51 protein-coding genes are annotated in these 56001 nt (G+C 75.9%); 30 read left to right on the top strand and 21 right to left on the bottom strand.

Going from position 1 to position 56001, the window contains the following annotated elements; all coding sequences use genetic code 11:
- Positions 1-112 precede the first annotated feature (112 nt).
- A complete protein-coding gene (locus ABD994_RS23110) occupies positions 113-1231 on the top strand; it encodes an LCP family protein (protein WP_425550113.1) in 1119 nt (372 codons plus the stop codon).
- A 9-nt stretch (positions 1232-1240) separates the two neighbouring features.
- Here ABD994_RS23110 and ABD994_RS23115 read toward each other — a convergent pair whose 3' ends face one another.
- Positions 1241-2917: an NAD-binding protein gene (locus ABD994_RS23115; RefSeq protein WP_345420818.1), complete on the bottom strand. Its 1677-nt coding sequence runs from the start codon at positions 2915-2917 to the stop codon at positions 1241-1243.
- Between the two features lie 34 nt (positions 2918-2951).
- Between ABD994_RS23115 and xylB the strand changes: the two genes are divergently transcribed.
- Together xylB and ABD994_RS23125 are read left to right on the top strand one after the other, a co-directional pair.
- Entirely contained in the window at positions 2952-4343 is a 1392-nt protein-coding gene (gene xylB / locus ABD994_RS23120; protein ID WP_345420822.1) for a xylulokinase, read from the top strand.
- Between the two features lie 158 nt (positions 4344-4501).
- On the top strand, positions 4502-5011 hold the full coding sequence (locus ABD994_RS23125) for an Hsp20/alpha crystallin family protein (RefSeq protein WP_345420825.1): 510 nt from the start codon (positions 4502-4504) through the stop codon (positions 5009-5011).
- 263 nt (positions 5012-5274) lie between these two features.
- On the opposite strand, the gene ABD994_RS23130 is transcribed toward ABD994_RS23125, so the two are convergent.
- From ABD994_RS23130 to ABD994_RS23145, 4 genes are all read right to left on the bottom strand, one after another.
- Complete coding sequence (locus ABD994_RS23130) at positions 5275-5628, bottom strand: SCO6045 C-terminal-like domain-containing protein (protein WP_345420828.1); 354 nt, start codon at positions 5626-5628, stop codon at positions 5275-5277.
- A gap of 4 nt (positions 5629-5632) precedes the next feature.
- Positions 5633-6457, bottom strand: coding sequence for an MbnB/TglH/ChrH family RiPP precursor modification enzyme (locus tag ABD994_RS23135; protein ID WP_345420831.1), 825 nt, complete (start codon positions 6455-6457; stop codon positions 5633-5635).
- Positions 6454-7374: a TIGR04222 domain-containing membrane protein gene (locus ABD994_RS23140; protein WP_345420834.1), complete on the bottom strand. Its 921-nt coding sequence runs from the start codon at positions 7372-7374 to the stop codon at positions 6454-6456. Before ABD994_RS23140 ends, ABD994_RS23135 begins: the two co-directional genes overlap by 4 nt.
- Before the next feature lie 136 nt (positions 7375-7510).
- A complete protein-coding gene (locus ABD994_RS23145; RefSeq protein ID WP_345420838.1) occupies positions 7511-9208 on the bottom strand; it encodes a DEAD/DEAH box helicase in 1698 nt (565 codons plus the stop codon).
- Positions 9209-9246: 38 nt separating this feature from the next.
- Between ABD994_RS23145 and ABD994_RS23150 the strand changes: the two genes are divergently transcribed.
- Together ABD994_RS23150 and ABD994_RS23155 are read left to right on the top strand one after the other, a co-directional pair.
- Positions 9247-10347 (top strand): M4 family metallopeptidase, encoded by a 1101-nt coding sequence (locus ABD994_RS23150; protein ID WP_345420841.1) that lies wholly within the window; start codon positions 9247-9249, stop codon positions 10345-10347.
- On the top strand, positions 10344-10646 hold the full coding sequence (locus ABD994_RS23155) for a protealysin inhibitor emfourin (RefSeq protein WP_345420847.1): 303 nt from the start codon (positions 10344-10346) through the stop codon (positions 10644-10646). The genes ABD994_RS23150 and ABD994_RS23155 overlap by 4 nt, the downstream gene beginning before the upstream one ends.
- A gap of 1 nt (position 10647) precedes the next feature.
- On the opposite strand, the gene ABD994_RS23160 is transcribed toward ABD994_RS23155, so the two are convergent.
- From ABD994_RS23160 to ilvD, 3 genes are read right to left on the bottom strand one after another with little or no spacing between them, the layout of a single operon-like run.
- Positions 10648-11379, bottom strand: a complete 732-nt coding sequence (locus ABD994_RS23160; RefSeq protein WP_425550111.1) for a hypothetical protein — start codon at positions 11377-11379, stop codon at positions 10648-10650.
- Between the two features lie 46 nt (positions 11380-11425).
- Complete coding sequence (locus ABD994_RS23165) at positions 11426-11848, bottom strand: GNAT family N-acetyltransferase (RefSeq protein WP_345420850.1); 423 nt, start codon at positions 11846-11848, stop codon at positions 11426-11428.
- Positions 11841-13529: a dihydroxy-acid dehydratase gene (ilvD, locus tag ABD994_RS23170; protein ID WP_345420853.1), complete on the bottom strand. Its 1689-nt coding sequence runs from the start codon at positions 13527-13529 to the stop codon at positions 11841-11843. The genes ABD994_RS23165 and ilvD overlap by 8 nt, the downstream gene beginning before the upstream one ends.
- A 229-nt stretch (positions 13530-13758) precedes the next feature.
- Between ilvD and ABD994_RS23175 the strand changes: the two genes are divergently transcribed.
- The 3 genes from ABD994_RS23175 to ABD994_RS23185 all read left to right on the top strand — a co-directional run bounded on the left by ABD994_RS23175 (position 13759) and on the right by ABD994_RS23185 (position 15696).
- The gene (locus ABD994_RS23175) at positions 13759-14199 is read left to right on the top strand and encodes a hypothetical protein (protein ID WP_345420856.1); all 441 of its coding nucleotides are present in this window, start codon (positions 13759-13761) and stop codon (positions 14197-14199) included.
- A 112-nt stretch (positions 14200-14311) separates the two neighbouring features.
- Positions 14312-14866 carry a YceI family protein gene (locus ABD994_RS23180; RefSeq protein WP_345420859.1) on the top strand — a complete coding sequence of 185 codons (555 nt, stop codon included), beginning with the start codon at positions 14312-14314 and terminating at the stop codon, positions 14864-14866.
- Between the two features lie 140 nt (positions 14867-15006).
- Positions 15007-15696 (top strand): hypothetical protein, encoded by a 690-nt coding sequence (locus ABD994_RS23185; RefSeq protein WP_345420862.1) that lies wholly within the window; start codon positions 15007-15009, stop codon positions 15694-15696.
- On the opposite strand, the gene ABD994_RS23190 is transcribed toward ABD994_RS23185, so the two are convergent.
- Positions 15611-16648 (bottom strand): YihY/virulence factor BrkB family protein, encoded by a 1038-nt coding sequence (locus tag ABD994_RS23190; protein ID WP_345420865.1) that lies wholly within the window; start codon positions 16646-16648, stop codon positions 15611-15613. The genes ABD994_RS23185 and ABD994_RS23190 overlap by 86 nt on opposite strands.
- Before the next feature lie 131 nt (positions 16649-16779).
- Here ABD994_RS23190 and ABD994_RS23195 point away from each other — a divergent pair, with 131 nt between their 5' ends.
- The 3 genes from ABD994_RS23195 (at position 16780) to ABD994_RS23205 (ending at position 21709) form a co-directional block, all read left to right on the top strand.
- Positions 16780-17847, top strand: a complete 1068-nt coding sequence (locus ABD994_RS23195; protein ID WP_345420868.1) for a LacI family DNA-binding transcriptional regulator — start codon at positions 16780-16782, stop codon at positions 17845-17847.
- Positions 17844-20606, top strand: a complete 2763-nt coding sequence (locus tag ABD994_RS23200; protein ID WP_345420871.1) for an AAA family ATPase — start codon at positions 17844-17846, stop codon at positions 20604-20606. Before ABD994_RS23195 ends, ABD994_RS23200 begins: the two co-directional genes overlap by 4 nt.
- Positions 20607-20725: 119 nt before the next feature.
- On the top strand, positions 20726-21709 hold the full coding sequence (locus ABD994_RS23205; protein ID WP_345420874.1) for an alpha/beta hydrolase: 984 nt from the start codon (positions 20726-20728) through the stop codon (positions 21707-21709).
- Positions 21710-21773: 64 nt separating this feature from the next.
- On the opposite strand, the gene ABD994_RS23210 is transcribed toward ABD994_RS23205, so the two are convergent.
- From ABD994_RS23210 to ABD994_RS23220, 3 genes are all read right to left on the bottom strand, one after another.
- Complete coding sequence (locus tag ABD994_RS23210) at positions 21774-22487, bottom strand: alpha/beta fold hydrolase (protein WP_345420877.1); 714 nt, start codon at positions 22485-22487, stop codon at positions 21774-21776.
- Between the two features lie 5 nt (positions 22488-22492).
- Positions 22493-23461 (bottom strand): alpha/beta hydrolase, encoded by a 969-nt coding sequence (locus tag ABD994_RS23215; protein ID WP_345420880.1) that lies wholly within the window; start codon positions 23459-23461, stop codon positions 22493-22495.
- A 105-nt stretch (positions 23462-23566) separates the two neighbouring features.
- Positions 23567-25183: an MFS transporter gene (locus ABD994_RS23220; protein ID WP_345420883.1), complete on the bottom strand. Its 1617-nt coding sequence runs from the start codon at positions 25181-25183 to the stop codon at positions 23567-23569.
- Positions 25184-25352: 169 nt separating this feature from the next.
- On the opposite strand from ABD994_RS23220, the gene ABD994_RS23225 reads away from it, so the two are divergent.
- Entirely contained in the window at positions 25353-25685 is a 333-nt protein-coding gene (locus tag ABD994_RS23225) for a hypothetical protein (protein ID WP_345420886.1), read from the top strand.
- The gene (locus ABD994_RS23230) at positions 25682-27427 is read left to right on the top strand and encodes a thiamine pyrophosphate-dependent enzyme (protein ID WP_345420888.1); all 1746 of its coding nucleotides are present in this window, start codon (positions 25682-25684) and stop codon (positions 27425-27427) included. The genes ABD994_RS23225 and ABD994_RS23230 overlap by 4 nt, the downstream gene beginning before the upstream one ends.
- Positions 27428-27481: 54 nt before the next feature.
- Here ABD994_RS23230 and ABD994_RS23235 read toward each other — a convergent pair whose 3' ends face one another.
- Complete coding sequence (locus ABD994_RS23235; RefSeq protein WP_345420890.1) at positions 27482-28735, bottom strand: hypothetical protein; 1254 nt, start codon at positions 28733-28735, stop codon at positions 27482-27484.
- Positions 28736-28945: 210 nt separating this feature from the next.
- Here ABD994_RS23235 and ABD994_RS23240 point away from each other — a divergent pair, with 210 nt between their 5' ends.
- From ABD994_RS23240 to ABD994_RS23275, 8 genes are all read left to right on the top strand, one after another.
- Positions 28946-29440, top strand: a complete 495-nt coding sequence (locus tag ABD994_RS23240) for an inorganic diphosphatase (protein ID WP_345420893.1) — start codon at positions 28946-28948, stop codon at positions 29438-29440.
- A 28-nt stretch (positions 29441-29468) separates the two neighbouring features.
- Complete coding sequence (locus ABD994_RS23245; RefSeq protein ID WP_345420895.1) at positions 29469-29978, top strand: DUF308 domain-containing protein; 510 nt, start codon at positions 29469-29471, stop codon at positions 29976-29978.
- A 75-nt stretch (positions 29979-30053) separates the two neighbouring features.
- A complete protein-coding gene (locus ABD994_RS23250; protein ID WP_345420898.1) occupies positions 30054-30386 on the top strand; it encodes a putative quinol monooxygenase in 333 nt (110 codons plus the stop codon).
- Between the two features lie 38 nt (positions 30387-30424).
- Complete coding sequence (locus ABD994_RS23255; protein WP_345420900.1) at positions 30425-31531, top strand: DUF3500 domain-containing protein; 1107 nt, start codon at positions 30425-30427, stop codon at positions 31529-31531.
- Positions 31528-32928 carry a carboxylesterase/lipase family protein gene (locus ABD994_RS23260; protein WP_345420903.1) on the top strand — a complete coding sequence of 467 codons (1401 nt, stop codon included), beginning with the start codon at positions 31528-31530 and terminating at the stop codon, positions 32926-32928. The genes ABD994_RS23255 and ABD994_RS23260 overlap by 4 nt, the downstream gene beginning before the upstream one ends.
- Positions 32929-32956: 28 nt before the next feature.
- The gene (locus tag ABD994_RS23265; RefSeq protein WP_345420906.1) at positions 32957-33238 is read left to right on the top strand and encodes an antitoxin; all 282 of its coding nucleotides are present in this window, start codon (positions 32957-32959) and stop codon (positions 33236-33238) included.
- Positions 33235-34050 carry an SDR family NAD(P)-dependent oxidoreductase gene (locus ABD994_RS23270; RefSeq protein ID WP_345420909.1) on the top strand — a complete coding sequence of 272 codons (816 nt, stop codon included), beginning with the start codon at positions 33235-33237 and terminating at the stop codon, positions 34048-34050. Before ABD994_RS23265 ends, ABD994_RS23270 begins: the two co-directional genes overlap by 4 nt.
- Before the next feature lie 36 nt (positions 34051-34086).
- On the top strand, positions 34087-34479 hold the full coding sequence (locus ABD994_RS23275) for a DUF3224 domain-containing protein (RefSeq protein ID WP_345420912.1): 393 nt from the start codon (positions 34087-34089) through the stop codon (positions 34477-34479).
- Between the two features lie 12 nt (positions 34480-34491).
- Here ABD994_RS23275 and ABD994_RS23280 read toward each other — a convergent pair whose 3' ends face one another.
- On the bottom strand, positions 34492-35334 hold the full coding sequence (locus ABD994_RS23280; protein ID WP_345420915.1) for a formate/nitrite transporter family protein: 843 nt from the start codon (positions 35332-35334) through the stop codon (positions 34492-34494).
- A 51-nt stretch (positions 35335-35385) separates the two neighbouring features.
- On the opposite strand from ABD994_RS23280, the gene ABD994_RS23285 reads away from it, so the two are divergent.
- Positions 35386-35865 (top strand): OsmC family protein, encoded by a 480-nt coding sequence (locus ABD994_RS23285; RefSeq protein WP_345420919.1) that lies wholly within the window; start codon positions 35386-35388, stop codon positions 35863-35865.
- Between the two features lie 31 nt (positions 35866-35896).
- Here ABD994_RS23285 and ABD994_RS23290 read toward each other — a convergent pair whose 3' ends face one another.
- The gene (locus ABD994_RS23290) at positions 35897-39430 is read right to left on the bottom strand and encodes an indolepyruvate ferredoxin oxidoreductase family protein (RefSeq protein WP_425550112.1); all 3534 of its coding nucleotides are present in this window, start codon (positions 39428-39430) and stop codon (positions 35897-35899) included.
- Between the two features lie 180 nt (positions 39431-39610).
- Here ABD994_RS23290 and ABD994_RS23295 point away from each other — a divergent pair, with 180 nt between their 5' ends.
- On the top strand, positions 39611-40084 hold the full coding sequence (locus tag ABD994_RS23295; RefSeq protein WP_345420922.1) for an Lrp/AsnC family transcriptional regulator: 474 nt from the start codon (positions 39611-39613) through the stop codon (positions 40082-40084).
- Between the two features lie 18 nt (positions 40085-40102).
- Positions 40103-40906: a thioesterase family protein gene (locus ABD994_RS23300; RefSeq protein WP_345420925.1), complete on the top strand. Its 804-nt coding sequence runs from the start codon at positions 40103-40105 to the stop codon at positions 40904-40906.
- Between the two features lie 3 nt (positions 40907-40909).
- Here ABD994_RS23300 and ABD994_RS23305 read toward each other — a convergent pair whose 3' ends face one another.
- Positions 40910-41401 carry a MarR family winged helix-turn-helix transcriptional regulator gene (locus ABD994_RS23305; protein ID WP_345420928.1) on the bottom strand — a complete coding sequence of 164 codons (492 nt, stop codon included), beginning with the start codon at positions 41399-41401 and terminating at the stop codon, positions 40910-40912.
- An 85-nt stretch (positions 41402-41486) separates the two neighbouring features.
- Between ABD994_RS23305 and ABD994_RS23310 the strand changes: the two genes are divergently transcribed.
- Positions 41487-42362: an NAD(P)H-binding protein gene (locus ABD994_RS23310; RefSeq protein WP_345420933.1), complete on the top strand. Its 876-nt coding sequence runs from the start codon at positions 41487-41489 to the stop codon at positions 42360-42362.
- Here ABD994_RS23310 and ABD994_RS23315 read toward each other — a convergent pair.
- Positions 42359-43465 (bottom strand): SPL family radical SAM protein, encoded by a 1107-nt coding sequence (locus ABD994_RS23315; protein WP_345420936.1) that lies wholly within the window; start codon positions 43463-43465, stop codon positions 42359-42361. The two genes, ABD994_RS23310 and ABD994_RS23315, sit on opposite strands and share 4 nt — an antisense overlap.
- A gap of 132 nt (positions 43466-43597) precedes the next feature.
- Between ABD994_RS23315 and ABD994_RS23320 the strand changes: the two genes are divergently transcribed.
- The 3 genes from ABD994_RS23320 (at position 43598) to ABD994_RS23330 (ending at position 46375) form a co-directional block, all read left to right on the top strand.
- Positions 43598-43813, top strand: a complete 216-nt coding sequence (locus tag ABD994_RS23320; protein WP_345420939.1) for a hypothetical protein — start codon at positions 43598-43600, stop codon at positions 43811-43813.
- A gap of 64 nt (positions 43814-43877) precedes the next feature.
- A complete protein-coding gene (locus ABD994_RS23325; protein WP_345420942.1) occupies positions 43878-44849 on the top strand; it encodes a phosphotriesterase family protein in 972 nt (323 codons plus the stop codon).
- On the top strand, positions 44846-46375 hold the full coding sequence (locus ABD994_RS23330; RefSeq protein WP_345420945.1) for a class I adenylate-forming enzyme family protein: 1530 nt from the start codon (positions 44846-44848) through the stop codon (positions 46373-46375). The genes ABD994_RS23325 and ABD994_RS23330 overlap by 4 nt, the downstream gene beginning before the upstream one ends.
- 6 nt (positions 46376-46381) lie before the next feature.
- On the opposite strand, the gene ABD994_RS23335 is transcribed toward ABD994_RS23330, so the two are convergent.
- The 4 genes from ABD994_RS23335 to ABD994_RS23350 form a co-directional block, all read right to left on the bottom strand.
- On the bottom strand, positions 46382-47896 hold the full coding sequence (locus ABD994_RS23335; RefSeq protein WP_345420948.1) for a DICT sensory domain-containing protein: 1515 nt from the start codon (positions 47894-47896) through the stop codon (positions 46382-46384).
- A 166-nt stretch (positions 47897-48062) separates the two neighbouring features.
- Positions 48063-48710 (bottom strand): LutC/YkgG family protein, encoded by a 648-nt coding sequence (locus ABD994_RS23340; protein ID WP_345420951.1) that lies wholly within the window; start codon positions 48708-48710, stop codon positions 48063-48065.
- Positions 48697-50148: a LutB/LldF family L-lactate oxidation iron-sulfur protein gene (locus ABD994_RS23345; RefSeq protein ID WP_345420971.1), complete on the bottom strand. Its 1452-nt coding sequence runs from the start codon at positions 50146-50148 to the stop codon at positions 48697-48699. The genes ABD994_RS23340 and ABD994_RS23345 overlap by 14 nt, the downstream gene beginning before the upstream one ends.
- A 14-nt stretch (positions 50149-50162) precedes the next feature.
- On the bottom strand, positions 50163-50936 hold the full coding sequence (locus ABD994_RS23350; RefSeq protein ID WP_345420954.1) for a (Fe-S)-binding protein: 774 nt from the start codon (positions 50934-50936) through the stop codon (positions 50163-50165).
- Between the two features lie 359 nt (positions 50937-51295).
- Here ABD994_RS23350 and ABD994_RS23355 point away from each other — a divergent pair, with 359 nt between their 5' ends.
- Positions 51296-53938 carry a LuxR C-terminal-related transcriptional regulator gene (locus ABD994_RS23355; RefSeq protein WP_345420957.1) on the top strand — a complete coding sequence of 881 codons (2643 nt, stop codon included), beginning with the start codon at positions 51296-51298 and terminating at the stop codon, positions 53936-53938.
- A gap of 226 nt (positions 53939-54164) precedes the next feature.
- The coding region (locus ABD994_RS23360; protein ID WP_345420960.1) for a beta strand repeat-containing protein at positions 54165-56001 on the top strand (1837 nt) is incomplete at its 3' end.

Genomic DNA, 56001 nt, shown 5'->3' on the forward strand with positions numbered 1-56001 from the left:
CGGGCGCGCGCGACCCCCGTCCGGGCCGCCGCCGACCCGGGTCGCGCCCGGCGGGCCGGTCGGCCCGCCCCCGGGGCCGCGCGGGGAGCCGCGCCGCGTCCTGCTGATCGTCCTGGCCGTCGCGTCGGCGCTCGTCCTGCTGGTCAGCGGCGGGGTCCTGCTCGCGGCCCAGGGCATCGACGCCGGCCTCAGCCGCGTCGACGTCGTGTCCGACTCGGCGGGCGCGGCGGTCGGCGCCGACCAGGACATCCTGCTCGTGGGCCTGGACACCCGCACCGACAGCCTGGGCAACCCGCTGCCCCGCGACCAGCTCGCGGCGCTGCACGCCGGCGCCGACGACTCCGGCGGCGACGAGACCGACACCCTCATCGTCCTGCACGTCCCCGGCGACGGCGGCCCGGCGACGGGGTTCTCCATCCCCCGCGACTCCTACGTCGAGCTCCCCGACGGCTACGGCAAGCACAAGATCAATTCGGCGTACGCGTACGGCGCGAACGCCGCCCGGCCCCGCCTCGCGCAGGACGGGGTGTCCGGCAGCGACCTCGCGGTCCAGGCCGGGGCGGCGGGCCTGCGGACGACGATCGGCGCGGTCCAGTCCCTGACCGGGCTGACCATCACCCACGCCGTGACGGTGAACCTCGCCGGGTTCGCCGCGATCAGCCAGGCGGTCGGCGGGGTGCCGGTCTGCCTGGACGCGCCGGTCGACGACCCGTTCTCGGGCGCGCGGTTCCCCGCCGGTCCGCAGACGGTCTCCGGCGCCCAGGCCCTGGCCTTCGTGCGGCAGCGCCACGGCCTGCCCGGCGGGGACCTCGACCGCGCCCGCCGCCAGCAGGTCTTCCTCGCGAGCATGGCGCACACCGTGCTCTCGTCGGACACGCTGACCGACCCCACCCGGCGCGCCGCGCTGCTCGACGCCGTCGACCGCGCGGTCACCGTCGACCGCTCGTTCGACGTCCTCGGCCTGGCCACCCAGCTGCCGGCGATCAGCTCCGGGACGATCGGGTTCCACACGATCCCCGTCGTCGACGCGAGCTACCGGACCCCCCAGGACGGGGACGCGGTGCAGGTCGACCCGGCGGCGGTGCAGCGGTTCGTCGCAGACACGATCGCGGGGTCGGCGCCGGCGGCGTCGGGCCCGGCCCCCGCAGCGACCGGACCGTCCCCGACTCCCGCCGCTCCCACCACCCCCGCCGCGCCCACACCCCCCGCGGCCGTGCCGTGCGTCCACTGACCGGCCCGGTCACACCGCGATGCGGGCCGCGCAGCGGGCGTGCACGTCGACCAGACCGTCGCGGGTGGCGGCGACGACGAGGCGGTCGCCGACCTTGAGCCGGCGCTGCGGGCGGGGCGGGCACTCGAGCACGGCGTCCTCGCCCGAGCCGCGGTAGACACCGACCACGCGGACCTCGCCGGCGCTCTCCGCCACGCCCGCGGGCAGGCCGGCGAGCAGCGCGCTGCGCCCGATCGGCACGTCGGCGAGCAGGAGCACCGAGCGCCCGACGGGGACGGTGGCGACCACCTGGTGCTCGCGCATCGCCGCGGCGAAGGCGGGCGCGGCCAGGAAGGAGACGCTGCGCGAGACGGCCACCTCGAGCGTGCGGTCGACGCGTCGGGCGAGGTCGTCGTCGCGCAGGCGCAGCACGACGCGCAGCCTGGCGCGCAGCGAGCGCCCGACCAGCCCCGTCTCCAGGTTGGCGACGTCGTCGCGGCCGACCGCGACCAGTGCCCGGCAGTCGGCGACCGACGCCGCGTCGAGCGTCGTGCGGCGGGTGCTGTCGCCGACGATCACCGGCACGCCCATCCGCCGGACCTGCGTGACGCCGGGCCCCTCCTCGTCGTCGACGGCGACCACCGGGACGCCGCGCTCGTGGAGCTGCTCGACGACGCGCACGCCGACGTTGCCCAGCCCGACCACGACGACGTGGCCGCGCCGGGGCCGCGAGCGCTGCGGCGTGCCGGCGAAGCGGGCGCTGACCGCGGCGTCGACGACGACGGCGGTGACCAGCGGGATGATCGCGATCCCGACCACCGTGACCAGCGCCTGGATGGTCCGGGCGACGGGCGTGACGTGGGTGTCGGGGTCGGCGGCGCCGGCGGAGTCGAGGACGGTCAGGAACACCGCGTCGCCCCACGACAGGCCGGCGAGCGTCGCGAAGGCGACCGTGCCCAGCACCAGCAGCCCGATGAGGCCGAGCGTCGCCTGCGCCAGCGAGCGGGTCATGCTCGCCCGCGCGCGCAGGTAGGCCCGCGTCAGCACGCGGCGCCAGATCGCGCGGCGGGTGCCGACGATGCGGCCCTCGCGGTGCACCGCGACCCGGGCGAGCACCAGGTCGGTCTCGCCCTCGGAGGGCAGCAGCACCGGCTCGCCGGCGTCGGGGCGGCGCGCCAGGCCGCAGACGATGCGCTCGGGGCGCACGCCGTCGCGGTCGGCGACGACCATCGGGTAGCCCGGCAGGTCGACGGACTGGCGGGTGGTCACCCCGACCGCCGCGGTGACGAACGCCGGCGCGGCCGTCGCGGACACCGAGAGCACCGTGGCCGTCGGCAGCAGCATGCGGATCCGTCCGGCGAGCGCCGGCGCGTGCAGGCGGACGACGAGGCGCGTGGCCGGCGCGAGCTCCTGCACCCGCAGCGCCCGGTGGATGTTGACGACGTCCTCGCGGTGCACCAGGGCCACCGCCGTCGCGTCGGCGACGCCCGCGGCGACGAACGCCTCGTCGTCCGGCTCGCCCACCTCGACGACCTCCACCCCGCGGATCGCGCGGAGCCGGTCGAGCACCGCGCCGCCGGGCGTGGTGAGCACGACGACGTCCGTGGTCCCCCGCCGCGCCTGCCGGACGAGCGCCTCGACCATCCGCAGGGAGAGCATGTCCTCGCCGCAGACCACGAACCGTTCCCGGAACCCCCCAGTGGTCACGACGCGGAACCCTAACCGTGGCACGGTGACGACCATGGCGCCTTCGTACGTCGCCGGGGTCGACTCCTCGACCCAGGCCACCAAGGTCCTCGTCGTCGACCCGTCGGACGGGACGGTGGTGCGGGAGGCCCGCCGGCCGCACCCCGAGGGGACGGAGGTCGACCCCCGCGCGTGGTGGGACGCGCTGGCCGGGGCGCTCGGTGAGGTGGGCACCGACGACGTCGCCGCGATCGGTGTCGCGGGCCAGCAGCACGGCATGGTGCTGCTCGACGCCGACGGGCAGCCGGTGCGCGACGCCCTGCTGTGGAACGACACGCGCTCGGCGCCCGACGCGCGGGCGCTGATCGACGAGCTGGGCGGCGCGGAGGCGTGGGCGGAGGCCGTCGGGACGGTGCCGGTCGCGAGCATCACCGCGACCAAGCTGCGCTGGACGTCGCGGGCGGAGCCGGAGGTCGCCGAGCGCGCGCAGTCGGTGATGCTGCCGCACGACTGGCTGACCTGGCGCCTCGCCGGCTCCCCGGACGGCGCGACCACCGACCGCGGCGACGCCTCGGGGACCGGCTACTGGTCGACCGTCACCGGCGAGTACCGGCCCGACCTGCTCGAGATGGCGTTCGGCCGCGGGCTCGACGTGCCGCGGGTCGCGTCGCCGGGCGAGGTCGTGGGGCGGACGCCGGACGGGCTCGCGATCTCGGCGGGCACGGGCGACAACGCCGGGGCGGCGCTCGCGATCGGGCCGGGGCCGGGCGAGGTCGTCATCTCGATCGGCACGTCGGGCACGGTGTTCACCGGCCACGACCGGCCGACCACCGACGCGTCCGGCCTGGTCGCCGGGTTCGCCGACGCGCGCGGGGGCTACCTGCCGCTGATCGCGACCCTGAACGCCGCCCGCGTGCTCGGGGTGGGCGCGGGCCTCCTGGGCGTGGAGTTCGAGGAGTTCGACGAGCTCGCGCTGGGCGCCGCGCCGGGCGCCGACGGGCTGGTGCTGCTGCCCTACCTCGACGGCGAACGCACGCCCGACCGCCCCGACGCCCAGGGCCGCTACGTCGGGCTGACCACGGCCAACGCGACGCGCGAGAACCTGGCCCGCGCCACCGTCGAGGGGATGCTGTGCGGCCTCGCCGACGGCGTCGACGCGCTGCTGGCCCAGGGCGTCCCGGCGCGCCGGGCGCTGCTGATCGGCGGGGGCTCGCGGTCCCGGGCCGTCGCCACCCTGGCGCCCGAGGTCCTGGGCCTGCCCGTCGAGGTCCTGGCGCCGCAGGAGTACGTGGCCCTCGGCGCGGCCCGCCAGGCGGCCTGGGCGCTCCAGGGCGAGGAGCCGGGCTGGACGGTGGCGCGCGAGTCCACCCGGGACGTCACCGACACCTCGATCTCCGAGCAGGTCCGGGCCCGCTACGCCGACGTCCGCGACGGCCGCGCTCGGTAGGGGCGTTGCGAGCAACGGGGCATTGCTGGCGCTGGACGCCAGGATCGCCGCATCCTCGGAGCGCGACACGCCGAGCGGGAATTGAGTCGAGTCCGCTCAGGTTGCATGAGTCGTAGGCCCGCAAGGCCGGGCCGCCTTCGACACCTGGAGGACTCACCATGAGCACCCTGATCCCGTGGGGCCCGCGTTTCGTCGACCCGTTCGCGTTCGCCCCGACCCTGTTCCGCCGCCCGGCCACGAGCCGCGCGCCGCAGGCCTGGTTCGCGCCGACCACCGACGTCGTGCGTGACGGCGAGGACGCCGTCCTGCGCGTCGAGCTGCCCGGCGTGGACGTCGCGAAGGACGTCACCGTCGAGGTCGACGGCGACCGCCTCACCGTCCGCGGCGAGCGCCGCGAGGAGAACAGCGGCGAGGGCTGGCGCGAGAGCCGGACCGGCTCCTTCCGCCGCATCTTCCGGCTGCCCGGGCACGTCGCGGCCGACGCGGTCACGGCGTCCTACGACGCCGGCGTGCTGACCGTCCGCGTCGCCGGCGCCCACGCCGAGGCCACCGAGCCCGGCGCCCGCCGCATCGCCATCGACGGCGTCCCGTCCGCGGACGCCCCGGAGTCCGCGGAGGAGACCGGCGAGCAGGCCGGCTCCGACGAGTCCGGCAGCGCCGCCGCCTGACCCGCCCCCGCCTGACCCGCCCCCGACCGCAGCGAACGGGCTGTTCGCTGCTTCTAGGGGGACGAACTCCCCGTTGATCACCCGCTGATCAGCGACCCTGGCGCCCGCGGGACCACCCCGGTCCCGCGGGCGTCGTCGTGCCCGGGGTCGAGTGATCGTGGTGGATTTCCTGACGATGGACGTCAGCGTGGACGCCACGCTGATACCTCACGCGCCCCGCCCCCTCGGCGTGTCGTGTCGCGAGCATGTGGCGATCCTGGCGCTCAGTGCCAGGAACGCCCCGTTGCTCGCAGGCCGCGCCAGCCACGGCGGGCGCGGGGAAGGGTGCCGTCGGCGCGGACGGACGCGACGAACGCGTCGGCGTCGGCGTGCGTCGACGTGCCCGTCCGGCGGGGGTTGCCCCTGATCCAGGCGTCGAGGCGCGGCGCGAGGTCGGCGCCCAGGGCCTCGGCGACGTCGGGCGGGAGCAGGCGCACCAGCACCCGGCGGCGCTTCGCCCGCAGCGCCCCGGCCTCGAGCGCCAGGCGCTCCGGCGCGATCCCCGCCGGCGCCGGGCCGTCGGCGACGAGCGCGGCCAGCAGCGCCGCCTGCCGCGCGGCGAGCTCCTCGCGACTCACCGGCTCACACCCGCACCCGCGAGTGCACGGCCCGCAGCGCCGCCAGCTCGGCCGCGAGCTCGTCGTCGGTCGGGTAGCGGTCGTCGCGCTCGAGCAGCACGGCCGGGGGCCGGCGCCGCGCGCAGAGCGCGTCGAGCAGGTCGAAGACCGGCGCGGTCAGCGGGTGCGCGTGGGTGTCGTGGTAGACGCCGTCGCGCTCCACCCCGCCCGCCGCGTGCACGTAGACGACGCGGTCGAGCGGCAGCTCGCCCAGCACCTCGTCCGGGTCCTGGCCGAGGTTGACCGCGCTCGCGTGCAGGTTCGCGACGTCGAGCAGCAGGAACGCGCCCGTCCGGTCGCACAGCTCGGCGAGGAACGCGCCCTCGGACAGCTCGGCGTCCGGCCACGCCAGCAGCGGCGCGATGTTCTCCAGCGCCAGCGGCACCCCGAGCACGGCCTGCGCGGCGCGGACGTTGTCGACGAGCACCCCCAGTGCCTCGCGGGTGCGGGGCACCGGCAGCAGGTGACCCGATTCCAGCCCGCCCGCGCGCACGAAGCAGACGTGGTCGCTGGCCATCGGCGCGCCCAGCGCGTCGGCGACGGCCGCGAGGTGCTCGACCCGGTCGACCCGCAGCGGCTCCGCGCCCCCGAGCGAGCACGACACCGCGTGCGGCAGCACCGGCAGCCCGCGCCCCCGCAGGGTCTGCAGCGACGCCGGCAGCGCGTCGGGGTGCAGGTCCTCGGCGACGACCTCGACGAAGTCGACGCCGGGCAGCCGCTCGACGGTCAGGTCGATCTCGCGGCGCCAGCCGATGCCGACACCGGACGGACCCTCGGGGACGGGCGTCATCCGCCGCACCCACCCCCGCCACCGCAGCCGCCCCCGCCGCCGCAGGACGAGCCCGAGGAGCAGGACGACGACGAGCACGACGACCCGCCGTCCCACCCGCCGCCACCGCCTCCGGTGATCACGGGCGCGGCGAGCAGGGCCGAGAGCTCGGGGTCGGGGTACATCGCGAGCCCGCCGAGCGCGACGAGCCCCGCGACGCCGAGGGCGCCGGCCATGACCGGTCCGCGGGCGACGCCGCCGGCACCCACGGGCACCGCGAACCGCCTGGCGCGGGCCGCCTCCAGCGTCGCGCGGCCCCGACGCGTGACGCGTCGGGTCGGGATGAGCGCGACCGCGAGCGGCAGGCACGCCGCCACGACGAGGAAGACCACGAGGAACGTCACCGACGCCCCGCGGGCGACGCCGGCCGCGAGCCGGACGACGCCGAGCAGCTCGACGAGCCCGAACGCGATCAGCGCGGCCCTCTTGGCCCGCGCCACCGCGTCGGGGTCGTGGAGCAGCCCGCGCCGGCGGGCGGCCGCCTCGAGGTCGCGCACCGCCGGGTCGCCGCGCAGCCGCGCGGAGACGAAGCCCGCCGAGCTCGCGGTCGGGTGGGTGGTGACCAGGTCGACGACGGCCTCGTCGAGCTCGCCCACGGGTGGACGCCCCGTCGGGGCGAGCAGCCGGTCGTGCGAGACCCGCAGGACGCCCGCCTCGACGAGACGGGCGATCGCGACGTCCACCGCGCGCCCGGGTCCGCCCGCCACGAGGGCCAGCTCCTCGACGCCCGCGTCGAGCGCCGGCGCCTCACCGTGGGCGGCGGCGGCCCGGCGGTCGAGACGACGCAGCGCGAACGGCGCCACGAGACCCGCCAGGATCAGCAGAAGGACGAAGATCCCGAGGAATACCGGGCCGGGGATGCCCCAGGTGTCGCCCATCGACGGCCTCCGAGGTGCGAGGGACGGACCCGCGCACGGCGGTGCGCGTAGACGCAGCGTTGCGGCCTACGACCGCGTACAGCAAGCAACGACCCTCGTTCGGCCTAGCAATCAGCTACGGAGGGTGAGGAATCGGTCAGCGACTCCGACGGCGACCGGCTCCGGACCGCGCCGAGTGCGCCGCCGCCGAGTGCTGGGACGCGGCCTGCGGGCGTCCCGACGACTCGGAGCGCTGACGCGCCGGGGCCACGGGCGTGGCCGCCGACCCGTCACGGCCGGCGCCGCTGCGCCCGCCGCGGCGCCGGGCGCCGCCCGAGCGCGACCGCCCGGAGCCACCCGAGCCACCCGACCCGCCCGAACCCCCCGATCCCCCCGCCGAGCCACCCGAGCGCGAGGGCGAGCCCGACCGCGAGGACCGCCCGCCGCCCGCCGGCTGCGGCGCCGGCTTGCGCGACGCGGACTCCGGACCGTCGGCGGGGTCGACGCGGGGCGCCGGCTCGCCGACGAGCGCCGTGATCGCGGGCGCGCCCGGCGCCACGTCGACGGTGCGGGCCTTGATGCCGGCCTTGCGCGTCATCGACGCGACCTCGCCGCGCTCGGCGGGCGCCGCGAGCGTCACCACGTCGCCGGCCGACCCGGCGCGCGCCGTGCGTCCGGACCGGTGGGTGTAGGCCTTGTGCTCGGCGGGCGGGTCGACGTGGACGACCAGCCCGACGTCGTCCACGTGGATGCCGCGGGCCGCGATGTCGGTGGCCACGAGCACGCGCACGTCCCCGGCCATGAAGCCGCCGAGGTTCCGGTCGCGGGCGGGCTGCGAGAGGTTGCCGTGCAGCTCCGTGGCCGGGATCCCGGCCGCGGTGAGCTGGCGGGAGAGCTTGCGCGCGGCGTGCTTGGTGCGGGTGAACAGCATGCTGCGTCCGCGGCCGGAGGCCAGCTCCTGGACCACGGCCGCCCGGTGCGCAGGGTCGACGGTGAAGACGTGGTGGGTCATGTCCGGCACCGGCTCGGACGCGGCGTCGACGCTGTGGGTCACCGGGTCGTGCAGGAACTCCCGCACCAAGCGGTCGACCTCGCCGTCGAGCGTCGCCGAGAACAGCAGGCGCTGGCCGTCGCGCGGGGTGCGCCGCAGCAGGCGGCGCACGGCGGGCAGGAAGCCGAGGTCGCTCATGTGGTCGGCCTCGTCGAGCACGGTGACCTCGACGCGGTCGAGGTCGACCAGGCCCTGGCCGATGAGGTCCTCGAGACGCCCGGGGCAGGCGATGAGCAGGTCGACGCCCTGGCGCAGCGCCTCGGCCTGGCGGCCCTGGCCGACGCCGCCGTAGACGACGGTCTGGCGCAGGCCGAGCACCTCGGCGAGCGGGGCGAGGGCGTCGCGGACCTGGCTGGCGAGCTCGCGCGTCGGCAGCAGGACGAGCCCGCGCGGGCGCTTCGAGACGGTGCGGCCGCCGGCCAGGCGGGTGAGCACCGGCAACCCGAAGGCGAGCGTCTTGCCGCTGCCCGTGCGGCCGCGGCCGAGGACGTCGCGGCCGGCGAGGGCGTCGCCGATGGCGGCCTGCTGGATGGGGGTGGGGTCGGTGATGCCGCGCGCGGCCAGCGCGTCGGCGACGTCGGCGGGGACGCCGAGGTCGGTGAAGGACGCGGCCGGGGCGGCGGAACGGGGACGTGCGGACGTCGGGATGTCGGGGACCTCTCCACGGGGGTGGGGGCCGCGAGCGTCGTCCGTCCGTACGGGGAGGGAGGGGACCGCGTCTGCCGCGGTGCGCTGACGACCCAGGGGCGCCGGGTCGGCGCCTACACCGACCAGTGTCCCAGAGATCGCTCCGCCGGGACGCACGCCGGGGGGTGTCGGTGGTCTCGGGCAGACTCGTCCCCGTGATCGGCTGCCGTTGCGGGATCGCCCCACCGTCGCTGCTGCTGGCCGTCGCCGAGCGCGGTGACGCCGCGGCGCGCGACGCGGCGCTGCGCACGCTGCTGACGTCGGCGGCCCTGCGCTCGCGGCGCGCGACGCTCTCGGTGACGCTGCGCCGGTTCGGCCTCTCGCCGGCCGACGTCGCGTTCCTCCCGGCGCAGGCGCCGGCCGCCGGGCCGGACAACACGGTCTACGACGTCGCGGGCGGCGACGAGGCGGCGCTGCCCGGGCGCCGGGTGCGCGGCACCACCGACCCACCGAGCGGTGATCCCGCGGTCGACGAGGCCTTCGACGGCGCGGCGAGCACCGCCGCGTTCTACCGCGAGGTGTTCGGGCGCGACTCGATCGACGGCCGCGGGCTCGACCTCGTCTCCTCGGTGCACTTCGGGCAGCGCTACGACAACGCGTTCTGGAACGGCGACCAGATGGTCTACGGCGACGGCGGGGGCGGCGTGTTCGTCGCCGGCGGGCTCACCCGCTCGCCCGACGTCATCGCGCACGAGCTCACCCACGGCGTGACGCAGTTCAGCGCCGGCCTCGCCTACCGGGGGCAGAGCGGCGCGCTCAACGAGTCGTTCTCCGACGTCTTCGGCGCGCTGGTCACCCAGCGCGCCCGCGGGCAGGACGCGCGGGCGGCGTCGTGGCTCATCGGCGAGGGCATCCTCGAGCCGTCGCTCGGCCGGGCGCTGCGCAGCATGATCGCGCCGGGCACGGCCTACGCGGGCGACGACCAGCCGGCGGACATGGACGCCTACGTCGACCTGCCCGCCGACGACGACCCGCGCAACGACGACGGCGGCGTCCACGTCAACTCCGGCATCCCCAACCGCGCCTTCGCCGAGGCGGCCCGCACCCTGGGCGGTCGGGCGTGGGAGACGGTCGGTCCGGTCTGGTACGAGGTCCTCACCGGTGGGCGCCTGCGCCCCACGGCCGACTTCGCGGCCTGCGCCGCGCTGACCGTCACCGTCGCGGGCGAGCGGTACGGCGAGGGCTCGGCCCAGCAGGACGCGGTGCGCGGCGGCTGGGAGGCCGTGAAGGTGCGGCTGCCCGCGGACCCGCGGTGAAGGTCACCGTGGTCCGCTCCGGCGGGGTGGCCGGGATGGTCCTCACCGTCGAGGTGGACGCCGCGGCCCTCGACGCCGACGCGGGCGCGCAGCTCGCCGGGCTGGTCGACGCGTGCGAGCTCACCGACGGCGCGCCGAGCGGGGTGGCCGACGGGTTCGCCTACGAGGTCACCGTCACCGGCGACGACGGCGTCGTGCACCGGGCGCGCTTCGGCCAGGGCGGGGCGCCGCCGGGGGCGGATGCGCTGGTGGCGTGGGTGATCGACGGCCCGCACGGGCAGCGGCGGATGGGCCGCTGACTCACCAGTCGCCGAAGTCGAAGCCCCCGCCGTCGAAGCCGCCGTCGAAGCCGGGGTCCAGGCCCGGATCCATGCCCGGATCCATGCCGCCGTCGAACCCGCCGGCCATCACGTCCCCACCCACCGCGGCACCGCCGAAGCCGGAGAACAGCGCGTCGGCCAGCATGATGCCGCCGACCGCGCCGACGCCGCCGAGCAGCATCGGCTTCCACCACGGCTCGGAGTACCAGCCGGCGGGGACGGGGCGGCCGCCGACCATGCCGCCGGGGTAGTAGTGGTCGTTGCGCGACGAGGGCTGCGGCGAGCCGGTGACCTGGCGGCCGCCGACGTCGACCGACTGCTCGGAGTCCAGGGCCCCCGCACGGGAGCGCTCGGCGGTTCCGGGCAGGTCGGGACCGGGGTCCATGCCCATCGCCGTGCGGGCGGCGCGCACGTAGTAGAGGCCCTCGAGCGCGGTGTCGCCGGCCAGCCGGTACTGCTGGGCCGTGGTCGCCTGCTCGAGCTGGGAGCCCGCGGCGTTGTAGCGCTCGGAGGCGTCGGCGAGCGCCTGCTTCGACGGGTCGTCGGAGCCGGTCAGGTTGAGCACCTGCCCGCCCAGGCGGTCGTACCACCGGCGGGCCTCGGCCTCGGCGTCCCCGAGCTGGTGGCCCGCCGTGGTCCCGCGTCCCCGCCCGCGCGTGAGCACGAGGGCGATCAGGCCGCCGACGACGAGCAGGATGAGCAGAATCTCCACGATGTCCACTCTCCGGCCGGTGGCTGAGAGGCGGCTGTGAGGAAGCTCAGGACAGGCGCATGGGCACGTGCGGGATGCCGTCCTCGTCGTAGCCGGGCCCGTCGACCACGAAGCCGAGGCGCTCGTAGAAGCCGCGGGCCGCCACCTGCGCCCCGAGCACGACCGGCGCGTCGATCCCGGCGAGCACGGCCCGCACCAGCGCCGCCCCCGCCCCGGTCCCACGGTGCTCGGGCGCGGTGACGATGCGCCCGAGCCGGACCGCGTCCCCCTCCGCCAGCACCCGCAGGTACGCCGCGACCTCGCCGTCCGGCCCGCGCGTCCAGACGTGCTCCGCGGCGCGGTCGAGCCCGTCGATCTCCTGGTAGGCGCACGCCTGCTCGACGACGAACACCCGCACGCGGAGCGCGAGGACGTCGTGGAGGTCGTCGACGGAGAGCTCGGCGAAGGGGGCCCGGTGCAGCTCAGTCAAAGCCGACGACGGCACCCTGCGCCGCCGACCCGACCAGGCGCGCGTACTTGCCGAGCACGCCCGTACGGTGCTTGGGCGGCGGCGCCGTCCAGCCCTCGCGCCGGGAGGCCAGCTCCTCGTCGGAGATCAGCAGGTCCAGCGTGCGGGCGGCCAGGTCGAGCCGGATGCGGTCGCCGTCGCGGACGAAGGCGATCGGGCCGCCGTGGTCGGCCTCGGGCGCCACGTGCCCGACGCAGAGGCCCGTCGTGCCACCGGAGAAGCGCCCGTCGGTGAGCAGCAGGACGTCCTTGCCCAGGCCGGCGCCCTTGATCGCGCCGGTGACGGCGAGCATCTCGCGCATCCCCGGGCCGCCGCGCGGGCCCTCGTTGCGGATGACGACGACGTCGCCGGGCTGCAGCCCGTCCGGGCCGGACGACTCGACGGCCTCCATGGCGCCCTGCTCGCCGTCGAAGACGCGCGCGGTGCCCTCGAACGAGGCGGTGTCGAAGCCCGCGGACTTCACGACGGCGCCGTCGGGGGCGAGCGAGCCGCGCAGGATCGTCAGTCCGCCGGTGGGGTGGATGGGGTTGGACAGCGGCCGCAGGATGTCGCCGTCGAGGCCCTCCGGGCGCAGCTCCTCGAGGTTCTCCGCGACGGTCTTCCCGGTGACGGTGAGGCAGTCGCCGTGCACGAGCCCGGCGTCGAGCAGGGCCTTCATGACCACCGGCACGCCGCCGACGCGGTCGACGGTGTTCATCATCCAGCGGCCGAACGGCTTGACGTCGGCGAGGTGGGGGACCTTGTCGCCGATGCGGTTGAAGTCGTCGAGGTCGAGCTCGACGTCCGCCTCGCGGGCGATCGCCAGCAGGTGCAGCACGGCGTTGGTCGAGCCGCCGAAGGCCATGATGATCGCGATGGCGTTCTCGAACGCCTCGCGCGTCATGACGTCGCGGGCGGTGTGGCCGCGGGAGAGCATCCCGACGACGGCCTCGCCGGACGCGCGGGCGAAGCCGTCGCGGCGCCGGTCGGCCGAGGGCGGCGACGACGAGCCGGGCAGGGCCATGCCCATCGCCTCCGCGGCGCAGGCCATGGTGTTCGCGGTGTACATGCCGCCGCAGGCGCCCTCGCCGGGGCAGATGGCGCGCTCGATCTCGTCGACCTTCTCGCGGCTGATCAGCCCGCGCGCGCACGCGCCGACGGCCTCGAAGGCGTCGATGATCGACACCTCCTTGCCGTCCACCGTGCCCGGCATGATCGAGCCCGCGTAGAGGAAGACCGAGGCGAGGTCGAGGCGCGCCGCGGCCATGAGCATGCCGGGCAGGGACTTGTCGCAGCCGGCGAGCGTGACCGTGCCGTCGAGACGCTCGGCGGACACCACCGTCTCCACGGAGTCGGCGATGATCTCGCGGCTGACCAGCGAGTAGTGCATGCCCTCGTGGCCCATGGAGATCCCGTCGGACACCGAGATGGTGCCGAACTCCATCGGGAAGCCCCCGGCGCGGTGCACGCCCTCCTTGGACGCCGTGGCCAGGCGGTCCAGCGACAGGTTGCACGGCGTGATCTCGTTCCACGACGACGCGATCCCGATCTGGGGCTTGGCGAAGTCGTCGTCGCGCATCCCGACCGCGCGCAGCATCCCGCGGGCCGCGGCCCGCTCCATCCCGTCGGTGACGTCGCGACTGCGGGGCTTGAGGTCGGCCATGAGGCGAAGGTAACGCTTGTCGACCTCCCGGGCCGGGGGCAGACTCGCGCGCATGTCCGGGGAGACGCTCGAGCGGTTCTGGCCGAGCCGTCGCCCCGACGCCTACGACGAGTTCTGTCGCCGCGACGCCTGAGCGTCGGCCCCTCCCGGAGGTCCCGGCGCTCCCGCGTCCGTCCGGCCGCGCCGCCCGGCGCCCCGGAACCGGTGACCACCCCAGGAGCCCGCCGCCATGACGCCCGCCGCGATGACCGTCAGCACCACCCGCGTCGTCCACCTCGACCGCGTCGACCACGGCGTCACCAAGCCCGCGGGCGGGTCGCGCGACCTCGACGCGATGCTCGCCGACGCCCGCACCGCCGAGGCCGAGGGCGCCCGGGTGCTCGTCGTCCCCGCCGCGCCCGCCGCCGCCCCGGCCCGCCGGCACTGGCCGGCGACCGCCCAGGCGCTCGCCGTCCTGCTGGCCACGTCGTCGGCGCGGGTCGTCGTGACCGTGCCCGCCGCGTCGTGGGAGCCGGCCGCGCTCGCCCGCTTCGCCACCAGCGCCTCCGGCCTCGCCGGTGGGCGCCTCGTCGTCCGCGTCCTCGGCCCGGGGGCCGAGACGTTCGCGGCGGACCTCGCGGCCCGCTGGTCGGGCCCGGTCGTCGTCGGGGACGACGACGACCTGCTCTGACGCCTCCCGCCCGCGAGACCCCGCTCACAGCACACCCTGAAAGTTGACGTCTCAACTGTGAGTGCTAGGCTCTGCCATGACAGTTGATGCTTCAAGTCCCACGGAGGACGACATGACCGAGACCGCTGCGCCGACCCTCGAGCTCGCGGGCTCGTACCAGATCGACCCCGCCCACACGCGCATCGGCTTCACCGCCCGGCACGCGATGGTCACCAAGGTCCGTGGCTCGTTCGGCGAGTTCCGCGGCACCGCCACGATCGGCGAGGACCCGAGCCGCTCGGGCGTCGAGATCATCATCGCCGCCAACAGCCTGAACACCGGCCAGGAGCAGCGGGACGGGCACGTCCAGGGCGACGACTTCCTCGCCGTGAACGTCTACCCGGAGATCACCTTCCGCTCCACCTCGGTCGAGCGGGACGGCGACACCTACAACATCACCGGCGACCTGACGATCCGCGACGTCACCAAGTCGGTCACCGTGCCCTTCGAGTTCACCGGCCTGGCCAAGGACCCGTTCGGCAACGTCCGCGCCGGCTTCGAGGGCGCCACCACGATCAACCGCAAGGACTGGGGCATCACGTTCAACGCCGCCCTGGAGACCGGCGGCGTGCTCGTCTCGGAGAAGGTCGGCCTCGAGTTCGACGTCTCCGCCGTCAAGCAGGCCTGACCCGCCCGACGCCGCAGCACCGACACCGGCCCGCGCCCCCACCGAGGGGACGCGGGCCGTCGTGCGTACGGCGACCCCGACCACGAGGCCGGGGTCGTCCCGGAGGCCCCCGGCGGCCGGTCCCCGTGACGCTGGGCGCCGTGACGACCTGGCGCCACCTGCTCGTGTGGCTGCACGTGACCAGTTCCGTGACGTGGATGAGCACGGCCGCCGCCCTCGCGGTCCTGCTCGGGCTCTCCCGCACCGACCCCGCCGCCGTCCCGGCCGCGGTGACGATGGCCCACCACCTCGACACCGCCCTGCTCGCCGCGGCGGCCAACGCCTCGGCGACCACCGGGTTCGTGCTCGCCTGGGCGACGCCGTGGGGCCTCGTGCACCACTGGTGGGTGCTGGCGAAGGCCGCGATCACCCTCGGACAGCTCTACCTCGGGATCGCCGTGCTCTCGCCGGTGCTCGACGCCCTCGCGCGCGACGCGGCACCCGCCCCGCTCGCGCAGGTGCTCGGCGCGGCGGCGATGGCCGGGGCCGTGGCGTTCCAGGCCTGGCTCTCGATCGCGAAGCCGTGGCCGCGGACGCCGGTGGGCCGCCGCACGCGGCGGCTCCCCCGCGCCGGCACGCCGCTGCTCGCCGCCGGGGTCCTCGCGCCGGTCGCCGACCTCGGGCTGAACCTGCTCACGGGCTTCCCGACGCCCGTGCTCGAGCTGGGCGTGATCGTGACGGCGGGGGTGGCGCGCCGCCGGGCGATCACTCGGAGCGCGCGCGGTCCGGCGGCCGTGGATCCTGCGGCTCCCGCGGACGCGGCAGCTCCCCCGGCTCGTCGTCGAACGTGACGTCGACCGACTGGTTGTCCTTCTGCCGCTCGGACTCCGCGTAGGAGGCGTAGGCGCGGCGGTCGGCCACCGTGGTGTCGAGGTCGTCGGGGTACATGCTGAACAGGCTGCGCGGGTGCAGGTGCCGCGCGAGGACGCTGTCGAGCTCCGCGCAGAGCACGAACACCGAGGACGCGAGGTAGAGCCAGGCCAGCAGGCCCAGGACGATGCCGAAGAAGCCGTAGGTCGCGCTCGCGCCCGCCAGCCGCGTCCCGACCAGCCAGGTGCCGATCGAGAGCAGACCCTGCCAGGCCACGCCGGCCGTCACGGCCGCGACGAGACGGTCGCGCACGTGGCCCGCACGGGCGGGCAGCAGGTGGTAGGCCAGCAGGAACAGCACGGTGTTGACCACGACGCCGGCCACGGTGGCGACGCTGCGGCCGAGGGCGCCGAGGCCGGTGGTCTCCCCGGCGGCGGTGGCCAGCCCGGAGAGCGCGGCGGTGAGCACCACGCCGCAGCCCACCAGCAGCACGACGAGCACGCCCTTGCCGTAGGCCACGCCGATGCTCGCGCGCTCGGCCTTCGGCACGGCCCACACCTCGTCGAGCGCGTGCTGGGCGGCGTGGGTGACGCCGAGGGCGCCGTAGATCGCCACGACCACGCCGACGACGAGCCCGGTGACGCTGCCCCCGAGGGTGTGCACGTTGTCGCGGATCTGGTCGCCGATCACCGGCACGTTGCGCAGCGCCGACGACACCACCGCCTGCTGCGCGCCCGGGTCGCCGTGCAGCACGTAGCCGAGCACGGTGACCCCGAGCAGCAGCAGCGGGAAGAGCGAGACGAAGCCGTAGTAGGTCAGCAGGGCGGCGAGGTAGGTGCCCTGGTCGTCGAGGAACTTGTAGACCACGGCCACCGGCAGACCGGCCCACCGGTGCCGGCGTTGGAAGGCGTCGATCCGCCGCGAGATCCCCACCGCGCCTCCTCCCCCGACCCCCGCTTCGCGCCATGGATACCCGCCCGCGGCCCATCCCTGACCAGGATCACCGCGGAAAGCGCTTTCCAGCAGGCCCGCGGAGCCCTAGGGTCCGGCGTGGAGGTGGCGGGGTGCGGATCCGGCGGGACGGGCCAGCGACCCTGGCCGACGTCGCGCGCGCCGCCGGGGTCTCGCTGGCCACGGCGTCCCGCGCACTCAATCCCGGAGGGCAGCGGGCGGTGCGTGTCGAGCTCCGCGAGCGGATCCTCCGGGCGGCCGACGACCTGCGGTACGTGCCCAACGCGCACGCCCGGGCGCTCGCGGGCGGGACCACCACCACCGTCGGGCTGGTCCTGCACGACATCACCGACCCCTACTTCGCCGGCATCGCCCGGGGCGCGATGGCGGTGGCCGGCGACCGCGGCGCGCTGGTGATGGTGGGCAGCACCTTCCGGTCGCCGGAGCGCGAGCTCGAGTTCGTCCGCACCTTCCGCGCCCAGCGCGTCGACGCCGTGGTCCTGACCGGCAGCGGGTTCGAGGACGACGGTTACCGCGAAGCGATGGGCGAGGAGCTGGCCGGGCACCGCCGCGCGGGCGGCGGCTACGCGTTCGTCAGCGAGCACGACCTGCCGGGCCACGTCGTCCTGCCGGGCAACGGCGAGGGCGCGGCGGCGGTCGGGCGCGCCCTGGTCGAGCTGGGGCACCGGCGCCTGGCCGTGGCCGGCGGGCCGTCGTCCCTGACCACCGTGCGCCACCGCATCGGTGGGTTCGTGCGGGCCGTCGAGGCCTGCGGGGTCCCGTCCGCGGCGATCGAGGTCGTCGACCGGCCCTTCAGCGAGGACGGCGGACGCGCCGCGGCCCGCGAGCTGCTCGACGGCGGGTCCGGCGCCACGGCCCTGTTCTGCGTCAGCGACGTCATGGCCCTCGGCGCGCTGGAGGAGCTCGCCGCGCGCGGGGTCACCGTCCCGGACGACCTCTCGGTCGTCGGCTTCAACGACATCCCGACGATGCGCCGCCTCTCGCCGCCGGTGTCCACCGTCCGGCTCGACCTCGAGGCCATGGGCCGGACCGCGATGGAGCTCGCGCTCGACCGCGACGCCGGCGGGTTCCGGACGGTGCCCGCGCCCGCCGAGCTCGTGCTGCGGGCCAGCACCGCGCGCGTGGACGCCGCCGCGCGGCCCGCCGGGGGCCGCGGGTGACCACGACCGGACCGTTCGGCCGGGAGACCGAGCTGGCCACCCTCGCCGAGCTGGTCGACGACGTCGCGCTCGGGCGCGACGGGGCGCGCGCCGACCTCGGCGCCGCGCTCGTGGTGGTCGGCGACGCGGGGATCGGCAAGACGACCCTGCTCGACGCCGCGGCCGGGTCGGCGGCCCGACGGGGCGTGCGCGTGCTGCGCGGCGACGGCTGCCGCGCGGAGGCCGACGTCCCGTGGGCGGCGCTCTCGCAGCTGCTGCGCCCGTCCCTCGACGACCCCGACGACGGCGGCCCGGAGGAGGAGCGCCGTGCGCTGGCCGCGGTGCTCGACCCCGTCGGGGCGGGCGACCCGCCGCCCGCGGCCTCCTCGTTCGCCGTCCTGCGCCACCTCCTCCGGCTCGCCCGGCGGCGTCCGACGCTCGTCGTCGTGGACGACTCCGACCGGCTCGACCTGGCCTCGCTCTACGTCCTCGTGTTCGTCGCACGCCGCATCCGGCGGCGCGACGGTCTGGCCGTCGTGCTCGCCGGGCGCGGCGAGGAGCGGCCGCTGCCGACCGACGCCGCGCTGCCGACGCTCGTGGTGCCACCGCTCGACCGGCCCGCGGCCGAGGCGCTGGTGGACACGCTGGTGGCGGCGCTCGACGCCCGGACCCGGCGGGAGGTCGTCAACGCGGCGGCGGGCAACCCGCTCGCCCTGCGGGAGCTCGCGGCGGCGGGCTCGGCACGGCCGGTGCGGCTCTCCCGGGCGGTGGAGGCGGCCTTCGCCGCCCCCGTGCGCGCCCTCGGTCCGGTGGGTGCCCGGCTGCTGCTGCACGCCGCCGCGGCCGAGGGCCAGCCCCTCGCGGTGATCGCGCGCGCGGCGCAGGAGGCCGCCGGTCTGGAGGCCTGGGCCCCCGCCGAGGCGGCCGGGCTGGTCAGCGTCGAGGGTGCCGGGGTCCGGTTCCGCCACCCGCTGACCCGGGCGGCGGCGTACGCCGTCGCGAGCGCCGAGGAGCGACGGCGGGCCCACCTCGCGCTGGCGTCGGCGGACACCGACGCCGACCGGGCGGCCTGGCAGCGGGCCCACGCCTGCGCCGGCAGCGACGAGGCCGTCGCCGCGGCCCTGGTCGCCACCGCGGAGCGCGCCGAGGCGGCCGGGGACTTCGCCGCCGCGACGCGGGCCTGGGACCGGGCCTCCGCGTGCTCCCCGGACCTCGCGCGGCGCGTGCCGCGACGCCACCGGGCCCTGCGGTCCGCCTACGCCGGCGGCGACCTCGACGCCGTCGCCGAGCAGCACCGGGAGCTCCTGGAGCTGACCGGCGACCCGGTCACCCGCACGTGGGCCACCCTGCGGCACGCGGCGGCGTCCATGTTGCGCGGCCGGCAGCGGGAGGCCCTGCGCGCGCTGCAGGACGTGGTCCCGCTCGCCGACGGCGTCGACGACGCAGGCGCCGTGCTCCTGGCGTCGTTCCTCCGTGTCACGGCGGACTTCTCCGGGCTGGCCGAGCACCACGAGGCCGCCGCCGCGTTCCTGCGCCGGCCCGCCCTGCCCGACGCGGTGCGCCGGGTCCGCGAGACGGCCGACGCGCCGGCGGACCTGATGTGGGCGCGGGCGTCGTTGTGCGTCGACCGGGTCGGCGCGGCGGCGGCGCTGCGCGAGGCCCTGGAGGCGGGCCGCGCGGGGCCGGGGGCGCCCGCGGACGACCTGCAGAACCTCGGCCTGCTTGCCGACCGCGCCGACGACGTCCGCCGGGCCGTCGAGCTCCTCGGCCGCGCCCACGACGGGATGCACCACGAGGGGCCGGCCGGCTTCGGCGCCGCCGTGCTGGCCAACCTGCTGGTCGACCACGGGCGGTGGGCCGAGGCCGACCGGGTGATCGAGCGGTGGCGCCCGCTCGCCGACGCCCAGGGACTGCACCGCGTGGCGGTCGAGGTGGCCTCGCCCCGGGCGATCCTGCTGGCGCTGCGCGGTGACGCGGATGCCGCCCGCGCCGCCCTCGACGAGGTTCGCGGGCGGGTCGACCTCGCGGACAACCTCGTGCTCGAGCTGCGGATCCGGACGGCCGCGGCGGTCACCGCCACCGTCGCGGGCGACCACCCGCGGGCCTACCGGCTGCTGCGCGGGGCGTTCACCGGCGACGGGGAGCCCCGCCACCCGGTGTTCTCGGCCCGGGTGGTCGCGATGCTGGCGAGCGCGGCGACCGAGCCCGCCGAACGGGCCGGGGCGGCCGCGGTGGTGGAGCGGGTGCGCGCCGCGGCGGCCCCCCGGACGTCGGCCCGCATGCGGATGCTGCTGCACCACGCCGACGCCCTGCTCGGCCCCGACCAGCAGAGCGAGCACGCCTTCCGTCTCGCCCTGGCCGACCCCACGGGCGACGACTGGCCGGTCGAGCGGGCGATGGCGCGGCTGCACTACGGCGAGTGGCTGCGCCGCCGCCGGCGCGGCCTCGAGGCGCGCGAGATGCTGGCCGCGTCGCTGGACGCGTTCGAGACCCTCGGCGCGCACGCCCCGGCCACCCGGGTGCGGGCCGAGCTGCGGGCCGCGGGCAGCACCGACCACGGGGCCGACGCGGGGACGCCGGCCGGTACGGACCTGCTCGCGGAGCTGACCCCCCAGCAGCGCGAGGTCGTGGCGCTCGCGGCGGAGGGCCTGCGCAACCGGGAGATCGGGCAGCGCCTGTTCCTCTCCCCGCGCACGGTCGGCTCCCACCTGCACCACGCCTACGCGAAGCTGGGGATCACCGGACGCCACCAGCTCGCCGCCCGGATCCACACCCCCTGACCAGCCGTTCCGCCCGGCATCGGTCGTTCGACCGGTCTGCGGCACGGTCGTTGGTCGGTGGTCGGACGGCCCGATAGCGTGGCGGACGAGGCCGTCAGCTCGAGGGTCCGAGGAGTCACGTGACACCGGCAGGCACGCCCGCAGGGGGCGGGGACGACGCGCGCGTCGTGCTCGACCCGGCGTGCGCGCGGCTCGTCCGCGCGCTCGCGGGCCCGCCGCAGCTGCACCAGCTCGGCGCCCAGGACGGGCGCGAGGCGCTGCGGGAGCTGCAGGACGACCTCGTCGGCGGACCGGGGGTGAAGGTCGACTTCCACACCGCCCCGGTCGGACCGAGCGGCCTGGTCGGCTTCCTGCTGGTGCGCCCCGAGGACCGGCACGGGCCGGTCCCGGCCGTGGTCCACCTCCACGGCGGCCGGTGGGTCACCGGGGACGCCGACACCCACGGCCGGCTGATCCGCGGCCTCGCGGTGGGCGCCGGGGCGGCCGTGGTCGTGCCGGAGTTCACCCGCGTCCCGGAGGCGCGCTTCCCGGTCGCCGTGGAGGAGGTCTACGCGACGCTGCTGTGGCTCGCCGAGCACGCCGAGGGCCTCGCGCTCGACCCGGACCGCCTCGCGGTGTCCGGGGACTGCACGGGCGCGACGCTGGCCACCGCGGTCGCCACGCTGGCCGGGCGCCGGGCCGGGCCGCGGCTCGCGGCCCAGGTGCTGCTCTACCCGTGGCTCGAGCCGCGCTGCGACACGGCGTCGCACCGTGCGTTCGCCGACATCTCGGTGCTGCCGTCGCGGGCCGCGCGCTGGTACTGGCAGCAGTACACCGGCCACCCGCGCGACCTCGACGACCCCGCGTTCGCCCCCGCCCGGGCCCGTCGGGAGGACCTGGTCGGGCTGCCGCCCGCGCTGGTCGTCACCGCGGAGGCCGACGTGGTCCGCGACGAGGGCGAGGCGTACGCCCGGGCGCTGCGCGAGGCCGGGGTGCCGGTGACCTCCACCCGCTACCTCGGCGTCGTGCACGACTTCGTGACGCTGCGACCGCTGCAGGACATGGCCGCGACCCGGCAGGCGCTGCGCCAGACCGCCGACTTCCTGTCCGAGGCGCTCCACTAGACGCCGCTGCCCCCGCCGACCGGGGTCGGCGGGGGCAGGGTCGTTCCCGGGGGGACGGCCGAGCTCAGCGCTCGGTGGCGCGGATGGCCTCGCGGATGACGTCGGCCGACTCCTTGGGGTGCGACAGCATCACCAGGTGCGAGGAGTCGATCTCGACCACGGTGGCGCCGGCGCGCTGGTAACCGAAGCGCTCCACGTCGGGGTTGATCGTGTGGTCCGAGGACGACACGACACCCCAGGACGGCGTGCTCTTCCAGGCCGCCGCGGCGGCCGGCTCGCCGAAGGCCGCCGCCGCCAGCGGGCGCTGGGAGACCGCCAACACCCGCGTGGTCTCGCGGTCGACGTCCTGGGCGAAGACGTCGTGCACCTTCGCGGGGTCGACGGACACGTCGGTGCCGGTGGACCCGTCGGGCAGCGGGTAGGTGGTCTGGACCAGCGCCGTGGCCAGCGCGGAGTCCGGGAAGCCGCCCTGCAGCTCCCCGAGGCTCTCGCCCTCCTGCAGGGCGTAGCCGGCGAGGTAGACCAGGGCGCGCACGTTGTCCTCGACGCCGGCCACGGTGATCACGGCGCCGCCGTAGGAGTGGCCGACGAGGACCACGTCGCCGGGGATCTGGCGCACCACCGAGGCGATGTAGGCGGCGTCGCCGTTGAGCGAGCGGTTGGGCACGGCCGGGGCGACGACGGGGATGCCGTCGTCCAGCAGCTCCGGGATGAGCGCGCGGAAGCTCGAGGCGTCGGCGAAGGCGCCGTGGACGAGGACGACGGTGGGCTGGGTCATGGTGCTCACTTCCCGGGGTGGAGGGCGTCGGCGAGGAACTCCCCGCCCATGCGGGTGGCGGTGCGGGCGGCGTGGGTGTCGCGCATGGCGTCGACCATGACGAAGTCGTGGATGATCCCGGCGAACCGGACGGCGGTGGTCGGCACGCCGGCGGCGCGCAACTTGGCCGCGTAGGCCTCGCCCTCGTCGCGCAGCACGTCGGCCTCGCCCACGATCACCAGGGCGGGCGGGAGCCCGGCGAGGTCGTCGAGCGTGGCGCGCAGCGGGGACGCGGTGATCTCCGCGCGCGGGGCGGGGTCGGTCGTGTACTGGTCCCAGAACCAGCGCATGCCGTCCCGGGAGAGGAAGTAGCCGCTGGCGAACTGCTCGTAGGACGCCGTGTCGAAGGCGGCGTTCGTGACCGGGTAGAACAGCAGCTGGGCGGCGATCGACGGGCCGCCCCGCGCCTTCGCCATGAGCGTGATCGCCGCGGTCATGTTGCCGCCGACCGAGTCGCCCGCGACGGCGATGCGGGTCCCGTCGACGCCCTGCTCGGCGCCGCTCGCGGCCACCCACTGCAGCGCGGTGTAGATCTCCTCGATCGCCGTCGGGTACCGGGCCTCGGGCGAGAGGCTGTAGTTGGTGAAGACGACGGCGGCGTTCGCGCGCACGGCGAGCTCGCGGACCAGCCGGTCGTGGGTGTGGGCGTTGCCGAACACCCAGCCCGCCCCGTGGGTGTAGAGCACCGCGGGCAGGGTTCCGGTGGCCCCGGCCGGCCTGACGATGCGGATCGAGACCTCCCCGGTCGGTCCGCCGGGGATCACCAGGTCGGTGACGTCGGCGTCGGGACGCTCGACGCCCGCCCCGTTCTGGACGTCGTCGACGGCCTTGCGGCCCTCCACCGGGCCCAGGTCGTAGAGGAACGGGGGCTTCGCGGTGGCGTCCGCGAAGTCCTGGGCCGCCTGCTCGAGGACAGGTGTCGGCTGGTCGGTCATCGGGGGCCTCTCGGGGCGGGTGCGCGGTCGGGGACGCGAGGAGCGTGCGCCGCCCGCCGCGGGCGCCGGTATCGGTCGGTCGACCGTTCTGTCCGGGCGCTACGGCTAACGGGCGACGAGGAACCGCGCGGTCGGTGGCCCGACGTGCGCCGCGAGGGCGCGGACGACGTCGAGCACCCCGCGGTCGAAGGCGGTGAGCCGCTCGGTGTTCTGGTCGGTGTACTCGTCCCAGGACGGCACCGTGTACTCCTCGACGAAGACGTCCGAGTCGCTGCCGTCGCGGGCCAGGTCCCAGCCCGAGCCGCCGGTGCGCCGCCGCGAGTCCCGCAGCCGCGGGGCGGCGGCCAGGAACGCCGCGTGCTGCTCGGGCGCGACCCGGTAGACGACGCTCACCCGCACCGGGTCGTCGGCGACGTCGGGGGTCAGCGTCACCTCGGGCGCGGTCCACGCGGCCGGGTCGACGCCGTCCCGGGTCCCGACGTCGGTCCGCAGCAGGGGCCACCGCACGACCGTCGCGGCGCCGCCGACCAGGCACACCCCGGCGACGACGAACGTGGTGCCGGTGCCGATCGCGTCGGCCACCAGCCCCCACACCGCCGAGCCGACCGCCGAGGTCGTGAACACCACCAGCTGGTAGATCGACAGGGCCCGGGCCCGCACCCAGCGGGGCAGGAAGGTCTGCATGAGCGCATTCGTGCCGGCGATGACCGTGATCCAGGCCGCGCCGGCGAGCAGCAGCACCGGCACGACCACCGCGGGCGAGCGGCTCACGCCGACGACGACCATGGCCGCGCCGGAGACCAGCCCGGCGACGGCGACCAGCACGGTGAACGACACCCGCGCGCGCAGCCGCGGCAGGACCAGCGCCCCGGCCACCGACCCGACGCCCGCGGCGCCGAGCAGCAGCCCGTAGCCCGACGAGCCCAGCCCGAGGCGGTCGTGCGCCACCGGCGCGAGCAGCGCCCACAGCACCCCGGCGGGGAACGCGAACAGCACCAGGCGCAGCATCATCCGGCGGACCGCCGGCGCGTGGCGCACGTAGCGCCCGCCCGACTCCAGCCCGGCCAGGAACGACTGCCGCGCCCCGGGCGCCCGCGGGGGCGATGGCGCGCGCAGCAGCGCCACCGCGAACACCGCGAACGTCAGCGCGTTGACCCCGAAGACGCCGGCGACCCCGAGCGAGGGAATGAGGAGCCCGGCGATGGCCGGGCCCGCCGCGCGGGCCAGGTTCACCGCGATCGACCCCAGCGCCGCGGCCGACCCGATCTCGTCGCGGGGCACCAGGTCGGGCACGAACGCCTGGTAGGCGGGCATCTGGGCCGCGGCACCGCACCCGAGCAGGAAGGTGAAGGTCAGCAGGAGCGCGGGCTCCGTGGCCCCCACCAGCGTGAGCACCGCCAGCAGCACCCCGACCACGAGCTGGAACACCTGGGCGGCGAGCAGGACCCGGCGGCGGTCGACGAACTCGGCGATCACGCCCGCGGGCAGCGTCACCAGCAGCACCGGCAGCGACGAGGCCGTCTGGACCAGGGCGATCACCGCCGAGGACGCGTGGCCGTCCACCAGCAGCCACTGCGCCCCGACGGTCTGCATCCACGTCCCGACGTTGCTGACCAGCGACGCGAGCCAGATCCAGCGGAATGCGGGGTGGGCCAGCGGCGCCCAGGAGGACGCGGGCGCCGGGCCCGCGGTGCCGGTCGCCGGCGGGGCGGGTCGGTCCACGCAGCACCTCTGGGATCGATCCGGGGCGGTGTCGCGGCGGAGGATGGCCCGCCCGCGCCGCGGCGCGCATCGGTCGCTCGACCGTTCCGTCACCCCGCCGCGGCACGGGTGAGCGGCTTCGGTCGCTCGACCGATGCGCGCCGTCCCCGGCGACCGTGACCCTCCAGCCATGACCGCCCCGCCCCTGGCCGTACCGCCGGCCGCCCTCGCGTCCCTCGGCCGGCTCCGCGACACCGCCCGCACGCTCGGTCGGCAGCTCGACGGGCTCGCCGAGCGCGAGGACGTCGCCCGTCACCCGGTCCTGGTGCGGGCGCTGCGCAACGTCGCCGGGCTGCCCGACCGGCCGCCGCACGAGCTCGCCCTCGGCGTCGTGACCCTCGGGATCATGATCGCCACCGACAGCATCGTGGTGGACATCGCCGCCAACGTCGTCGCGGTGCTGTTCGTCAACCACCCGCACCCGGTGGCCGCGGACGCGGCGGCGACGGAGCCCGCCCGATGAGCCGGACCGCCGCCGACGACCTCGTCGACGCCCTGGTCGCCGTCGGCGTGCAGCGGATCTACGGGCTGGTCGGGGACAGCCTGAACGCCCTCACCGAGGCGCTGCGCCGGCGCGGTGGGGCGGACCGGGGCGGCATCGACTGGGTCCACGTGCACCACGAGGAGGCCGCCGCCTTCGCCGCGGCCGCCGAGGCCCAGCTGACCGGGCGGCTCGCCGTCTGCGCCGGCAGCTGCGGGCCCGGCAACACCCACCTGTTGCAGGGCGTGCTCGACGCCCAGCGCTCCGGCGCCCCGGTCCTCGCGCTCGCCTCCCACATCGCGTCGCGGCAGATCGGCACGGGCTTCTTCCAGGAGACGCGCCCCGAGGCGGTGTTCTCCACCGGGGTGGGCTTCTGCGAGACCGTCGCCCACCCGTCCCAGACGGTCCGGCTCACGCGGCTGGCCGTGCAGCACGCGATCGGCCGGCGCGGGGCGGCCGTCCTGGTGCTGCCCGGCGACGTGCTGACCGAGGCCGGCACCGGCGAGCCGGTGGGCGCCACGATCACCGCCCCGCCCGCGGTCGCGCCCGACCCGGCGTCGCTCACCGAGCTCGCGGCCCGCATCGCCGACGCCCGGGAGGTCGCGGTCTTCGCGGGGATCGGCGCCGCCGGCGCCCGGGCCGAGGTGCTGGCGCTCGCCGAGCGACTGCAGGCGCCCGTCGGGCACACGCTGCGCGGCAAGGAGTCCCTGCAGTACGACAACCCCTACGACGTGGGGATGACCGGCCTGCTGGGCTACGGGGCCTGCTACCGGGCGCTGCACCGGGCCGACCTCGTGCTCCTGCTCGGCACCGACTTCCCCTACGACGACTTCCTGCCCACGGCCAACGTGGTGCAGGTCGACGTCGCGCCCGAGCGGCTCGGGCGCCGGGTGCCGCTGGCCCAGGGCGTCGTCGCCGACGTCGGGGCGGCCCTGCGCGGGCTGCTGCCGCTGCTGCCCGCGCGGACCGACCGGCGCTTCCTCGACGACATGCTCGCCGCGACCGCGCACCACGTGGAGACCGCCGTCGAGGCCTACACCTCGCTGCGCCACCAGCACGTGCCGATCCACCCGGAGTACCTCGCCTCGCTGGTGGACGCGCACGCCGCCGACGACGCGGTGTTCACCGTCGACACCGGCATGTGCTGCACGTGGGCCGCGCGCTACCTGACGCCGAACGGCCGACGACGCATCCTCGGCTCGTTCGTCCACGGCTCGATGGCGGACGCGCTGCCGCTCGCGATCGGCGCGCAGGTCTCCCACCCCGACCGCCAGGTCGTGGCGCTCTGCGGCGACGGCGGGCTCGCCATGCTGCTCGGCGAGCTGCTCACCGTGAAGACCCACCGGCTGCCGCTCAAGGTCGTGGTGTTCGACAACTCCAGCCTCGGCATGGTGCGCCTGGAGATGCTCGTGGCCGGCGACCCGCCCTTCGAGACCGACCACGACGCGGTCGACTACGCCGCCGTCGCGGCGGCGCTGGGATTCCACGCCCGCCGCGTCACCGAGCCCGGCGAGCTGGAGCCCGCCGTCACCGAGTTCCTGGCCCACGACGGGCCGGCGCTGCTCGACGTCGTCACCACGCCCGACGCGCTCGAGGTCCCGACCCACCTGACGGCCACCGAGGCCCGCGGGTTCGCGCTGGCCCTCGGCCGCACCGTGCTCGAGGGCGGCGTCGGCCGCGTCGTCGAGCTCGCCCGCCAGAACCTCCGCAACACGCCGCACTGAGGGCCAGGAGCCCGCCGAGGTAGCGAGTTCGGACGGCGAAGCGTCGGCGACGGCCTACAGGGCCAGGAGGCCGCCGACCGACCCGTGCCTGCGCTCCCGGTCCGCGCCGTGGTCCGAGCCGTGGTCCGAGCCGTGGTCCGAGCCGCGGTGGTGGGAGCCGCGGTCCGAGCCGCCACCGTCCTCGCCGCGGTCCTCGCTGCGGTCCTCGTCGCTGCCGTCCTCGCTGGGGTCGTGGTGCTCGGCGACGCCGCGACCTGCCCGGCGGTCGCGCTGACCGGACGTCTCGTGCCCGGCCCGGTGCTGAGCGGGCTCGGACGCCGCGGCACGGTGCCCGGACGTCGAGCCGGACGTCGAGCCGGACGACGAACCGGACGACGAACCGGCGGTCGCGGCACGCACGTCCTCCGTCGCGCGGGTGCCGGCCGGCTCGGCGTCCGACGGCGGAGCGGTGGCGCGCGGCAGCGTGACGACCACGGCCGGCGACGCCGTCGCGGGAGCGGGGGCCACGACCTCCGGCGCGCCCACGTCGGCCACGGCCCGGTCGGTATCCGCGCCGCCGGCGACGCCGACCCCGACACCGAGGGCGCCGCCGAGCACGGCCGCGGCGGCGCACGCCGCGAGCACGGTGCTGCGTGCCCGGCCCGGGCCCCGCTCCGTCAGGGGCAGGGCGGCGAGGTCGTCGCGCAGCAGCTCCCGGACCTCGGGGTCACGTCCGCCGGTCACGAGCGCCCGGACGGCCGCGACCGTCGACGGCTCGGGCGCGACCGCCGGCCCGGGCCGCCCGGTCACCAGCGCGACGGCGACGCGGGCGAGACCCACCACGTCGTCATCCGGGGTCGTTCCCGGGGCGGGCGCGGTGCTCCGCCCGTTCCAGACCGGGCCCCGCTGCGGGTCGAGCAGCACCGCGTCGCCGGCGACGCCGCCGTGCACGGTCCCGGCGCGGTGCAGGCGGCCGAGTCCAGGTGCGAGGCGCTCGACGAGCACCGCGGCCGACCACGCGTCCCACCGCTGCCGCACGTGGTCGACGCTGCCCGCGGCGAGCAGGGGCATGACGACGAACGGGCCGGTCTCGCCGTCGGGGGCCCCGTCGAGGACGGCCACCGCCTGGTCCGGTCCGAGCTGGGCGCGCACGAGGGCGTCACGGCGCCAGCGGGCCGGGCCGTCGGCGCCGGGGAAGACCTTGACCGCGACGTCGCGCTGCAACAGCAGGTCGTGGGCCCGGTGCACCCGGCAGGCGGTGCCGCCGAGCAGGGCGTCGACGCGGTAGCGGCCGTCGGCGGGACCGGGGGCAGGGCGTCGTCGCAGCACGCGGGGGCTCCTCGACGAGGGGATCGGAGAGGGGGCGCCGCGTGGTTGCAGCGGGGTGCCGACGTCGATCGACGTCGGCGACGGCATGGCATACCACCACTCCGCGCGTCCCAACCGTCACGTTCCGGCGCAGCCTGCGTGCTATGGGTGGCCCGGGAGTGGGAACATCTCTCGCTACCCGTAGGTCCGACGAGCAGGCGGAGGAACAGCGTGGAGTTCGACGTGCTGGTCGAGGTGCCCCAGGGCAGCCGCAACAAGTACGAGATGGATCACGAGACCGGCCGGCTGCGGCTGGACCGCACGCTGTTCACCGCGACGCGCTACCCGGCCGACTACGGCTACATCGAGAACACCCTCGGCCAGGACGACGACCCGCTCGACGCGCTGGTGCTCGTGCAGCAGCCGACGTTCCCGGGGTGCCTCGTGCGCAGCCGCGCGATCGGGATGTTCCGGATGACCGACGAGGCCGGCGGCGACGACAAGGTGCTCTGCGTGCCGAGCGACGACCCGCGCCTGGAGCACCTGCGCGACATCCACCACCTCGACGAGTACCACCGCATGGAGATCCAGCACTTCTTCGAGGTCTACAAGGCGCTGGAGCCCGACAAGAAGGTCGAGGGCCACGAGTGGGTCGGGCGCGCCGCCGCGGAGAAGGAGGTCCAGGCCTCCCTGGACCGCGCCGAGAAGGCCGGCTACCGGACGTGACGCCGGACGTGACGCCGGACGTGACGCCGTGACCGAGCCGCCGGACCCGCCGCCGACCATCGAGACGATGCGCCGGATCGGCTTCGTCTGGGCCGGCGTCGGGGTGGTGGCCCTGATCGTCGGGGCGGTCGCGACCGTCGGCGCGATCGTCGTCTTCGGTGTCCTCGCGGTGCTGCTCGGGGCCGGGCTGATCGCGATCCAGGGCGTCCGGGCGCGCTCGGCGATCCGCGCGTCGCGGACGCTGACCAACGCGCCGCCCCCGCCGGCGGCGCCGCCGCAGACCACGCCGGGTCCGCGGCGCTCGGCCTCCGGCGGCCCCACGCCGGGTCCGCCGGACGACCCGACCGGCGGGCCGTCGGAGACCGGCGACGACACCGGCGCGGAGGCGGCGGTCGGGTCGACCTCCTCCGGCTCGTCCGATTCCTCGGCGTCCGATCCGGACGCCGAGGAGGAGCGGGAGCCGTCGATCTCCGAGGAGGAGGACGGCACCGGCTCCCGCACCGAGGACGACGACACGCCGGGCTCGCGCCGGGACTGATCGGCGCGGACGCGTGGCCCGTCGGGGCTGCGGGTAGGAGGGTCGGGACGCCGCCGTCGACCCCAGGAGGCCGCAGTGCCGACGCCCACGCCGACCGAGAACAACCGCAACCTGCTCACCGTCATCGCCCGCATGACCGCCCTGCCCGGCAAGGAGCAGCAGCTGCGCTCGGAGCTGGAGCAGCTGGTCGAGCCGACCCTGGCCGAGGACGGTGTCGTCAACTACGACCTGCACGTCGCCGTCGACGACCCGGCCACGTTCTTCTTCTACGAGAACTGGGAGAGCCCGGGCCACCTCGAGGCGCACCTGGCCAACAGCCACCTCGTGGAGTTCGCCGGCAAGCTCGACGAGTACCTGGTCGGGGGTGCCGGCGGCCTGGTGATCACCCAGCTGCAGCGCATCAAGTGACGTCCGGATCAGCGACCCCTCGCACGGTCGCCTCAGCGATGGCCGAGGCGGCCGTGGCGTGGATCGAGACCCTCGACGACGAGCAGCGGGCGACCGGGGTGTGGGACTGGCCGGGCTCGAAGGCCGCCGACGCCGAGCGCGTGCTCTGGTACTACACGCCGACCGACCACGGCGGGCTCACCCTCCACCAGCAGCGGCCGCACCAGCAGCGCGCGGCGATGCGGCTGCTGTCCACGGGGCTGTCCGAGGCCGGCTACGTCTCCGCCTCGACGATCATGGGGCTGGAGAACGTCCTCGACCGCACCGAGGGCTTCACCGCGGGCTTCGAGCGCGACCGGGGCCGCGACCCCGGCATGTACTACCTGCGGGTCTTCGGCGATCCGAGCAGCGGCGCCCCCTGGTCGTGGCGCTTCGGCGGGCACCACGTCTCGGTCCACCACCTGGTCATCGGCGGCGAGACGGTCGCGGGCAGCCCCTGCTTCCTGGGCGCCGACCCGATGACCTCGCCGCTGCTCGGTGGCCGGGAGCTGCGCCCGCTGGGCGCCGTCGAGGACACCGCCCGGGAGCTGCTGCACGCCCTCGACGCCGAGCAGCGTGCCCGCGCCGTGCTCACCCCGGTCGCGGCTCCGGACATCATCAGCGGCAACCGGGTGCGGCCGCGCCCGGGCGACCGCCTGATCCCGCTGCCCGACCTGTGGCGCGGGCACTTCCAGCAGGAGCTCGAGGACCGCATGTGGGCGCTCCACGACGGGCTCGAGTCGGGGCTCGGGGTGACCGAGGCCGACCACGCCGCGACCGAGCTGACGGCGACCCCGCGCGGGATTGCCGGCGCCGACCTGGGGGCGGGACAGAAGGAGCTGCTGCGCGCCCTGCTCGACACCTACGTCGGGCGGATGCCGCCGGGGCTCGTCGAGCGCGAGCGGGCCCGGTTCGACGGCGAGGCGCTCGACGCCGTCGCGTTCGCGTGGGCCGGGGGCGCCGAGCGCGGCGAGCCGCACTACTACCGCCTGCAGGGTCCGCGCCTGCTCGCCGAGTGGGACAACACCCAGCGCCAGGTCAACCACGCCCACTCGGTGTGGCGCGACCCCGGCCACGACTTCGGGCTGGACCTGCTGGGCGAGCACCTCGTCGACCACCACGCATGACGGGCGCGGTCACCGACACCACCGTCACCCTCCCCGCCGGGACCCTGCGCGGCCACCGCCGCGGCGCCGGTGACCGCGACGTCGTCGAGTTCCGCGGCATCCGCTACGCCATCGCGGACCGGTTCGCCCCGCCCCGGCCCGCCCCGGGCTGGGCGGGGGTCCGCGACGCGCGGGAGCCCGGGCCGGTCAGCCCGCAGCTGGCCGCGCGCGTCGCCGAGGTCACCGGACCGTCGCCCGACGAGCACGCGTCCCAGGGCGAGGACTGCCTGCGCCTCGACGTGCGCACCCCGGCCGCGGCGCTCTCCGACGGGCGTCCGCGGCCGGTGGTCGTGTGGCTGCACGGCGGGGCCTACGTCATCGGCTCGGCGACCACGTCCTGGTACGACACGACGCGGCTGGTGGCCGAGGGCGACGTCGTCGCGGTCAACCTCGGCTACCGCCTCGGGGTCCTCGGCTGGCTCGCGTCGCCCGGCGTGTCCGACGGCAACCTCGGCCTGCTCGACCAGCTCGCCGCGCTGCACTGGATCCACGACCACGTGGGCGCGTTCGGCGGCGACCCGGGGCAGGTCACGCTGATGGGCCAGTCGGCGGGGGCGCACGCGATCGCCTGCCTGATGACCGTGCCCGAGGCGCGCCCGCTGTTCGGGCGCGCGGTGCTGCAGAGCGGGCAGCTCGGGCTCGGGCTGTCGTCGCCACAGCGGGCGGCGCGGATCGCGGGCTTCGTGGCCGAGGGTCTCGACGGCGCCGACCCCGCGACGGCACCGGTGGACGCCCTGCTCGCCGCCCAGCGCCACGCGATGATCCGTTCGGCGGGACGGGGCGGGCTGAACTCCTCGCCGGCGTTCGCGCCGGTGGACGGGGTCGCGCCCCTCGCGCCCGGCACGACCTGGACGGAGGCCGCGCGCTCCGGCCACGACGTCCTCGTCGGCTCCACGGCCGACGAGGCCGAGACCTTCGTGCGCATCAGCCCCGCGCTGCACCGCCTGCGACGACGGCCACTGGTGGGACGGATCACCGCGGCGGGCGCGCAGGTCGCCACCCGCCGGGTGTTCGGGGCGCCGGCGGAGCGCTTCGCCGACGACGCCGCCCGAGCCGGGTCGCGGACGTACAGCTACCGCTTCGCGTGGGGTGCGCCGGCCTCGGGGCTGGGCGCGTGCCACTGCGTCGAGCTGCCGTTCCTCTTCGGCAACCACGACGCGTGGGCGGGCGCGCCGATGCTCGCGGGCGCGTCGTGGGACGACGACGTCGAACCGCTCGGCGCGGCGATCCGCGGAGCGTGGCTGGCGTTCGCCCGCACCGGCAACCCCTGGACCACCGGGCCCCACGCCCTGGCCTGGCCGCCCCACTCGCCCGGCCACGGCCCGACGGTCGTGCTGGGGAACGGGCACACTCGATGACGGACACCCCCTCGAGGAGGACGAACACATGCCCCTGATGCGCAGGGTCGCCGCCCTCGGCGCCGCCGTCGCCGCCGCGCGGCGCTACGCCCGCCAGAACCCCGAGAAGGTCAACCGGTACGCCGACCAGGCCGCCGAGTTCGTGAACAGCCGCACCGGCGGGCGCTACCGCAAGCACGTCGACTCGGCCGTGCGCCAGGTGCGCAAGCAGACCAGCGTCCCGGGCCGCACCGTGCCGTTCCCCGAGGCGCAGTACTACGGCCCGCAGTCGGCGACCCGCTACCCGAGCCAGCGCACCGACCGTCCGTGAGCACGGCCCTCGTCACGGGCGCGACCGACGGGCTCGGCCGCGCCCTGGCCCGCGACCTCGCCGGTCGCGGGCTCGAGGTCCTGCTGCACGGCCGTGACGACGCGCGGGGCGAGGAGACGCTGGAGGAGATCCGGCGCGAGACCGGCAACGAGGCGCTGTCCTGGTACCGGGCGGACCTCGCCGACCTCGCCCAGGTCCGCGACCTCGCCGACCGCGTCGCCGCCGATCACCCGCGCCTGCACGTGCTGGTCAACAACGCCGGCATCGGTGCGGACGTCCCCGGCGGCGGCGTCCGGCAGGAGAGCGCGGACGGCCACGAGCTGCGGTTCGCGGTGAACTACCTGGCCGGCCACCTGCTCACGCGGCGGCTGCTGCCGTCGCTGCGGGCGGCCGGGGCCGACGGCGAGGGCCCGGCCCGCGTCGTCATGGTGTCGTCGGCGGGCCAGGCCGCCCTCGACTTCGACGACCTGATGCTGACCCGCGGCTACTCGGGCTGGCGCGCCTACACCCAGAGCAAGCTCGCGCAGATCCTCGACGCGGTCGACCTCGCCGACGAGCTCGACCCGGCGGTGGTCACCGCGACCGCCCTGCACCCGGCGACGTACATGCCGACCAAGATCGTGCCGTCGCCGATCAGCACGATCGCCGAGGGCGTCGAGGCGACCGCGCGGCTCGCGGTCGCGCCGGAGCTCGCCGGGGTGACCGGTCGCTACTTCAACGGTCTGCGTGAGGCCCGTCCCGACCCGCAGGCGCTCGACCCGGACGCCCGGGCCCGGCTGCGGCGGATCGCCGACGAGCTGACGCGACCCTGACGGGAGGTGTCAGCCTCCACCCGCCAGGATGGCCGGGTGACCCACCTGGAAGCCGCGTTCAGCATCGACATCTGGGAGCCGATGGAGGGTGACGCCCTGGCCGAGCCGGAGGGCCGCGGCCCGGCGACGGGGCGGGCGCTGATCCGCAAGACCTACACCGGGCCGCTGCAGGGCACCGCGGTCGGCGAGCTGCTCACCACCCAGGGCGAGGGCGGCGCCGCGTACCTCGCCCAGGAGCGCGTCGTCGGCGAGCTCGAGGGCCGGTCGGGCAGCTTCGTCCTCCAGCACGGCGCCTCGGGTGGCGACGGGCAGGAGATGCGCCAGTGGGCGTTCGTCGTCGCGGGGTCCGGTGCCGGCGGGCTGGCCGGGCTGTCGGGCACCGGCGTCGTCGCTCACGAGCGTCTGACACTGGACTACGAGCTGCCCTGATCCGCGGCCGGGTCAGCCGTCGTGGTGCGGGCCGGGTGCGGCGCGCCACTCCTGCAAGCGCTCGCCGCTGCGCAGCAGGCGCAGGGCGGTCGTGATGCCGAGACCACCCACGATGTTGCCGCCGACCGACCAGGCGAAGAACACGATCCAGTTGCCGTAGCCGTAGGACCCGCCCGCGTGGATGCCGCCGAAGATGAACAGCGAGTCGAGCACCGAGTGGTACATCGAGAGCCCGGCGACGAGGAAGGCGACGGCCACGGAGGCCACGACCTTCGCGACGTCGTCGTCGGTGCCGTTGCGCATCCTCGTCAGCAGGGTCATGACGACGCCGGCGATCACCGCGAGCAGGAACGTGGACAAGTGCAGTGACGAGGTCGCGTAGGTGGCCCCGTCCTTCACGGCCGTCGACCGGAGCGCCGGGAAGGCGTTGACCACCGCCCACATCGTGACCCACCCGCCGACGAGGTTGCCCACCAGCGTGAGCACCCAGAACCGGCCGAGCCGGCTCCAGGTGGCCTCCTTGGCCGCCACCACGGCCACCGGCACGAGGAAGCCCTCGGTGAACAGCTCGCTGTTGCCCAGCAGCAGCGCGATGAAGCCGACCGAGAACGCGATGCCGGCGAGGAGCTTGGACCCGGTCGCCTGCTCCACGGCGAGGAAGGCGAGCACGCCCAGGGCGATCTCGACGCCGGCGATCGTCCCGCTGGCGACGAGCTCGGTCGGCGTCCGGTAGAGCCGGGGCCGCCCGTTCTGCACCACCTGGTCGAACGTGCGCTCGACCTCGTGCTCCCGGATCGCGTCGTGGCGCCCCTGGGAGTCGCGCTCGGCGGCCGTGGTGTCGTCCTGGGCGGTCATGAGCGTCCGGTCTGCCCGATCGATCCGGTCCGCCACACCTAGTCTCGCCCCGTGGCCTTCACGAGCGATCCCGACGGCACCCACCGCTACCGCGCCACATGCACGTGGTCGGGCTCGACGGGCGCCGGCTACGACGCCTACGAGCGCGCCCACCGGGTCGAGGCCCCGCCCGCCACGGCCGCGCTGGAGCTGTCGAACGACCCGACGCTCGGTGGTGACGCCGCGCGCCTCGACCCCGAGCAGCTCGTGCTCGCGGCCGCGTCGTCGTGCCAGCTGCTGTCGTTCCTCGCGATCGCCGCGCGGGCCCGCATCGACGTCACCGCCTACCGCGACGACGCCGAGGCGACGATGTCCCACGACGACGGCCCGCAGCGGATCGCGACGATCGTGCTGCACCCGCACATCACCGTCGCCGCGGGCCCGAGCGAGCACCGCGTCACGCGCCTGGTGCACCTGGCCCACCAGGAGTGCTACGTCGCGAACAGCCTCGCCACCCCCGTCACCGTCGACCCCGTCCTCACCTTCACGTGAGTAGTCGGGGCCCCTATAGGGGCCCGACTACTCACATCGGCAGGAGCTCGGCGAGGCGGGCGCGGTAGCGGGCGACGTTGTCGAGCTTGATCTGCTCGTAGCCGCGCACCATGTCCGGCAGGGCGGCGATCTCCACCGCCCGCTCGACGTCGGTCATGGCCAGCAACGTCGGCACCAGCGACCGGTACTCGGCCACCAGCTCGCGCTCGACGCGGCGGACCTCGGCCGCGCCGAACGGGTCGAGGCGCGTGCCCCGCAGCCGGCGCATCCCGCGCAGCGTCCGGTACCCCGGCCGGAACCAGCGGCCGAGCGTGATCTTGCGCTGCATCCCCGCGGCCCGGAGCACCGGCGGGTGCAGCTTCCAGGCGTAGCGGGCGCCGTCGCCGAACTGTGCGCGCACCGACGCGTCGAGCGCGGGGTCGAGCGACAGGCGCGCGACCTCGTACTCGTCCTTGTAGGCCATGAGCTTGTACAGGCCGGTGGCGACGGCCTCGGCCAGGCGCGGGTCGGCGTCGGCGCAGCCGCGCACGACCTCGGCGTAGGACCGCGCGTAGGCCGCGTCCTGGTACGCGACGAGCTCCGGCACCCGGATGCCGATCAGCCGCTCGAGCTCGCTGCCCGCCGGGGCCCCGATCGACGCGACGATGTCGGCCGCCTCGGCCGCGCCACGGTCGGTGAGCCCGGGCACGCCGGTGTCGGCGCCGGTGCCCGTGGCCTGGGCGACCACCTGCGCGAACGCCTCCGGGTCGGCGACGGACTGGCGACCGCGACGGAAGGCCTGGAGGTTCTGCTCCACCGCCGCGCCGTTGAGCGTGAACGCCTCCTCGATCGCCGCGGCGGGCAGCGGCAGCGCGCCCGCCTGGAACGCGGCGCCGACGAGCAGCGTCAGGGCGAACTGGTCGTCCCCGAACAGCGCGTCCGCGATCGCGCGGGCGTCGAGGACCACCCCGACGTCCCGGCGGACCCGGTCGGTGATGCGGCGCAGGACGGCGTCCGGGTCGGGGAAGGTGGCGGTCGGGTCGACGACCATCGCGCCGGTCGGCACCTTCGCCGACGACACCGCGGCGACGGTGCGCCACGACGCGCAGGTGGCGAGGTTGGCGGGCTCGGCGGCCACGAGCAGGTCGGCGCCGAGGTAGAGGTCGCACTCGCCGTCGGCGGCCCGCCCGGCCGCGTCGTGGGGCGCCGTGCTGATCTTGACGTCGGACACCACCGCGCCGCCCTTCTGGGCGAGCCCGGTCTGGTCCAGGCCGCGGACGTGGCGCCCGGCCACCAGCCCGGCCGTCGCCAGCACCTGCGACACCGTCGTCACGCCCGTGCCGCCGATACCGGCGAGCCGGATCGTGAACGCCTCGGTGTCGACCACCGCCGGCGGCACCGGCAGCGCGTCGGCGCCCAGCGGCGCGACCTCCACCGCGCCGGGGCGCTCGCCCGGCTCCACGGTCAGGAAGGCCGGGCAGTCGCCGTCGAGGCAGGAGTAGTCCTTGTTGCAGGACGCCTGGTGGATGCGGGTCTTGCGGCCGAACTCGGTGTCGACCGGCGTCACCGACAGGCAGTTCGACGTCTGCCCGCAGTCGCCGCAGCCCTCGCAGACGCGCTCGTTGATCATCACGCGGGTCGACGGGTCGGCGAGCGTGCCGCGCTTGCGCTTGCGCCGCTTCTGCGCGGCGCACTCCTGGTCGTGGATGAGCACGGTGACACCGGGGGTGTCGGCGAGGACGCGCTGGGCCTCGGAGTAGCGCGAGCGGTCCCAGACCTCCACGCCCTTCGCCAGCCGCACGCCCCGGTAGCGCGACCGGTCCTCCGTCGTCACGAGGATCTTCGTGACGCCCTCCGCCGCGAGCGACCGCGTCAGCGCCGGCATCGACAGCGCACCCACGGCGTCCTGGCCGCCGGTCATCGCCGCGGCGCCGTTGTGCAGCAGGCGGAACGTCACGTGCGCACCGGCCGCCACGGCCGCGCGCACGGCGAGCGAGCCGGAGTGGTGGAACGTCCCGTCGCCCATGTTCTGGACGTAGTGGTCGGCCTCCACGAACGGCGCCATGCCGAGCCAGTGCGCGCCCTCGCCGCCCATCTGGGTCAGGCCGGTGACCTCGCCGACCTGCTCCTCCGGCATGAGCAGCACCATGGTGTGGCAGCCGATGCCCGCCCCGACGAGCGAACCGTCGGGGATCGCGGTGGTCGAGGTGTTGTGCGGGCAGCCCGAGCAGTAGAAGGGCGTCCGGTGGGCGCCGCTGACCGGCGTCAGCGACAGGTCGATCCGGGAGCGGCGGGCCTTCTCGTCGCGCCACGCCCGCACCGACGGCACGTCGCCGTGCGCGAGGAGGCGCTCGCCGACGCGGCGGGCGACGACGTCGGGGTCGAGGTCGCCGGCCTCGGGGAACATCGGTGTGCCCTCGGGGCCGCGCTTGCCGTACACCCGCGGGGCGCCGGCGCGGCCGTAGAGCAGCTCCTTGACCTGGGTCTCGAGGAACGCCCGCTTCTCCTCGACGACGACGATCTCGTCGAGACCGTCGGCGAAGCGCTCGACGATCCCCGGCTCCAGCGGCCAGGGCATCCCGACGCGCAGCAGGCGCACCCCGCGGCGCTCCAGCTCGGCGTCGTCGAGCCCGAGCGTCTCGAGGGCCTGGCGCAGGTCGAGCCAGCTCTTACCCGCCGCGACGATCCCGACGGTCGCCGGGCCGTGCCCGACGATCCGGTTCAGCCCGTTGGCCGCGGCGTAGCGGCGGGCGATCTCGAGCCGGGCGCGGTAGAGGTCGCGCTCGATCGGCCCGAGGTGCGGCTGCAGCAGCGTCGCCGACGGCGTGTGGACGTACTCCCGGCCGTCGATCGTCGTGTCCGGGGTGACGATCGCGAGCCGGTGCGGGTCGACGTCGACGGTTCCCGACCCGTCGGCGACGGCGGTCACCATCTTCAGCGACGTCCACAGCCCGCTGGCCCGCGAGAGGGCGACGGCGTGGCGGCCGAGGTCGAGGACGTCCTGGGCGTCGGCGGGGAAGAGCACCGGCACGGCCATGTCCGCGAGGGCGGCCTCCGACGCGCACGGCACGCTCGACGACTTCGCCGACGGGTCGTCGCCGACGAACGCGACGGCGCCGCCGCGCTGGTGGGTGCCGGTGAGGTTGGCGTGGCGCAGCGCGTCGGTGGCGCGGTCGAGGCCCGGGGCCTTGCCGTACCAGTAGCCGACGACGCCGTCGCGGGTCAGCCCGCCGGTGGCCGCGGCCAGCTGCGTCCCCTCGACGGCGGTGAGCGCGAGCTCCTCGTTGAGGCCCGGGGCGAAGACGACGTCGTGCGCGTCGAGCAGGTCGCGGTGGCGGGCGAGCTCGAGGTCGTAGCCGGCGAGCGGCGAGCCCTCGTAGCCCGAGACGTAGCCGCCGGTGCGCAGGCGGGCGGCGAGGTCGGCACGGTGCTGGTCGAGGGGCAGGCGCACGAGGGCCTGGACGCCGGTGAGGTGCACGCGGCCGGTGGTGCGCACGTAGCGGTCGCGCAGGCTCATCGGCCGGCGGTGCCCGCCGTCGTCGCCGTGGGGCACGTCGAGCTCGGGGGGACGGACGTCGACGGTCATGGCGGACCTCCTCGGCGGGCGGTCGCGGGGTGGGGTGGTCCCGGCGGCGGCCGCGCGTACTCGCGGTGGTCGCGAAGGTAGGGAGTTACTCGCCAGTGGTCTATCGTGGTTCTCGTCGACTGGGCCAATGGTCCGTCCGAACAGCACTTCGACTGATCCGCTTCGGCCATTGGACGACCCGTGGACCTCGACGACCTCGACCGCGCCCTGCTGCTCGCCCTGCTCGAGCGTCCGCGGGTGGGGCTGCGGGAGCACGCGCGGGCACTGGGCATCGCGCGCGGCACCGCCCAGGCCCGCTTCCTGCGCCTGCAGGAGCGCGGCGTGATCATCGGGTTCGAGCCGCGCGTCGACCCCGAGGCGCTCGGCTACGACGTGCACGCGTTCGTCACGCTGAACATCACCCAGGGCCGTCTCGACGACGTCGCCGAGCACCTGGCGACGATCCCCGAGGTCGTCGAGGCCCACAGCATCACCGGCGACGGCGACCTGTGGGCGCGCGTGGTCGCGCGGACCAACGCGCACCTGGAGCACGTGGTCCAGGGGATCATCGGCACCCCGGGCGTGGAGCGCACGCGCACCGAGATCGCCCTCACCGAGCGGGTGCACCACCGCGTCCTGCCGCTCGTCCGCGCCCTCCCGCGCGGGCGGCGCTGAGGTGGTCTACTCGCCCGCGTGATCGGTGAGCTGGCGCTGGACAGCACGGGCGAGCGGGTCGGCGACGGCGTGCACGGGATCGACCTGTCCGACCGCTGGGGCCTCGACGACGGGCGGCTCAACGGCGGCTACCAGATCAGCGTCGCCCTGCGGGCGCTGGCGGCGGAGGTCCCGCTGCCCGACCCGGTCGTCGCCTCGGCGTCCTACCTGCGGCCCGCGTGGCCGGGCCCGGCCCGGGTGCTCACCGAGGTCGTCCGCGCCGGGCGACGCCTGGCCACCGGCACCGCGCGCCTCGTGCAGGCCGGCCCCGACGGCGTGGAGCGCGACGTGCTGCGCCTCGAGGCGAGCTTCGCCGATCTCGCCGCCACGCCGGCCGACCCCGTCGACCTGACCGCCCCGCCCGAGCTGCCGCCGTTCGAGCAGTGCCGGACGTTCGGCGGCGACGACGCCCCGCCGGAGGTCGCGTCGGTGGGACGGCGGATGCGCTACGGCGTCACGGCGATGCCCGGCTGGACGCGCGGCGAGCCCTCCGGCGACCCGAGCGCCGAGTTCTGGTTCGCCTTCGCCGACGGATCCGACGCGACCCTGCTCGACCTCGCGTTCGTGGTCGACGGCGCCGCCCCCGTGGTGCTCGAGCTGGGTCGCGGGTCGAGCACCGTCCAGCTCACCGTGCACCTGCGCGAGCACCCCGCGCCCGGGCCGCTCGCCTGCCGCACGGTCACCCGCCACCTCGCCCACGGCCTGCACGAGGAGGACGTGGAGGTCTGGGACAGCCGCGGGGTCCTGGTCGCCCAGTCTCGCCAGCTGGCCCTGCTGCTCTGACGGTCACGCCGGCCGGCCGGTGTCGCCGCCGGCGACGTTGCTCCGCAGCCGGCCGAGCACCCGCCGGACGACGTCGACGTCGTCCGGGTCGAGGCCCGCGTGCAGGCGCCGGTCGTGCTCGACGGCGACCTCCCGCAGCCGGGTGAACGCCGCGCGCCCGGCGTCGGTCAGCTCGACGACGTGGACCCGGCGGTTCGCGGGGTCGCGGCGGCGGGTGACGAGGCCGTCGGCCTCCATCGCGTCGAGGTGGTGGGTCAGGGTCGCGCCCTGGATGCCGACCGCGGCCGCGAGCTCCCGCTGGCTCGTCGCCCGCCCGGAGGTGAGGGCGAGCAGCACCAGCCAGGTCGACAGCGACCCGCCCGCCGCCGCGAGCGAGGCGTTGAAGGCGCGGCCGACCTCGCGCGCCGCGGTGGTGAGCAGCAGGCCCAGCGGCGGCCCGTCCCCCGCCCGGGCGGACAGCGACCCCGGCGCGGGTTCCGGCGCGGTCTCGACCACCGCGCGACGGTAACACCAAAACGTTTGACGACTAATCGTTCGATGTCTAACGTTTTCCCGCCCGCTTCGGTCGAGAGGATCCGCCATGACCGAGGACACCGTCCTGGTGACCGGCGCCAGCGGTCACGTCGGCGCCGAGCTGGTCGCGCAGCTCGCCGCCGGCGGCCACCGTGTCCGCGCCATGACCCGCCGGCCGGCGCAGCTCGCCGTCCCGGACGGCGTCGAGGTGGTCGCCGGGGACGCCGACGACCCCGCCTCGCTCGACGCCGCGTTCGCGGGCGCCGCGCGGGCGTTCGTCATGTCCGCCCAGCAGGTCGCGGCGGACGCGGTCCCCGCGCACGTCGAGGCCCTCGCCGGCGCCGCTGCGCGGGCCGGGACGGGTCGCCTGGTGCTGCTCTCGGTGCTCAGCGGCGGCGAGGGCGACGACGTCCTCGCCGCGTGGTGGGGTCGCGCCGAGCGGGCCGTCGTCGACGCTGCCCCGGAGTGGACGGTCCTGCGGCCCGGACGGTTCATGTCGAACGCGCTCGGGTGGGCGCCGCAGATCGCGCGCGGCGACGAGATCGCCGTGCCCTTCGCCCACCGGCCGGCGACCTCGATCGACCCGGCCGACATCGCCGCGGTCGCCGCCGCGGCTCTCACCGACGTCACCGGCCGCCACGCGGGTGCGGTGCACCGGCTCTCCGGCCCGGCCGCACTGACCCCGGCCGAGGAGCTGGCCGAGGTCGCCACCGTGCTGGGCCGGCCGCTGCGCGCCGTCGAGCCGCCGCTCGAGCAGGTCCGCGCGGGCATGGCGCGGGGCGGGATGTCCGAGGCCGCCATCGACGCCGTCCTGGCCCGCACGCTCCGCAGCGACGACGGCGCCGAGGTCCTGCCCACCGTCGAGCACGTGCTCGGGCGCCCGGCGCGCCCCTTCGCCGCCTGGGCCCGGGCGCACCGCGCCGAGCTCGCGGGGGCCGGCTAGGTCCAGTAGAGGACGCGGGCGGCGGGGAGGCGCTCGGCGAGCTCGTCGGTGACGTGGGCGCGCAGGTCGGCCATGACGTCGTCGGGGTAGACGTGCTTCACCGCGCCGAACTTGCCGCGCTTGGTCTTCCGCTGCTCCGGGTCCATCTCGAGCCGGGTGCGCGGGTACCAGGTCTCGAGGGTCTCCTTGCTGCCCGGCGTGAAGCGGTGGGTGATGCACTCGGCGGTCAGGTCGAGGTCGCCCGCCACGCCGGCGCCCGCGAGCGCCGCCGCGACGCGGGCCAGCAGGTCGCTGTAGGCCGTGCGCCAGTCGCCGACGGGCATGATCGGCGCGATCGTCAGCCCGACCGGCCAGCCCGCGCGGGCCATCGTCGCCAGGGCGTCGATGCGCGCGGCGACGGGGTCGGTGCCGCCCTCGAAGCGGCCGGTCACCGCCTCCGGCCCGACCGAGAACCGCAGCCGGGTGCGTCCGCCGTGGGGCAGGTCGAGCAGGCCGGCGACGTCGGCGAACTTGGTCGTCGCGCGCAGCTGCACCGGCCCGCCGAAGTCGTGGGTGCCGACGTGGCGGATCGCCGCCGAGAGGCTGCCGGTGACGTGCTCGATGCCGAGCGGATCGGTGTAGCAGGACGCCTCGAACGTCGTGCCCTCGGCGGCGCGGGCGGCGTTCGTCGAGGTGATCGTGCCGTGGCCGACGTAGGCGTCGAGCCCGGCGAGGATCTCCTCGAGGTCCCCGAACACACGGGTCACCGGCGGTCCGGACAGTGACCCGGCGAGGTAGCAGTACTGGCAGTGCGCCGGGCAGCCGCGCGCGAGGTCGACGCGCCAGTCGGCGCTCGGCGGGATCGGGCCCAGCTTGCGGGCCGACGCGGGGCTGGTGACGACCGCGAGGGTGGCCTTGGCGCGGGCGTAGGTCTCGCGCTCGGTCCCGCCGCGGACGCCGGTGATGCGGTCGCCGCGCAGCAGCTCGACGTCGTCGACACCGGCGGCCTCGCAGCGGCGGAGGATCTCGGCGGTGTGCGGGTGCTCCTGCGCGGAGCGGGTGACCAGGACGTGGTGGGGGGTCCAGAGGCGGGTGCGGGTGGGCACCTCGGGGGATGTCGTCATCGCACCGACGTCAACCCCGCCGCCGCCCGGCGACTTCCGCCCGGAGGGAGTGATTGGGCTGATCGTGCGCGGGATAGTCGGCGTGCGTCCGGCGTGTCGCCGGTCACACCCGTTCGACCCCGGGAGGCCTCCGTGTCCGCTCCGCCCACCGGCCCCGACCTGCGCCCCGCCGCCCTCGACGACGCCGCCCTCGAGGAGATCCACCGTCTCGAGCAGCGCCTCGGGACACCGGTCGTCGCCTACGAGGCCGCGAGCCCGTACGCCGACCTCAGCGCGGAGCAGCTCGCCGAGGTCCAGCGTGCCGAGTCGGCCCTCGGCGTGCGCCTGCTGGCCTACCGACAGGTCTGAGCCGGCCCGCCGCGCACCGTAGGGTGGCCCGCGTCACAACCGCGACGCGGGGAGGTGCGGGCTCATGCCCTCGGTGGAGACGGTGCGGGGTCCGGTGGACGTCGGCGACCTCGGCACGACGCTCATGCACGAGCACGTCTTCGTGCTGTCGCCGGACGTCATGCAGAACTACGGCGACGAGTACTGGGACGAGGAGGTCCGCGTCGCCGACGCGATCGACAAGCTGCGCCGGCTGCGCGACCTCGGCGTCACCACGATCGTCGACCCCACCGTCGTGGGCCTCGGCCGCTACGTCCCGCGCGTGGCGCGGATCAACGCCGAGGTCGACCTCAACATCGTGGTCGCCACCGGCCTCTACACCTTCGACGAGATCCCGCACTTCCTGCACTACCGCGGCCCGGGCACCGTCCTCGGCGGCGACGAGCCGATGCTGGCGATGTTCCTGAGGGACATCCGGGAGGGCATCGGCGGGACCGGGATCAAGGCGGCGTTCCTCAAGGGCGTCGTCGAGGAGCGCGGCCTGACCCCCGACCAGACCCGCATCCAGCAGGCGATCGCGGCGGCGCACGTCGAGACCGGCGTCCCGATCACCGTGCACACCAACGGGCCACACCAGACCGGGCGGCTCGCGCTGGACCTCTACGCGACGGCGGGCGTCGACCTCACCAAGGTCGTCGTCGGGCACGCCGGCGACAGCAACGACCTCGACTACCTGCGCGAGATCGCCGACCGCGGGGCCCTGATCGGCGCCGACCGCTTCGGGGTCGACGTCTTCAACCCCACCGACCAGCGCGTGGCCACCATCGCCACCCTCTGCGCCGAGGGCTACGCCGAGAAGATCGTGCTGTCCCACGACGCGTCCTGCTACATCGACTTCTTCTCCGGCGACAGCCAGGCCACGAAGGAGCAGATGCTGCCCAACTGGCACTTCGAGCACATCCACCGCGACGTCCTGCCCGCGCTGCGCGAGCAGGGCGTCACCGACGAGCAGATCACGACGATGCTCGTCGACAACCCGCGGCGGTACTTCTCGTGAGCCCCGTCCCGGTCGACCGGGGACCGGCGGTGTTCGACACCTCCGGCATCACCCGTGGCGACGACGGCATCGCCCGCTACGACCACCTCCAGCCCTCGGTGGTCGCGATGGTGCGGGCGTCGGTGGAACGGCACCCCGACGTCGAGGCGCTGGTGGAGGTCGGCGGCGAGCGGGTCTCGTACGCAGAGCTGTGGGAGCGCGCGGCCCGCGTCGCCGGCGGCCTCGTCGGCGAGGGCGTGACTCGCGGCGACCGCGTGGCGTCCCTGCTGCCGGCCGGCCTGGACTGGGTGGTCGGCTTCCTCGGCACGCTGCTCGCCGGGGCGGTCGCCGTGCCGGTCAACACCCGCTTCGCCGCGCCCGAGGTCGAGCACGTCCTCGCCGACAGCGGGGCGTCGGTGGTCATGCGCCCGCGCACGCCCCTGCCGGCCGGCAACCCGGAGGCCCTCGACGACCTCGTCCCCGGCGACCTGGCCGCGATCTTCTACACGAGCGGCACCACCGGGCGCCCCAAGGGCGCCCGCACCACCCACGGCAACTTCCTGGCCAACGTCGAGACCGCGATCCGCGTCATCGGCATCGACCGCGCCGAGGGCCCGGCGGTGCGCAACCTCGTCTCGGTGCCGCTGTTCCACGTCACGGGGTGCAACTCGCAGCTGCTCGTCCAGCTCGGGCTGGGCGGGACGACGGTGGTGCTGCCGGCGTTCGACGGCGCCGCGTTCGTGCGCGCGATCGTCGACGAGCGCATCGACACCGTGGTCAGCGTGCCCGCCGTCTACGGGCTGACGCTCGGCCGCGGCGACCTCGACGCCGACCTGTCCCACGTCAAGAGGCTCACCTACGGCGGCGCGCCGATGGCGCCCGCCCTGGTGCGGCGGCTGATGGAGCGCCTGCCGCAGGCGCGGCTGGGCAACGGGTTCGGGCTCACCGAGACGTCCTCGATCGCCACCTTCCTGCCCCACGAGTACGCCGCCGAGCACGCCGATGCGGTCGGCTTCGCCGCGCCGGTGGTGGACCTCGCCCTCGCCGACGCCGACGAGGCGGGCGTCGGGGAGCTGCTGATCCGCGGGCCGAACGTCGTCGACGGCTACTGGCGGGCGCCGGAGGCGACGGCCGCGACGTTCGTCGACGGCTGGCTGCACAGCGGCGACCTCGCCCGCGTCGACGACGGCATCGTGCGGGTGGTGGACCGGGCCAAGGACGTCATCAACCGGGGCGGCGAGAACGTCTACTCGGTGGAGGTCGAGAACGCGCTCGCGGGCGCGCCGGGCGTGGCCGACGCGGCCGTGGTCGGGGTGCCCGACGACGTCATGGGCGAGAAGGTCGGCGCCGTGCTCGTCGGCACGGCGGGCACCGACATCGACGTCGGCGCCGTGCTCGACCACCTGGCCGACCGGATCGCCGACTACAAGGTGCCGCAGTACGTCGTCACCACCACCGACCCGCTGCCCCGCAACCCGGGCGGCAAGCTCCTCAAGCGCACCCTGCGCGACGGCACCGACTGGGGTGCGCCCGTGCGCGGGCGCTGACGCCGGTCAGCGCGGCTGGGGCACCTCGGCGGCGACGACGCCGTGGGAGCCGGGCAGCAGGTCGTCCGGATGGGGCTCGTCCGGGCCGAACCAGGGGTGCTCGACCGTCGCCACCGGGGGCGCCGAACCCTCGGCAGCGCTGTGCCCCGGCGCGGGCACGACGCGTCCGGCGCGGGTCGAGACGACGGCCAGCCGCTCGCCGACCAGGGTGTGGCCGGCGTCGACGGCGCCGGTCGCGTCGGCGGGCAGGCGGCCCAGCGCGACCCGGAGGTCCTCGACGGGCAGTGGCCGGGTGTGGGTGACGACCGTGGCCACCGTGGCGGTCAGCGGGACGTGCGGGTAGCCGTCGGAGGACAGCTCCAGCTGCTCGGCGATCTCGTCGCCGAGGCCCGCGAGGTGGCGCGGCGAGGCGCCGGGGACGACCACGAGGAACTCGCGCCGGCCGAGGCGCACCGCGGCGTCCACCGGACCGAGCGGCTGCTCCAGCGCGGCGGCGACCTTGCGCGCGGCGTGGTACTCCGCCCGCGGGTCGGCGAACTCGGTGTCGAGCCCGGGGACGTCGACGAGCGCGAGGCCGACCGGCAGCTCGGTCGTGCCGCCCGGCGCCGACCACCGCTCGAGGAAGTCCGGGGTCGGCAGCCCGCTGGACGGGTCGGTCTCGGCGACGCGCTGCGCGTCGGCGGCCCGCTGCGCGTCGGCGAGCTGCTCGCGCAGGGCGCGGCTGCCCGCCTGGGCGGTCTGCATCCGGGTGATCATGTGGGCCAGCGACGCCGTCGCCCACGCCTCCGCCGGCGTGCCGCCGCTGCCGGCGACCTCCCCGCCCGCGGCCATCACCTCGCCGAGCAGCGCGTCGATCCGCCGCAGCAGCTCCTCGGGCAGCCGGGCGCCCAGCGCGAGGCGCAGCCGGGCGAGCTCCGCCCCCGCCTGGGCGTGCGCGTAGCCCCAGCGGCCCGCGAAGCGGCGGCTGGCCTCCCGGTCGCGCTCGCGGGCGTCGTAGGCGTGCTGGTCGGTGGCCACCAGGAAGGCGCCCGCGCCCGGCCCGACGGCGACCACCGTCCACTCGTCGGCGAGCTTCTCGTCGGGCTCGAGCAGCACGGTGTGCACGCCGCGGGGCGGGGCGTGCTCCTCGCCGCGCACGAAGCCGACCACCACGTCGGCCCCGGACTCGGCGAGGCGCTCGTAGACCACGCGCTCGCGCTCGAAGAACTCGAGGCGCTGGAAGAGCGCGATCACCACGGTCGGCGTCGGCGAGCCGGTGATCGGCGCGGCGACGACCGCCTTCTCGATCGCGTGGCTCACGGCCACGAGCAGCCGCTTCGGCACCGGCGAGGGCTGCCCGCCCGCGGTGTGCTCCCACGTGCGCCGCGGGTCATCCTCCAGCCGCGTCCGCGTGGCGCGAGCGGTCGCCTCGGCCACGGCCTGCGACAGCGGCCCCGCCACCCCCGCCGTGCCGCCGGGCGGCACCGGCGGGACGGTGGGGACGGGAGCGAGTGGGGAGCGGCCGTTCGGGTGGCTGGTCACCGGCGGTGTCTCCTGGCGTCCGGGCGATGCGGGGTGGCTTCGGCCGTTCCCCGGAACCACCCGTCCCACGCGGCCCGGGCCCGCCGTGCGGCGACCGGCGGTCCGGACGCGACGAAGTGATCCACGCCACCCGTTCGGCCCGCGGCCGACCCGGCGACGCCGCCGGTCACCCCGTGTGAGGTCCCACGAGCACGACGTCGAGGCGACGGGGACCGTGGACGCCCTCGACGCGGTCGAGCTCGATGTCGCTGGTGGCCGACGGGCCGGAGACGAACGTCAGGGGACGGTCCGGGTCGAGACGCGCGAGGGCCTCGGGCACCGACGAGACGACGGCGTCGGCGCGGATGACGCAGACGTGGTGGTCGGGCACCAGCGTGATCGCCCGGCGGCCCTGGTCCGGGGCCAGCGCATCGAGCACGAACGTGCCGGTGTCCGCGATCGCCACCGCGGCGCCGGTGACGACGGCGTCGACGCGGTCGAGCGCGGCGACCGTCAGCGCCGGCTCGTCGGGCCGCACGCGGGCGGTGACCTCGGCGAGCCAGCGCGCCGGCAGGCCGGGCGGGGCGACGAACGTGGTCGCCCCGGCGTCGGAGAGCACCCGCGCGATCGCCGCCGCGACGCCGTCCTCGTCGGCGACGCGGTGCACCGTCGCCCGGTAGTCGGTCAGCGTCTCCTCGAGCCGGTCGACCACCGCCGCGCTGCCCGGCGCGTGGGCCCCGGTGCGCCGGTAGTCGCGCGGCACCGCCGGCGACGTCGCGCCGCCCGCGTCCCGCGCGGTCCGCAGCCGGGCCAGGACCTCCTCACGCGCGTCCACGACGCTCCCACCACTGCCGGAACGTCTCCGCCGGCGGCGGGGGCATGTCGCGCGCCCCGAACCACGCCGCCGCGCCCGGCCCGGGCACCGAGCGGATCCGCCCCGAGCGCCCCAGCAGCCGTCCCAGCTTCACCACGCGCTCGGCCAGCGAGAAGCGTCCCGGCGTCGCCATCGCGGCCGCCGCGGCGCGCATCGCCACGTCCTGCGCGGTCGGGCGGGTGTGCGCCTCGACCGCCGCCGCGCGCTGCTGCACGAGCAGGTGCGGGATGTCGATGCGCACCGGGCACGCGTCGAAGCAGGCCCCGCACAGCGACGAGGCGTAGGGCAGCGAGGCGTTGACGTCGTCGGGGCCGTCGATGCCGGTGAGCTGCGGCGAGAGCACCGCGCCGATCGGCCCGGGGTAGATCGAGCCGTAGGCGTGCCCGCCCGCGCGCTCGTAGACCGGGCAGACGTTGAGGCACGCCGAGCAGCGGATGCAGTGCAGCGCCTGGCGCCCGTCCGGCGAGGCGAGGACGTTCGAGCGCCCGTTGTCGAGCAGCACGAGGTGGAACGTCTGCGGGCCGTCGCCGGGGGTGACCCCGCTCCACGTCGACGTGTACGGGTTCATCCGCTCACCGGTGGAGCTGCGCGGCAGCAGCTGCAGGAAGACCTCGAGGTCCGACCACGTCGGGACGACCTTCTCGACGCCCATCACCGTGATCAGCGTGTCCGGCAGCGTCAGGCACATCCGCCCGTTGCCCTCGGACTCCACCACCGAGATCGTGCCGGTGTCGGCGACCGCGAAGTTCACCCCGGAGATGCCGACCGTCGCCGAGAGGAACTTCCGCCGTAGGTGCGTCCGGGCCGCCATGGCGAGCCGGCGGGGCTCGTCGGTGAGGTCCGGGTCCACGTCGGGCATCTCGCGCAGGAAGATGTCGCGGATCTCCGAGCGGTTGCGGTGGATGGCCGGCACGAGGAAGTGCGACGGGCGGTCGTCGGAGAGCTGGACGATGAGCTCGGCGAGGTCGGTCTCCAGCGCGGCGATCCCGGCCGCGCCCAGGGCCTCGTTGAGCCCGGTCTCCTGCGTGGCCATCGACTTGACCTTGACGACCTCGTCGGCCCCGGTGCCCCGCACCAGGTCGACGACGATCCGGTTGGCCTCCTCGGCGTCCCGGGCCCAGTGCACGACGCCGCCGCGGTCGGTCACCGACGCCTCGAGCTGCTCGAGCAGCTCGGGCAGCCGCGCCATGACGTCGGCCTTGACGCCCTCGCCGGCGCGGCGCAGCTCCTCCCAGTCGTCGACCTCGGCGACGACCCCGGCGCGCTTGGCGCGGATCGTGCGGGTGGCGTGCCCGAGGTTCTGGCGCAGCTGGGTGTCGGCCAGCGCCCGGTGCGCGGCGACGGGGAACGGCTCGGTGCCGCGCAGGTGCCCGTGCGGGTCGGCCGCGACGGTCGGCATGCCCAGATCAGTGGTCACGAGGACACCTCCATGACGGCGTCGGACGGGGCGCCCGTCTGCTCCGTCGAGGCCAGGATCTCCGCCAGGTGCACGGTGCGGACCCCGGAGCGCAGGCGCGAGAGCCCGCCGCCGATGTGCATGAGGCACGACGTGTCACCCGCGGTGCACACCTCGGCGTGCGTGGAGAGGACGTTCGCCATCTTGTCCGCGAGCATCGCCGTCGACGTCTCCGCGTTCTTCACCGCGAAGGTGCCCCCGAACCCGCAGCACACCTCGGCGTCGGGCAGCTCGGAGAGCGTCAGACCGCGGACCGCGCGCAGCAGCCGCAGCGGCTTGTCCCCGACGCGCAGCATCCGCAGCGAGTGGCACGTCGGGTGGTAGGTGACGCGGTGCGGGTAGTAGGCGCCGACGTCGGTGACCCCGAGGACGTCGACGAGCAGCTCGGAGAGCTCGTAGGTGCGTCCCGCCAGCTCCTCGGCGGCCCGCGCGAGCCCCTCGTCACCGCCCCGGCGGGCGACCATCGCGTGCTGGTGGCGGACGCAGCCGACGCAGGACCCGGACGGCGCGACGACGACGTCGGCGGTCCCGCTGAAGACCTCCACGTGGTGGCGCACCAGCGGCAGGGCCAGGTCGAGGTAGCCGGTGTTGACGTGAGCCTGCCCGCAGCACGTCTGGTCGGCGGGGAACACGACCTCGTGCCCGAGGCGCTCGAGCAGCAGGGTGGTGGCCCGCGGCGCCTGGGGGAACATCGCGTCCCCGAGACAGGTCGCGACGAGGGCGATCCTCAACGGCGGTCTCCTCGGCGGTGCGTCCGAGCGGTGGTGGTCGGATCAGTCTCCCCCGTGCCCCGCTGGCCGCGCTCGTCCGGATCACCGGCGATTACCTGTGACCTCGAGTTACCTGAATAGGCCCGGGCTGACTACGCAAAGCCGGTCGAGATGCTTCCGGTGGCCCCCAGGACATGAGGAGACTGCTCCACGAACGATCAAGACCCGGGGCCGTGCCCGGCCCGACATCCGCACTAGTACGTAACGGGGAGCCCAACCGTTCCCGGATGCCAGGTCCCGCGCCACACTCGGGTCGTCCGACGAGGCAGGGGAGGCGACATGGTCACGCCGTCCCCGCGGGCGCCCGGGGTGGTGGACCGGTGAGCGGCGACGAGCGGGAGTGGCCCCTCGCCGGACGCGCCGAGGCCCTGGGCACGGTGCAGCGCATCGCCGCGCGCCGCGAGCGGGCCGGCGTCATCGCGGTCGGGCCCCCCGGTGTCGGCCGCACGCGGTTCGCGCGGGCGGCGCTGGTCGGCGTCGGGTCGACCGCACCCGCGGACGGCCACCCGGACGGTCCGTCCTGGCACCCGGTCTGGGTGATGGCCTCCCGCGCGACACGAACGATCCCGCTCGGGGCGCTGAGCCACCTGCTGCCCGAGCTCGACCAGGGCGACGGCAGCCCGGGCTGGCTCCTGCACGAGGCCCGGCAGGTCCTGCTGCGCGCCAAGGGGGCGGCCACGCTGCTCCTCGGCGTCGACGATGTCCACCTGCTCGACGAGACCTCCGCGGTGCTGCTGCACCAGCTCGCGTCCTCCGGCGACGCGTTCCTGGTGCTCACCGCGCCCACCGGCGTCTCGGTCCCCGAGCCGGTGTTCGCGCTGTGGAAGGAGTCGCTGGTCGAGCGCATCGACCTCCCGGAGCTCACGCGCCAGGAGAGCGACGACCTCGTGGTCACGGTGCTCGGCGGCCACGTCGACGCGGCGACGCTGCACCGGCTGTGGTCGCTCTCGCTGGGCAACCCGCTCTTCCTGCGCGAGCTCGTGCTGGGCGCGCGGGCCAGCGGGGCCCTCACGGCCACCGGTCGCGTGTGGCACACCGACGGCACGATCCCGATCTCGCCGCGGCTCGCCGAGATCATGCACCAGCGCACCGAGGGCTCCGCGCCCCTCGAACAGACCCTCATGCGGCTGCTCGCCTTCGGCCAGCCCCTGGGCAGCGACCTCGCCGCGGAGCTGACGTCACCCGAGACGGTCGAGGCCCTCGAAGACCGCGGCATCGTCACGTCGCGACGCACGGGCCGTCGCGTCGAGGTGCTGCTCGCCCACCCGCTGCACACCGAGGTGCTGCGCCGCGCCGCGACGCCGTACCAGGAGCGCCAGCACTACCAGCGGCTCGCGGACGCGCTCGAGTCCCGCGGCGTGCGGCGCGAGGAGGACCACCGGCGGCTGCTGGCGTGGCGCGTCGGACAGGGGGCCTGGTCCGATCCGTCCGACCTCGTCGCGGCGGCGGCCGGAGCCGTCGACACCGACCCCGTGCTCGCGGAACGGCTGCTGCGGGAGGCGGCGACCGTCGGCGACGCCGGTGCGCAGCTCGACCACGCGCGCGTCCTGGTACGGCTCGGCCGCTCGGTGGACGCCGAGGAGGTGCTCGGCCCGCTCGCGCGGGACGAGGATCCGTCCCCGGACCTGCGGGTCACGGTCGCCCTCACGCGGGCCTACAACCTGCTCTGGGGCCTGCGCGACGCGGCCGGCGCGCGGCGGGCGGTGGCCGACGCGGGCGACGACCTCCCCGACTCCGCGGAGGCCGCGGTCCTGCGGGCGTTCGCGCTGCTGCTCGGCGGTGACCACCTCGGCGCGAGCGGCGTCGTCGCCGACCTGGTCGAGGAGCCGCGCGCCGACGACGCGCCCCTCGCGGCGCTCGCGGTCGCGGCGACGGCGGCCGCCCGTGCCGGACGCGCGGCGGAGGCCCGTCGGCTGGCCGACCGCGGCCTGGAGTCGAAGGGCCAGGACCCGACCGGCGGCTGGATGCTGGTGGAGCTCACCGCCGCACGCTGGTACGCCGACCTGGAGACGGGCCGGCTGGACGAGGCGGAGGCGACGGCGGTGGCCGCCCACGGCCGGGCCGTCGAGGACGGGCAGCGCACGACGGCCGCCCTCGGCGCGACCTGGATCGGCATCGTGGCCGCCCGTCGCGGGCGGCTCGGCACCGCGACGCGGTGGCTGCTCGAGGCGGCGGCCGGGGTGCCGGCGGACAGCTTCCTGTTCACTGTGCCGCTGGTCAGCGAGCTGGCGATCGCGATCTCGTCCCTCGGCAACACCCCCCGCGCCCGGTCGGTCTTCGAGGAGGCGGGCGACCTCGGTGTCGACGGCCCGTTCCCGGGTTCGGCGGGCGCGGCGCAGGTGTGGTTGGCCGGGGAGGTGGGCCAGACGACGGAGGCCGAGCGCATCGCCCTCGAGGTCGCCGACGGCCCGGCCACCCTCGGCGCCCGCGTGGCGGCGCTGCACACCGCCGTCCGCCTCGGCATCACGGGCCCGGTGACCGAGCGTCTCGAGGAGCTCACCCGTGACACCGCGAGCGGACTGCTCATGCTCTACGCCGCCCACGGGCGGGCCCTGGCCGAGGGCGACGGCGAGGCGCTCGACGAGGTCGCCGACGGGTTCGCCGCCGCGGGACTGCTGCTCGACGCCGCCGAGACCGCGGCGCAGGCCGCGGTCGTCCACCGCGCGCACGGGGCCACCGGCTCCGGCGGGGGGTCGGCGTCGCGGGCCCGGGCGTGGGCCGAGTCGTGCGAGGACGCCTCCACGCCGGCGCTGGAGCAGCTCGACGGCGTCGCCGACCTCACCCGGCGCGAGATGGAGATCGCGTCGCTGGCCGCCTCGGGGCTGACGAGCAAGGCCATCGCCGGACAGCTCGTCGTCAGCGTCCGGACCGTGGACAACATCCTGCGGATGGTCTACGCCAAGTTGGGCGTTTCCGGCCGCGGTGACCTGGCCCAGGTCAGCGGAATCCGCACGACCCGCTGACGTTCCGTGAGCATCTCACCCGTCACCGTGCCGTCGAGTAGGTGACGGAAGCCGTGGACCAGCAGTTGAGTACTCCGGTACTCATGACCCTGCGCGACAGGATGTCCAAGCTCTGTCTCGTCGAAGAAGGCCCGGACCGGCCCCCGCACCGGGAGTCGTGTGAGCCACCAGCCGGCGCGAGCGCGCCGAGCCAGGTCTGCGGCCCGACCAGATGAGAGGACACGAGATGACCGAAACGGTCGAGCCGCCTCCCGGCAACGTCAACCAGGGCAGCAGCGGCGGGAACGTCAACCAGGGCTCCGGCGGGGGCAACGTCAACCAGGGCTCCGGGGGCGGCAACGTCAACCAGGGCTCCGGCGGCGGGAACGTCAACCAGGGCTCCGGCGGGGGCAACGTCAACCAGGGCTCCGGCGGCGGCAACGTCAACCAGGGCTCCGGCGGGGGCAACGTCAACCAGGGCTCCGGGGGCGGCAACGTCAACCAGGGCTCCGGCGACGGGAACGTCAACCAGGGCGGCTCGTTCGGCAACGTCAACCAGGGCGGCCTCGGCGGGAACGTCAACCAGCAGTCGCCGGCCGCGATCGCCGACCAGCAGGGCTACCACTGCCCGATCCACGGCGCGTACTCGTTCTGCCCGGGGACCTGCCACCACCGCCAGGAGTGGGACTCCCAGCACTCCCACCACGACGGCGGATTCGCCGCGCCCGTGCACCATGCGGGCAACGTCAACCAGGGCGGTGGCGGCGGGAACGTCAACCAGGGCGGCTCGTTCGGCAACGTCAACCAGGGCTCCGGCGGCGGCAACGTCAACCAGGGCAGCAGCGGCGGCAACGTCAACCAGGGCTCCGGCGGCGGCAACGTCAACCAGCAGGGTTCCGGGAACGTGAACCAGCAGGGCTCGGGCAACGTCAACCAGCAGGGCCCCGGTCCGAACGTCAACCAGCAGGCCTCCGTCGGGGGCGGCGGCAACGTCAACCAGGGCGCCAACACCGGCGGCGGCGGCAACGTCAACCAGCAGGGCGGGGTCGGCGGGAACGGGAACGTCAACCAGGGCGCGAACACGGGGAACGTGAACCAGGGTGCTGGCGGCGGGAACGTCAACCAGGGCGGCCTCGGCGGCAACGTCAACCAGGGCGGCTCCGGCGGGAACGTCAACCAGCAGGGCGGGGTCGGCGGCATCGGGAACGTCAACCAGGGCGCCGGCGGCAACGTGAACCAGGGCTCGGGTGGCGGCAACGTCAACCAGGGCAGCGGTGGCGGCAACGTCAACCAGGGTGCCGGCGGCGGCAACGTCAACCAGGGCTCCGGCACGGGGAACGTCAACCAGGGCTCCGGTGGCGGCAACGTCAACCAGGGCGGCCTCGGCGGCAACGTCAACCAGGGCTCCGGCACGGGGAACGTCAACCAGGGCAGCGGCGGCGGCAACGTCAACCAGGGCGGCCTCGGCGGCAACGTCAACCAGGGCTCCGGCGGCGCCAACGTCAACCAGGGCAGCGGCGGCGGCAACGTGAACCAGGGCGGCCTGGGCGGCAACGTCAACCAGGGCAGTGGCGCTGGGAACGTGAACCAGGGCTCCGGCGGCGGCAACGTCAACCAGGGTGCTGGTGGCGGCAACGTCAACCAGGGCGGTGGCGGCGGCAACGTCAACCAGGGCAGTGGCGCTGGGAACGTGAACCAGGGCTCCGGTGGCGGCAACGTCAACCAGGGCGCCGGCGGCGGCAACGTCAACCAGGGCTCCGGCACGGGGAACGTCAACCAGGGCGGCCTCGGCGGGAACGTCAACCAGGGCGGTGGCGGCGGGAACGTCAACCAGGGCTCCGGCGGCGGCAACGTCAACCAGGGCTCCGGTGCTGGCAACGTGAACCAGGGCGGGCTCGGCGGGAACGTCAACCAGGGCGGCCTCGGCGGCAACGTCAACCAGGGCTCGGGTGGCGGGAACGTCAATCAGGGCTCGGGTGGCGGGAACGTCAACCAGGGCGCCGGCGGCGGCAACGTCAACCAGGGCTCCGGCGGCGGCAACGTCAACCAGGGCTCCGGCGCTGGCAACGTGAACCAGGGCGGGC

Origin of the sequence: Actinomycetospora chlora, from assembly GCF_039542135.1 — a bacterium.
In the GTDB taxonomy this organism is placed as follows: Bacteria; Actinomycetota; Actinomycetes; order Mycobacteriales; family Pseudonocardiaceae; genus Actinomycetospora; species Actinomycetospora chlora.

Bases quoted from the DNA above. Each gene is read 5' to 3' on its own strand.
- xylB (WP_345420822.1), top strand. From the start codon at position 2,952: ATGGCGCCTTCGTACGTCGCCGGGGTCGACTCCTCGACCCAGGCCACC.
- ABD994_RS23125 (WP_345420825.1), top strand. From the start codon at position 4,502: ATGAGCACCCTGATCCCGTGGGGCCCGCGTTTCGTCGACCCGTTCGCG.
- ABD994_RS23135 (WP_345420831.1), bottom strand. From the start codon at position 6,457: ATGACGCCCGTCCCCGAGGGTCCGTCCGGTGTCGGCATCGGCTGGCGC.
- ABD994_RS23140 (WP_345420834.1), bottom strand. From the start codon at position 7,374: ATGGGCGACACCTGGGGCATCCCCGGCCCGGTATTCCTCGGGATCTTC.
- ilvD (WP_345420853.1), bottom strand. From the start codon at position 13,529: ATGGCCGACCTCAAGCCCCGCAGTCGCGACGTCACCGACGGGATGGAG.
- ABD994_RS23175 (WP_345420856.1), top strand. From the start codon at position 13,759: ATGACGCCCGCCGCGATGACCGTCAGCACCACCCGCGTCGTCCACCTC.
- ABD994_RS23180 (WP_345420859.1), top strand. From the start codon at position 14,312: ATGACCGAGACCGCTGCGCCGACCCTCGAGCTCGCGGGCTCGTACCAG.
- ABD994_RS23210 (WP_345420877.1), bottom strand. From the start codon at position 22,487: ATGACCCAGCCCACCGTCGTCCTCGTCCACGGCGCCTTCGCCGACGCC.
- ABD994_RS23215 (WP_345420880.1), bottom strand. From the start codon at position 23,461: ATGACCGACCAGCCGACACCTGTCCTCGAGCAGGCGGCCCAGGACTTC.
- ABD994_RS23225 (WP_345420886.1), top strand. From the start codon at position 25,353: ATGACCGCCCCGCCCCTGGCCGTACCGCCGGCCGCCCTCGCGTCCCTC.
- ABD994_RS23230 (WP_345420888.1), top strand. From the start codon at position 25,682: ATGAGCCGGACCGCCGCCGACGACCTCGTCGACGCCCTGGTCGCCGTC.
- ABD994_RS23255 (WP_345420900.1), top strand. From the start codon at position 30,425: ATGGCCGAGGCGGCCGTGGCGTGGATCGAGACCCTCGACGACGAGCAG.
- ABD994_RS23260 (WP_345420903.1), top strand. From the start codon at position 31,528: ATGACGGGCGCGGTCACCGACACCACCGTCACCCTCCCCGCCGGGACC.
- ABD994_RS23265 (WP_345420906.1), top strand. From the start codon at position 32,957: ATGCCCCTGATGCGCAGGGTCGCCGCCCTCGGCGCCGCCGTCGCCGCC.
- ABD994_RS23280 (WP_345420915.1), bottom strand. From the start codon at position 35,334: ATGACCGCCCAGGACGACACCACGGCCGCCGAGCGCGACTCCCAGGGG.
- ABD994_RS23290 (WP_425550112.1), bottom strand. From the start codon at position 39,430: ATGACCGTCGACGTCCGTCCCCCCGAGCTCGACGTGCCCCACGGCGAC.
- ABD994_RS23310 (WP_345420933.1), top strand. From the start codon at position 41,487: ATGACCGAGGACACCGTCCTGGTGACCGGCGCCAGCGGTCACGTCGGC.
- ABD994_RS23315 (WP_345420936.1), bottom strand. From the start codon at position 43,465: ATGACGACATCCCCCGAGGTGCCCACCCGCACCCGCCTCTGGACCCCC.
- ABD994_RS23325 (WP_345420942.1), top strand. From the start codon at position 43,878: ATGCCCTCGGTGGAGACGGTGCGGGGTCCGGTGGACGTCGGCGACCTC.
- ABD994_RS23345 (WP_345420971.1), bottom strand. From the start codon at position 50,148: ATGCCGACCGTCGCGGCCGACCCGCACGGGCACCTGCGCGGCACCGAG.